The organism is Sulfitobacter sp. HI0027 (assembly GCF_001634775.1).
Classification (GTDB): Bacteria; Pseudomonadota; Alphaproteobacteria; order Rhodobacterales; family Rhodobacteraceae; genus Sulfitobacter.
In genome coordinates this window covers 1-46,964 of record NZ_LWER01000147.1, presented here as the reverse complement: position 1 = coordinate 46,964, position 46,964 = coordinate 1, and the positions used below count along the sequence as shown (strand labels likewise).

Annotated in this window: 48 protein-coding genes and 1 tRNA gene; 13 read left to right on the top strand and 36 right to left on the bottom strand. The window is 61.3% G+C overall.

Going from position 1 to position 46,964, the window contains the following annotated elements; translation table 11 throughout:
• From A3722_RS08885 to A3722_RS08875, 3 genes are all read left to right on the top strand, one after another.
• The coding region (locus tag A3722_RS08885; protein WP_150120460.1) for an IS30 family transposase at nt 1–485 on the top strand (485 nt) is incomplete at its 5' end.
• Nucleotides 486–632: 147 nt separating this feature from the next.
• Nucleotides 633–1,070 (top strand): type II 3-dehydroquinate dehydratase, encoded by a 438-nt coding sequence (aroQ, locus tag A3722_RS08880; RefSeq protein ID WP_067629656.1) that lies wholly within the window; start codon nt 633–635, stop codon nt 1,068–1,070.
• Nucleotides 1,070–1,825: a LuxR family transcriptional regulator gene (locus tag A3722_RS08875; protein ID WP_067629653.1), complete on the top strand. Its 756-nt coding sequence runs from the start codon at nt 1,070–1,072 to the stop codon at nt 1,823–1,825. Before aroQ ends, A3722_RS08875 begins: the two co-directional genes overlap by 1 nt.
• 307 nt (nt 1,826–2,132) lie before the next feature.
• On the opposite strand, the gene tsf is transcribed toward A3722_RS08875, so the two are convergent.
• From tsf to A3722_RS08850, 5 genes are all read right to left on the bottom strand, one after another.
• Nucleotides 2,133–3,008, bottom strand: coding sequence for a translation elongation factor Ts (gene tsf / locus A3722_RS08870; RefSeq protein ID WP_067629651.1), 876 nt, complete (start codon nt 3,006–3,008; stop codon nt 2,133–2,135).
• A 98-nt stretch (nt 3,009–3,106) separates the two neighbouring features.
• Nucleotides 3,107–3,982 (bottom strand): 30S ribosomal protein S2, encoded by an 876-nt coding sequence (gene rpsB, locus A3722_RS08865; protein ID WP_067629648.1) that lies wholly within the window; start codon nt 3,980–3,982, stop codon nt 3,107–3,109.
• A gap of 155 nt (nt 3,983–4,137) precedes the next feature.
• Complete coding sequence (locus A3722_RS08860; protein WP_067629646.1) at nt 4,138–4,974, bottom strand: lysophospholipid acyltransferase family protein; 837 nt, start codon at nt 4,972–4,974, stop codon at nt 4,138–4,140.
• Nucleotides 4,971–5,729 carry a GNAT family N-acetyltransferase gene (locus A3722_RS08855; protein WP_067629644.1) on the bottom strand — a complete coding sequence of 253 codons (759 nt, stop codon included), beginning with the start codon at nt 5,727–5,729 and terminating at the stop codon, nt 4,971–4,973. The genes A3722_RS08860 and A3722_RS08855 overlap by 4 nt, the downstream gene beginning before the upstream one ends.
• Nucleotides 5,730–5,877: 148 nt before the next feature.
• Entirely contained in the window at nt 5,878–6,063 is a 186-nt protein-coding gene (locus A3722_RS08850; RefSeq protein WP_067262087.1) for a DUF3553 domain-containing protein, read from the bottom strand.
• Between the two features lie 29 nt (nt 6,064–6,092).
• On the opposite strand from A3722_RS08850, the gene A3722_RS08845 reads away from it, so the two are divergent.
• Nucleotides 6,093–6,695 (top strand): histidine phosphotransferase family protein, encoded by a 603-nt coding sequence (locus tag A3722_RS08845; RefSeq protein ID WP_067629642.1) that lies wholly within the window; start codon nt 6,093–6,095, stop codon nt 6,693–6,695.
• Nucleotides 6,696–6,698: 3 nt separating this feature from the next.
• On the opposite strand, the gene A3722_RS08840 is transcribed toward A3722_RS08845, so the two are convergent.
• The 8 genes from A3722_RS08840 to A3722_RS08805 form a co-directional block, all read right to left on the bottom strand.
• Entirely contained in the window at nt 6,699–7,964 is a 1,266-nt protein-coding gene (locus A3722_RS08840; RefSeq protein WP_067629640.1) for a glutamate-5-semialdehyde dehydrogenase, read from the bottom strand.
• 33 nt (nt 7,965–7,997) lie between these two features.
• Complete coding sequence (gene proB / locus A3722_RS08835; RefSeq protein WP_067629639.1) at nt 7,998–9,104, bottom strand: glutamate 5-kinase; 1,107 nt, start codon at nt 9,102–9,104, stop codon at nt 7,998–8,000.
• Nucleotides 9,092–10,126 (bottom strand): GTPase ObgE, encoded by a 1,035-nt coding sequence (obgE, locus tag A3722_RS08830; protein ID WP_067916072.1) that lies wholly within the window; start codon nt 10,124–10,126, stop codon nt 9,092–9,094. The genes proB and obgE overlap by 13 nt, the downstream gene beginning before the upstream one ends.
• A 30-nt stretch (nt 10,127–10,156) precedes the next feature.
• A complete protein-coding gene (locus A3722_RS08825; protein WP_067916070.1) occupies nt 10,157–10,693 on the bottom strand; it encodes a GNAT family N-acetyltransferase in 537 nt (178 codons plus the stop codon).
• A 295-nt stretch (nt 10,694–10,988) separates the two neighbouring features.
• On the bottom strand, nt 10,989–11,258 hold the full coding sequence (gene rpmA, locus A3722_RS08820) for a 50S ribosomal protein L27 (RefSeq protein ID WP_007119633.1): 270 nt from the start codon (nt 11,256–11,258) through the stop codon (nt 10,989–10,991).
• 12 nt (nt 11,259–11,270) lie between these two features.
• The gene (locus A3722_RS08815; RefSeq protein WP_067624931.1) at nt 11,271–11,960 is read right to left on the bottom strand and encodes a 50S ribosomal protein L21; all 690 of its coding nucleotides are present in this window, start codon (nt 11,958–11,960) and stop codon (nt 11,271–11,273) included.
• 205 nt (nt 11,961–12,165) lie between these two features.
• The gene (locus tag A3722_RS08810) at nt 12,166–12,975 is read right to left on the bottom strand and encodes a DUF2059 domain-containing protein (RefSeq protein WP_067624929.1); all 810 of its coding nucleotides are present in this window, start codon (nt 12,973–12,975) and stop codon (nt 12,166–12,168) included.
• The gene (locus tag A3722_RS08805) at nt 12,975–13,817 is read right to left on the bottom strand and encodes a DUF2059 domain-containing protein (RefSeq protein ID WP_067624927.1); all 843 of its coding nucleotides are present in this window, start codon (nt 13,815–13,817) and stop codon (nt 12,975–12,977) included. Before A3722_RS08805 ends, A3722_RS08810 begins: the two co-directional genes overlap by 1 nt.
• Before the next feature lie 145 nt (nt 13,818–13,962).
• On the opposite strand from A3722_RS08805, the gene A3722_RS08800 reads away from it, so the two are divergent.
• The 4 genes from A3722_RS08800 to A3722_RS08785 all read left to right on the top strand — a co-directional run bounded on the left by A3722_RS08800 (nt 13,963) and on the right by A3722_RS08785 (nt 17,226).
• Nucleotides 13,963–14,052, top strand: a tRNA-Ser gene (locus tag A3722_RS08800).
• A 223-nt stretch (nt 14,053–14,275) separates the two neighbouring features.
• The gene (locus A3722_RS08795; protein ID WP_067624926.1) at nt 14,276–15,130 is read left to right on the top strand and encodes a universal stress protein; all 855 of its coding nucleotides are present in this window, start codon (nt 14,276–14,278) and stop codon (nt 15,128–15,130) included.
• Nucleotides 15,131–15,159: 29 nt separating this feature from the next.
• Complete coding sequence (locus A3722_RS08790) at nt 15,160–15,573, top strand: c-type cytochrome (RefSeq protein ID WP_067916068.1); 414 nt, start codon at nt 15,160–15,162, stop codon at nt 15,571–15,573.
• Nucleotides 15,574–15,696: 123 nt separating this feature from the next.
• A complete protein-coding gene (locus A3722_RS08785; RefSeq protein WP_067628058.1) occupies nt 15,697–17,226 on the top strand; it encodes a PAS domain S-box protein in 1,530 nt (509 codons plus the stop codon).
• On the opposite strand, the gene A3722_RS08780 is transcribed toward A3722_RS08785, so the two are convergent.
• The gene (locus A3722_RS08780) at nt 17,223–17,957 is read right to left on the bottom strand and encodes a response regulator (RefSeq protein ID WP_067628076.1); all 735 of its coding nucleotides are present in this window, start codon (nt 17,955–17,957) and stop codon (nt 17,223–17,225) included. The two genes, A3722_RS08785 and A3722_RS08780, sit on opposite strands and share 4 nt — an antisense overlap.
• Before the next feature lie 156 nt (nt 17,958–18,113).
• Between A3722_RS08780 and A3722_RS08775 the strand changes: the two genes are divergently transcribed.
• Nucleotides 18,114–18,797, top strand: coding sequence for a helix-turn-helix domain-containing protein (locus A3722_RS08775; RefSeq protein WP_067628061.1), 684 nt, complete (start codon nt 18,114–18,116; stop codon nt 18,795–18,797).
• Between the two features lie 52 nt (nt 18,798–18,849).
• Here the strand turns inward: A3722_RS08775 and ccoS are convergent, their stop codons facing one another.
• The 17 genes from ccoS to A3722_RS08690 form a co-directional block, all read right to left on the bottom strand.
• On the bottom strand, nt 18,850–19,041 hold the full coding sequence (ccoS, locus tag A3722_RS08770; RefSeq protein ID WP_067628064.1) for a cbb3-type cytochrome oxidase assembly protein CcoS: 192 nt from the start codon (nt 19,039–19,041) through the stop codon (nt 18,850–18,852).
• Nucleotides 19,038–21,158 (bottom strand): heavy metal translocating P-type ATPase, encoded by a 2,121-nt coding sequence (locus A3722_RS08765; RefSeq protein ID WP_067628067.1) that lies wholly within the window; start codon nt 21,156–21,158, stop codon nt 19,038–19,040. Before A3722_RS08765 ends, ccoS begins: the two co-directional genes overlap by 4 nt.
• Nucleotides 21,155–21,631, bottom strand: a complete 477-nt coding sequence (locus A3722_RS08760) for a FixH family protein (protein ID WP_067628070.1) — start codon at nt 21,629–21,631, stop codon at nt 21,155–21,157. The genes A3722_RS08765 and A3722_RS08760 overlap by 4 nt, the downstream gene beginning before the upstream one ends.
• On the bottom strand, nt 21,628–23,217 hold the full coding sequence (gene ccoG / locus A3722_RS08755; protein ID WP_067628073.1) for a cytochrome c oxidase accessory protein CcoG: 1,590 nt from the start codon (nt 23,215–23,217) through the stop codon (nt 21,628–21,630). Before ccoG ends, A3722_RS08760 begins: the two co-directional genes overlap by 4 nt.
• Nucleotides 23,218–23,313: 96 nt before the next feature.
• Nucleotides 23,314–24,216 carry a cytochrome-c oxidase, cbb3-type subunit III gene (ccoP, locus tag A3722_RS08750; RefSeq protein ID WP_067916066.1) on the bottom strand — a complete coding sequence of 301 codons (903 nt, stop codon included), beginning with the start codon at nt 24,214–24,216 and terminating at the stop codon, nt 23,314–23,316.
• Nucleotides 24,213–24,401, bottom strand: a complete 189-nt coding sequence (locus tag A3722_RS08745; protein ID WP_067629932.1) for a CcoQ/FixQ family Cbb3-type cytochrome c oxidase assembly chaperone — start codon at nt 24,399–24,401, stop codon at nt 24,213–24,215. Before A3722_RS08745 ends, ccoP begins: the two co-directional genes overlap by 4 nt.
• Before the next feature lie 10 nt (nt 24,402–24,411).
• Complete coding sequence (gene ccoO, locus A3722_RS08740) at nt 24,412–25,248, bottom strand: cytochrome-c oxidase, cbb3-type subunit II (protein WP_201721991.1); 837 nt, start codon at nt 25,246–25,248, stop codon at nt 24,412–24,414.
• 4 nt (nt 25,249–25,252) lie between these two features.
• Complete coding sequence (gene ccoN, locus A3722_RS08735) at nt 25,253–26,863, bottom strand: cytochrome-c oxidase, cbb3-type subunit I (RefSeq protein WP_067629935.1); 1,611 nt, start codon at nt 26,861–26,863, stop codon at nt 25,253–25,255.
• A gap of 120 nt (nt 26,864–26,983) precedes the next feature.
• Entirely contained in the window at nt 26,984–29,431 is a 2,448-nt protein-coding gene (locus tag A3722_RS08730) for a GcvT family protein (RefSeq protein WP_067629938.1), read from the bottom strand.
• Between the two features lies 1 nt (nt 29,432).
• Nucleotides 29,433–31,895, bottom strand: coding sequence for a GcvT family protein (locus A3722_RS08725; RefSeq protein ID WP_067629400.1), 2,463 nt, complete (start codon nt 31,893–31,895; stop codon nt 29,433–29,435).
• Between the two features lie 88 nt (nt 31,896–31,983).
• On the bottom strand, nt 31,984–32,571 hold the full coding sequence (locus tag A3722_RS08720; RefSeq protein ID WP_067629398.1) for a helix-turn-helix domain-containing protein: 588 nt from the start codon (nt 32,569–32,571) through the stop codon (nt 31,984–31,986).
• Between the two features lie 91 nt (nt 32,572–32,662).
• Nucleotides 32,663–33,928, bottom strand: a complete 1,266-nt coding sequence (locus tag A3722_RS08715; protein ID WP_067629396.1) for an ABC transporter permease — start codon at nt 33,926–33,928, stop codon at nt 32,663–32,665.
• Nucleotides 33,928–34,731 (bottom strand): taurine ABC transporter ATP-binding protein, encoded by an 804-nt coding sequence (locus A3722_RS08710; protein WP_067629395.1) that lies wholly within the window; start codon nt 34,729–34,731, stop codon nt 33,928–33,930. Before A3722_RS08710 ends, A3722_RS08715 begins: the two co-directional genes overlap by 1 nt.
• Nucleotides 34,732–34,843: 112 nt before the next feature.
• Nucleotides 34,844–35,836, bottom strand: a complete 993-nt coding sequence (locus tag A3722_RS08705; protein WP_067629393.1) for a taurine ABC transporter substrate-binding protein — start codon at nt 35,834–35,836, stop codon at nt 34,844–34,846.
• Nucleotides 35,837–36,264: 428 nt separating this feature from the next.
• Nucleotides 36,265–37,041 (bottom strand): MetQ/NlpA family ABC transporter substrate-binding protein, encoded by a 777-nt coding sequence (locus tag A3722_RS08700; protein ID WP_067629390.1) that lies wholly within the window; start codon nt 37,039–37,041, stop codon nt 36,265–36,267.
• A gap of 41 nt (nt 37,042–37,082) precedes the next feature.
• Nucleotides 37,083–37,757 carry a methionine ABC transporter permease gene (locus tag A3722_RS08695; protein ID WP_067629388.1) on the bottom strand — a complete coding sequence of 225 codons (675 nt, stop codon included), beginning with the start codon at nt 37,755–37,757 and terminating at the stop codon, nt 37,083–37,085.
• Nucleotides 37,747–38,808 (bottom strand): methionine ABC transporter ATP-binding protein, encoded by a 1,062-nt coding sequence (locus tag A3722_RS08690; RefSeq protein WP_067629386.1) that lies wholly within the window; start codon nt 38,806–38,808, stop codon nt 37,747–37,749. The genes A3722_RS08695 and A3722_RS08690 overlap by 11 nt, the downstream gene beginning before the upstream one ends.
• 192 nt (nt 38,809–39,000) lie before the next feature.
• On the opposite strand from A3722_RS08690, the gene A3722_RS08685 reads away from it, so the two are divergent.
• Nucleotides 39,001–39,918, top strand: coding sequence for an MBL fold metallo-hydrolase (locus A3722_RS08685; RefSeq protein WP_067629384.1), 918 nt, complete (start codon nt 39,001–39,003; stop codon nt 39,916–39,918).
• A gap of 324 nt (nt 39,919–40,242) precedes the next feature.
• Here A3722_RS08685 and A3722_RS08680 read toward each other — a convergent pair whose 3' ends face one another.
• The 3 genes from A3722_RS08680 to A3722_RS08670 form a co-directional block, all read right to left on the bottom strand.
• Nucleotides 40,243–40,800 carry a hypothetical protein gene (locus tag A3722_RS08680; protein WP_067916064.1) on the bottom strand — a complete coding sequence of 186 codons (558 nt, stop codon included), beginning with the start codon at nt 40,798–40,800 and terminating at the stop codon, nt 40,243–40,245.
• A gap of 94 nt (nt 40,801–40,894) precedes the next feature.
• Complete coding sequence (locus A3722_RS08675) at nt 40,895–41,620, bottom strand: RlmE family RNA methyltransferase (protein ID WP_067627424.1); 726 nt, start codon at nt 41,618–41,620, stop codon at nt 40,895–40,897.
• On the bottom strand, nt 41,620–42,738 hold the full coding sequence (locus tag A3722_RS08670) for a Ppx/GppA phosphatase family protein (protein ID WP_067916062.1): 1,119 nt from the start codon (nt 42,736–42,738) through the stop codon (nt 41,620–41,622). Before A3722_RS08670 ends, A3722_RS08675 begins: the two co-directional genes overlap by 1 nt.
• Before the next feature lie 297 nt (nt 42,739–43,035).
• On the opposite strand from A3722_RS08670, the gene A3722_RS08665 reads away from it, so the two are divergent.
• From A3722_RS08665 to A3722_RS08655, 3 genes are read left to right on the top strand one after another with little or no spacing between them, the layout of a single operon-like run.
• Nucleotides 43,036–43,332: a virulence factor gene (locus A3722_RS08665; RefSeq protein WP_067625152.1), complete on the top strand. Its 297-nt coding sequence runs from the start codon at nt 43,036–43,038 to the stop codon at nt 43,330–43,332.
• Between the two features lie 30 nt (nt 43,333–43,362).
• Nucleotides 43,363–44,292 (top strand): 5,10-methylenetetrahydrofolate reductase, encoded by a 930-nt coding sequence (locus tag A3722_RS08660; RefSeq protein WP_067625154.1) that lies wholly within the window; start codon nt 43,363–43,365, stop codon nt 44,290–44,292.
• Nucleotides 44,293–44,302: 10 nt separating this feature from the next.
• Entirely contained in the window at nt 44,303–45,382 is a 1,080-nt protein-coding gene (locus tag A3722_RS08655) for a methyltetrahydrofolate cobalamin methyltransferase (RefSeq protein ID WP_067625156.1), read from the top strand.
• A 136-nt stretch (nt 45,383–45,518) separates the two neighbouring features.
• Here A3722_RS08655 and A3722_RS08650 read toward each other — a convergent pair whose 3' ends face one another.
• Both A3722_RS08650 and A3722_RS08645 read right to left on the bottom strand, forming a co-directional pair.
• A complete protein-coding gene (locus A3722_RS08650) occupies nt 45,519–46,313 on the bottom strand; it encodes an SDR family NAD(P)-dependent oxidoreductase (protein WP_067625159.1) in 795 nt (264 codons plus the stop codon).
• Nucleotides 46,314–46,377: 64 nt separating this feature from the next.
• Nucleotides 46,378–46,964: zinc-binding dehydrogenase (locus tag A3722_RS08645; protein WP_150120459.1), on the bottom strand; the 587-nt coding region annotated here is incomplete at its 5' end.

The window sequence follows — 46,964 nt, the reverse complement described above, 5'->3', positions numbered from 1 at the left end:
AGACACGCGAGGCGTTCGGTGACTGGGAAGGCGATCTGATGATCTTTGAACGTGCCAATGGCAAGATGAACGTGGCTTCGCTCGTCGAACGCAAGACCAGGTTCGCCGTCCTGTTTCGCAACAACGACCGCAGTTCGACCCACTTCATGCGCAAGCTGATGGATGTGATGGAACCCCTACCCCAGCCGGCCCGCAAATCGATCACCTTTGACCGTGGTTTCGAATTCCGGGAGTGGAGAAAGCTCAAGTCGGGCATCGGCACTGACAGCTGGTTTTGTGACCCACAAGCACCCTGGCAAAAAGGCTCGGTCGAGAACCTCAACAAACGCGCACGGCGATATCTTCCCCGTGACACCCAGCTCGCGGCGCTCTCAAATCGCAATATGAAGGCGATTTGTGACCGCCTCAACGGCACGCCAAGAAAGTGCCTTGGTTGGCGCACACCGACGGAAGCGTTCAGGGAAGAGTTGAGGAAACTGAGATAGCGGAAACTGTCGCAACGACCCTTGAGACACCATATTGGCCCCGTTGTTGCGATCTTCTCGCCACAGTAGCACCTCAATGCCACCTGACGCTGGACAGCGCCAGTTTCGCTCCGCTAACACTATCTAGATGTTTTAAAGCGAGTGATTATGGCCTCTGTACTTATTTTGAACGGCCCGAACCTGAACCTGTTGGGTACGCGACAACCTGAGGTCTATGGCAAGACGACCTTGGCGGATGTCGAGGCTCTCTGCGCGGCGGAAGCTGCGCGGCTGGACTTGGAGATGCAGTTTGCGCAGTCCAACCACGAAGGCGCATTGATCGATTTGATCCATGAGGCCCGTGGCCAACACGCTGGTATCATTCTGAATGCTGGCGCCTTTACCCACACGTCGATCGCACTGATGGATGCCATCGCCTCTGTCGAACTGCCCGTAGTCGAAGTGCATCTGAGCAATATCCATGCCCGTGAGAGCTTTCGCCATACCTCCTACATCGCCCCTGTGGCCATCGGACAAATCTGCGGTTTCGGTGTACACGGCTATGTTTTGGCAATCCAAGCCCTTCAACGTTGTATTGTAAGCTAATGAATTTGCGCGATTATCTTCATCAAATCGCGCATAGCCCGACAATCGAAGAACTCTGGGATGCCCATACGCGACAGATGGCTGACTATGGGTTTGACCGGCTGATCTACGGGTTTACGCGCTACCGAACGCCGACATCGCTGGGGGATCCGGCGGATTTTGTCATTCTGAGCAATCAAAGCCCGGAGTATCTTAACGGCTATCTTCATAGCGGGCTGTACTTCAACGCGCCTATGCTGCGATGGGCGCTGAACAACGAAGGCGCTTGTAGCTGGGGCGCCCTGCCCGAGATCACGCATGGCGATGACCTGTCAGAGTCCGAGAAACGGGTGGTTGATTTCAACGCGCGGATGGAGGTGACCGCGGGCTACACGATCAGTTTCCGCTCAATCTCGGCGCGGTCCAAAGGCGCGATCGCCTTGACGGCGCGGCGTGGCCTGACCCAAGACGAGGTCGATGCGATCTGGGACGAGCATGGCGCCGACATTCAGTTGATGAATGAAATCGCGCATCTAAAGATCCTATCCCTGCCCTATAGCAGCCCCAACCGAAGCCTTACGCGGCGCCAGCTAGAGGTGCTGCAATGGGTCGGAGATGGCAAAACAACGCAGGACATCGCTCTGTTGATGGGTCTGACAGCCCCCACCGTCGAAAAACACCTTCGCCTCGCCCGAGAGGCGCTGTCGGTTGAGACGACAGCACAGGCGGTGTTGAAGGCCGCTTTTGCGAACCAGATGTTTGTGATGGATCAGTAATATATTAGGGTATGGAATACCTTACTGGCACCTCAGGTAGTAGATGGCCATGGTCCGCCAGTATCGCGGGTGTTCGCATCAACGGTACGACGGGCTTTAAATCCTTGTAATACCAAGGCGCTTTTGGGCCCGCCGGTCTCAGTCAGGTTTATTTTTCACCTGGCTGACCGGATCCCTACCCTTCCCCAGATACTCTTCGCTCACGGCCCCCGCGCTGCGCATTGGCAGCGCCGCCATGCGTATCCCTCCAACGAAAAAGGGCGGCGCATTGGAATGCACCGCCCCATATTCAGCATGACGAAAAGGCTTAGCCTTTCGCGGCTTTTGCCACTTCTGCTGCGAAGTCTTCTTTGATGACTTCGATGCCTTCGCCAACTTCCAGACGCACGAAACCGGTGATGGTCGCGCCTGCTTCTTCGGCAGCTTTGCCGACGGTCAAGTCAGGGTTCACAACGAAGGACTGGTTCACCAGCGTCACTTCGGACATGTACTTCTGCATCCGGCCGGTGATCATTTTCTCGATCACGGCTTCGGGCTTGCCGCTTTCACGGGCGATGTCCATCTGAACTTGCTTTTCTTTCTCGACCACGGCTGGGTCCAGATCAGCTTCGGACAGCGATGCAGGGTTCACAGCGGCGATGTGCATCGCGATCTGCTTGCCCAGCTCTTCGTTGCCACCGTTCATGGCGACCAGAACACCGATCTTGCCCATGCCGGGCGCGGCTGCGTTGTGCACGTAAGAGACAACGGTCTCGCCTTCGATGCTCTGCATCCGGCGCAGCGACATGTTCTCGCCGATTTTGGCGATGGCGTCGGTCAGCGTGGTTTCAACGGATTTGCCATTGATCTCAGCCGCTTTCAGCGCGTCGACATCGTCCACTTTCAGCGCTGCATCGGCGATGTTGCTGACCATGGATTGGAATTCGGCGTTCTTGCCGACGAAGTCGGTTTCAGAGTTCACCTCAACCGCGACACCGCGGCTGCCTTCAACCTTGACAGCCACAAGACCTTCGGCTGCGGTACGGCCGGATTTCTTCGCCGCTTTGGCCAGACCTTTGGTGCGCAGCCAGTCAACGGCGGCTTCCATGTCGCCGTTGCTTTCTGTCAGTGCCTTTTTGGCGTCCATCATGCCTGCGCCGGTGCTGTCGCGCAGTTCCTTGACCATGGATGCTGTGATTGCCATCTCTTGGTTCTCCTTTGGAAATCGGGTGCAGGCCCAAGGCCCGCTACTGGTGGAAATCGGGGCAGGTTACCCTGCCCCGTGTTTCAGGTCCGTGACGCTTAGCCTTCGGCTTTTGCGACGGTCTCTTTCTTGGATTCGATGTCCAGCGGCGCGTCTTTGCCCATGGCATCGTCATGCACGGTCTCTTCGGATGCGTTGCCGATTTCGACGCCGGTGCTTTCTTCGCTTACGGCTTCTTCTTCGGGGGCTTCTTCCATGGCGCCCAGATCAACACCTGCCGCACCCAGCTGAGCGGACATGCCGTCGAGAGCGGCGCGCGATGCCAGATCGCAGTAAAGCGAGATGGCGCGGGCCGCGTCGTCGTTGCCGGGGATGATATAGTCAACGCCGTCGGGCGAGCAGTTGGTATCAACCACGGCCACAACTGGGATGCCCAGTTTGTTGGCTTCGGCGATGGCCAGTGCTTCTTTTTTCACGTCGATGACGAAGAGCAGGTCAGGACGACCGCCCATTTCGCGGATGCCGCCCAGCGATGCTTCCAGTTTGTACTGGTCACGCTCCATACCAAGACGCTCTTTCTTGGTCAGGCCTTCAAAGCCGCGCTCGGACTGCTCATCGATGTTTTTCAGACGGTTGATCGACTGCGAAACGGTCTGCCAATTGGTCAGCGTGCCGCCGAGCCAACGGTGGTTCATGTAATACTGTGCGCATTTCTCTGCGGCTTCGGCGATCGGCTGAGCAGCCTGACGCTTGGTGCCAACGAAGAGAACGCTGCCGCCTTTGGCGACGGTGTCACGGATCACTTTCAGCGCATCGTCCAGCATAGGAACGGTTTGCGTGAGGTCCATGATGTGGATGCCGTTGCGTGCGCCGTAGATGTACGGGCCCATGCGGGGGTTCCAGCGCTGTGTCTGGTGACCAAAGTGTACGCCTGCTTCAAGCAATTGGCGCATGGAGAACTCAGGAAGAGCCATGTCTTTATACCTTTCCGGTTTAGCCTCATCGGGGGTATGACAGCGTCATGCTGCCAACCGGCGGACGTTTTGGGATTTCTCCCCAAAAGGCCCAACCCCGACTGCGGGTTCAAGTGGGGCGCATATATGCCAGCGCGCGCCGCAGCACAAGGGGCTTATTGCAGGCCCGACCGGGGATCGGCATGCCCTGCCCGCACGATCGCCTCGCAATGTTGCGCCAGCGCCTTGCGCCCCGCGAAATCGGCTACCGGAAGCGGCGGGTGATAGACCACCTCGACCGCACCCTGTTTTCGCGCGGCCAGTGTCGTCAGCAGATGCGCCCCAAATGACATATCCCCCCACCATCCATAAAACCGCGGGTCTTCGCCCTGAGGCGCATGGTAGATCACACTCACCGGCTGAACCGCGATCTCGTCATGCAAGGCCGGGTCGAAAAAAGCCTCGAAAAGCGTTGTTTTGAAGGGCAGCACTTGCAGCCCGTCGGTGCTGGTGCCCTCTGGGAAGAACAGCAGCTTATGCCCCGCCAACAGGCGCGTCCGAAAAACCTCAGTCTGGCTGCGCGCTTCGGCCCGGTCGCGGCGGATAAAGACCGTCCCCGTCGCCCGGGCCAACCAGCCGATGCCGGGCCAGCCCGCGACTTCGGATTTGGAGACGAAATAGATCCGTTTGGCCGCGTTCAGCGCGAAAATATCCAGCCACGACGTATGGTTGGCCACCACCGCGCCGCGCCGCTCCATCGGGGTGCCCCGCCTGACAAAGCGCATGCCAAGCACCCAGAATGCGGCTCGGCATACCATTTGCGTGATATGGGGCGTGATGGGCCGGTGCAGGCCGAAAATTGGCCGCTCGATCAGCCGCAACAGCAACAAGACCACCAGCCCGCCAAAAACCAAAAGCGCCAAGAGCACACCGCGCAGCGCCACGCGCAACATCCCCCCAAGGGTCAGGTGCCGCTTGGGCGGTGGCTGGTCGCTGTCCCAAGTCGTGGTCATCCTGCGCCTCCGCCATAGAACCGCGCCTGACGCGCGCTCATCTGTTTCGTGTCTAGGATCAGGCAGACATCCGTGGTGTTGAAGGCACGGTCGATATAGGCCCCCTCGCCCACGGTGCCGCCCAGCCGGAGATAGGCTTTGATCAGGCTCGGCACGGCCAGCATGGCTTTGCGCCGGTCAAGCTCGGCCTCAGGGATCAGGTCCATCGGTGTGATTTCACGGGCGCGCACGCGCAGGTCTGCGGGCGCCAAGTGCCGATGATGCAACAGCGAAAGCGGTTCGGCCAAGGCGGCCGTATCGGTGCCGTGAAAACTTGCCACGCCGAACAGAACCTCGATCTCATGCTCGGCGACATAGCGCCCGAGCGCGGCCCAAAGGTGGTGCATCGCCATGCCGCCGCGATAGGCAGGATCAAGGCAAGACCGACCCAATTCCAATAGCTTACGTCCCGAATTCTTTAGCGGCGTCAGATCGTATTCCGTCTCGGAATAGAATCCGCCTGCCCGCGCGGCCATATCCCCGCGCATCACCCGGTAAACGCCAGCAAGCTTGCCATTGCGCAGATCAGTCAAAAGCAGATGATCAAAGTAGGGGTCGAACCGGTCTTGCTCCAGCCCGGCGGTGTGATCGACCATCGGCCCGCCGCCGCCCAGCTCTTGCACGAAGACATCATAGCGGAGCCGCTGCGCGGCCTGCACATCAGCGTCCGTCTGCGCCAGTCTGACTTGAAAATCTGCTGCAACGCCCCGCGGCATCGGCCAATCCTATGCCCGAAATGAAAGTCTTCGCCTGATAGGCAATCGGCTGGCAAGGCGCAACAGTTGCAAGGAAAGCGAAAACCGGTTACTCTCCCTCTGGTTGCTTCAAATAAAATTTATTCCACCATTAAGGATTTGGAAAGGGTCATCCCTCATCAAAGACCGGCATTAATTCCAAACGAAAGCTATCTATGACCACCTTACCCTGGTCACGAAAGTTGACCGTCACCTTGCCGCCGATGTTGCTTTGCACTTGGCCCGTGCCCCATTCGGGATGCTGCGGGTGCATGACCAGCATGCCCGGCGTCAGCAGCGCGTTCAGATCATCCATGCCGTTTCCAATCATCCTAAGGGGCCACCATGGACCAATTTAACATCGACCTGCCCGCGCTGATCGGCAGCCGCATCTGCCACGACTTGATATCGCCAATCGGCGCCATCAACAACGGGCTTGAACTGCTTGAAATGGCTGGCACCGGGGCCGCGCCGGGGCCAGAGCTGGCCCTGATCGGCCAAAGTGTCGAAAGCGCCTCGGCCCGTATCCGGTTTTTCCGCATCGCTTTCGGGGCCGCTGGCGATCAGACCATGGGCCAGAATGAAGTGACATCGATCCTGCGCGATCTCTATACCGCCTCACGGGTTGAGATTGACTGGCAGATCACAAGCCCACAATCGCGCAACTGCGTGCGAATGGCGTTCCTATCGCTGCTTTGTATGGAGACGGCTTTGCACCATGGCGGGCGGATCACCATTACCGTTGAGGCTGGCCAATGGCGTCTGCATGCCGAAGCCGACAAGATCGCGATAGAACCCGCACTTTGGGCGCTATTGCATCAGCCGAACCCAGACCAGTCCCTACAACCTGCACAGGTCCAATTCGCGCTCTTGCCCATTTTGGCCCAAGCGCAGGGGAAAGAAATCACAGTAGACAGCGCTGACACGGTCCTCACCCTGTCTTTCTAAGGGTCAGCCGCGCACCGTTCCCGCGCCCCGAACAAGGTACTTAAAGCTCGTCAACTGCGCCGCCCCGACGGGGCCCCGGGCGTGCAGTTTGCCCGTGGCGATGCCGATCTCCGCACCCATGCCAAACTCCCCCCCATCCGCGAATTGAGTGGAGGCGTTGTGCATCAGGATCGCCGAGTCCAACCCGTTAAAGAATTCCGTCGCGGTCTTAGTGTTCTCGGTCAGGATGCAATCCGTATGGCCCGACCCGTACTGGCGAATATGGGCCATGGCGGCCTGAACATCGGGCACGACGCGCGCCGCCACGATCATGTCGAGGTACTCTTGCCCCCAATCCGTCTCGCTGGCCGGAACCGTGCCGGGGATATCCTGCAATGCCGAATCGGCGCGCACTTCGACACCGGCATCGATCAAGGCCCGGATCACACCTTTACCAATGGTTTTGGCGATATCCTCATGGATCAGCAAACACTCCGCCGCACCGCAGATGCCTGTGCGCCGCGTCTTGGCGTTCAGCACGACCTTCAGCGCTTTCTCAGGGTCGGCCTCGGCGTCGATATAGATATGCACGATCCCTTCGAGGTGGGCAAAGACCGGCACGCGCGCCTCACGCTGTACCAACCCAACAAGCCCCTTGCCGCCCCGCGGCACGATCACGTCGATGGTATCGGTCATGATTAGCATTTCACGCACCGCCGCCCGGTCGCGTGTGGGCACCAGTTGCACCGCATCCTCGGGCATGCCCGCGTCCCGCAACCCCTGTTGCAGGCAGGCGTGGATGGCGCGCGAAGAATGAAAGCTTTCAGACCCGCCGCGGAGGATCACCGCGTTACCGGCCTTGAGGCAAAGCGCGCCCGCATCCGCCGTTACATTCGGACGCGATTCATAGATCACGCCGATCACGCCAAGCGGGGTCCGAACACGCTGGATGTTTAGCCCCGAAGGCTGGTCCCATTCGGCGATGATCTCTCCCACTGGGTCGGCCTGTTCCGCGACCGAGCGCAGCCCGTCGACCATGCCGCGAATGCGGTCCTCGTCCAGCATCAGCCGGTCCATCATGGCATCAGACAGACCTTTATCGCGACCAAAGTCGAGGTCCTGCGCATTGGCGGCGATGATCTCGGCCCGGTTCTTCCAAACGGCATCGGCGGCGCTGATCAATGCGGCATGTTTACGCTCTGCCGTGGCGCTTGCCAGACGCGCTGCTGCGGCGCGGGCGCGGGCGCCGATATCGGCCATCAATTCAGAGATGTTTTCGATGTCACTCATAGCCTTATGCCCCTGTCTTAATCTTCCGCGCGCCTAGAGCGCCATGTCGTCCCGATGGATCAAGGCCGCCCGCCCGGGATAGCCCAACAGGGCCTCGATCTCTGCGCTTTTGTGGCCCTTGATCTGCCCGATCTCTTCGGCGGAATAGCGGCTGAGACCATGGCCCACGGCATGCCCCGCCGGGTCGTACATGGCGATGCTGTCACCACGCTCAAAACGGCCTTCGACGGCCGTCACCCCCGCGGGCAACAGCGATGTACCCCGCGCTAAGGCTGCGACCGCGCCGGCGTCCACAGTGACCGCCCCGCGCGGTTTCATCGCGGCGATCCAACGTTTGCGTGCGGCCTGAGGATCGCTCTGCGCGCTGAACCATGTGGCATTCGCCCCACCTTCAAGCGCAGTGAGCGGTCGCATGACGAAACCATCGGTGATCGCCATTGCGCAGCCCGCCGTGGTCGCCGTGCGCGCAGCCATCAGTTTGGTTTTCATGCCACCTTTGGACAGACCCGACCCGGCATCGCCCGCCATCGCCTCAATCTTGGGCGTGATGCTGTCGATCACATCATAGCGTTGCGCAGTCGGATCCTGCGAAGGATTGGCGCTGTAGAACCCATCCACATCGGAAAGCAAGATCAACTGATCCGCCCCCACTGTCACCGCGATCTGCGCCGCGAGACGATCGTTATCGCCAAAGCGGATTTCATCGGTCGCGACCGTGTCATTCTCATTCACGATCGGCACGACGCCGAGCGAAAGCAACTGCTCCAGCGTGGCGCGGCTGTTGAGGTATCGGCGGCGGTTGGCACTGTCTTCCAGCGTGACCAAGACTTGCGCGGTCGTGATGCCATGGGGGGCGAGCACCTCTTCATAGGCCCGCGCGAGGCGGATTTGCCCGACAGCCGCCGCCGCCTGTGCCTGCTCAAGTGCCAAGACAGTAGGAGGGAGGCCCAAGACACCCCGTCCAAGTGCGATGGAGCCCGAGGAAACCAGTACAACGTCACAGCCCAACCCTTTGAGCCACAACACATCTTGCGCCAATCCGATCAGCCAGTCCCGGCGCAAATTGCCGCTCTCGCGGTCCACCAAAAGGGCGGAGCCGATCTTGATAACGACACGGCGGGCGGTGCTTAGGGTTGCCAAGGCGTGTCTTCCTCGGTGGTGCGGAAGCGCAGGCGGTCGTCATCGATGTTTTGGCGCAGGGTCCGCAATACTTCGGTCACACCTTCACCGGCGACACTGGACATCATCATCACCTCGCCGCTGCAGGATTTTTCCAATTCATTCAAACGACTTGCCCGCTCTTCCTCATCCAACGCATCAACTTTATTCAACACCGTGACGCGCGGCTTTTCCGCCAGATCGCCACCATAGGCTTCCAGCTCGCCGATGATGGTATGGTAATCTTCCGCCACGGTCTCGGACGTCCCGTCGATCAGGTGCAACAATACCGCGCAACGCTCGACATGGCCGAGGAACAGATCGCCCAGCCCGCGCCCTTCGGAAGCGCCTTCAATAAGGCCGGGAATATCAGCTACGACGAATTCTGTGTTATCCACACCAACCACCCCAAGGTTCGGGTGCAGCGTGGTGAAAGGGTAATCCGCAATCTTTGGCCGCGCGTTCGATGTCGTGGCGAGGAAGGTCGACTTACCCGCGTTCGGCAAGCCCAGCAGGCCCACGTCGGCGATCAGCTTGAGCCGCAGCCAGAGCGTACGGTCCACGCCCTCTTGGCCCGGGTTTGAGCGGCGCGGCGCTTGGTTGGTGGCGGATTTGAAGTGCAGGTTGCCCCAGCCGCCATTGCCACCACGCGCTAGCTGCACGCGCTGGCCCAGCTCTGTCAGGTCAGCGATGACCGTTTCTTGATCCTCGTCGAGGATCTCCGTGCCGACGGGCACACGCAGGATGATGTCATCGCCATCCTTGCCGGTGCGCTGTTTGCCCATGCCGGGCTGCCCGTTCTTGGCAAAGAAGTGCTGCTGATAGCGAAAATCGATCAGCGTGTTCAGCCCATCCACCGCCTCGGCCCAGACCGAGCCGCCGGTGCCGCCATCGCCGCCATCCGGACCGCCATATTCGATGTATTTCTCGCGCCGGAACGACACACAGCCGCCGCCCCCGGCACCGGATCGGATATAGACTTTGCACAGGTCGAGAAACTTCATGGTCTTGCCTTTCAGGCGCGGGAAACGGAGCTAGAGCTTGCAGCTATAGGTCCATGTGGGTACGGCAGCATCGCGGGCCAAGCAATAGGTTTCCGCGTCGCCGAGATAGACAAACCCTGCGTTGGTCAGCACCTTGGCCGAGGCCGGGTTGTCATGGAAAACAGAGGCAAAAAGCGCGTCATTGCCCAAGGGGTTGGCATCCACCAAAGCCTGCACCGCGTCGGAGGCCAGATGGGTGTTCCAGAACGCCGGGGCGACCCAATAGCCGATTTCGGACTGGTTCCGGTCGAGCCGGGTGAGAGAGATCACCCCCATAACCTCGGAACTCTCCGCGCGGGTGCCATCCATGACCCAGACGTCTTCTTCCCGGTCATCCGACATTGCGCGGGTCACATAGGCTTCGACACTGCCCGGCGGCAGCGGATGCGGGATAGAGGGTGTCGCATTGGCGACCCGCGGGTCGCTGGCATACATCTCAATCATACCCATATCCGACCGGCGCACCGGGCGTAGGTCAAAACGCTCTGTCTCAATAACTGGTTGGTTCACAATCGCTTCCAACTGCATTGTCATGTTCCTCCTCCGAACAGACTGGATTGGGGGCTCTGGTCCAAGCTGGCCGCCCCTGCCCCGATGAGGCGCAAACAGCGCTTCGGGGCGTTGATACATTCGACATATTCCTCCCTGCCGAATGTAACGACTTTATCAAAATTTGGCCCTGTCCCGCCAAGAACGGTAAAACGATTTGACAGGCCGTCGAGCCTTGAACTGAAAAACAAACGCATGGGACATGTCCCGGAAAAAGAAAAGGGACCGGCGGTATCGCCGATCCCTGATTTTTTCAAACCCTTTGGGGTACGGCTTATTCAGCGGCCTCCGCGCGTGGCAGAACCGAAATAAACGTGCGGTTTTTCAGACCCTTGTGGAAGGTCACAGCGCCGTCGACGGTTGCAAAGATCGTGTGATCTTTGCCCATGCCAACGCCATTTGCAGGCCAGAACTTGGTCCCGCGCTGACGCACGATGATGTTGCCGGGGATAACGGCTTCGCCGCCATATTTTTTCACGCCAAGGCGACGACCTGCTGAGTCGCGCCCGTTACGGGATGAACCGCCTGCTTTTTTATGTGCCATCTCGGTCTCTCCTTAGCCTTTGGTCTTTTCTTTGGCCTGATCGACCCAGCCTTCACGCTGGATACGGCCTTTGAAAGACAGTTTCTCGTCAACTTCAGCGATATCCGCTTCGGTCCATGCTGCGATTTGAGCGAAGGAGGTGATACCCGCTTCGTGCAGCTTTTTCTCAAGTGCGGGGCCGACGCCGCTCAGCTCTTTCAGGTCGTCGGTGCCTGCGTCGGCTTTCTTGGCCTTCGGCGCGGCTTTTTCGGCTTTCGCCTTAGGTGCGGCGGCCTTCTTGCTCTTGGCTGGCTTTGCAGCATCATCGGACTTGCCGGTGATCGCAGCAACAGCGGCAGCGCTTACTGAGCCGGTGCCGATGGCAGCAGCAACACCCGACTTATCCGCGCCCGAAGACAGGATGTCGGTGATCTTGATCAAGGTCAGCTTCTGACGGTGACCCTTGGTGCGCTTGGAAGAGTGCTTCCGGCGGCGCTTGACGAAGTTGATAACCTTTTCGCCTTTGATCTGGTCAACGACTTCGGCCTGAACGCCTGCGTCTTTAACCATGGGCGCGCCGAGCACGGGGCTGTCGCCGCCGAGCATCAGAACTTCGTTGAACTGGACTGTTTCGCCAGCATTGGCCGCAATACGTTCAACCCGCAGCATATCGCCGGATTGCACTTTGTATTGCTTGCCGCCTGTCTTGATGACCGCAAACATGCGTCTTCCTTTTCTGTCATCCGCGTTCTGTGGCCCCCGCTTGGGAGTTTGTGGATGGCTTTCCGGCCGATCCGCCTCGAACAGCGCGCCCATGGGGCGTCATTAAAAAACAATCCCTAAGACGGATTACCCGCCGGGATGCGGGCTTATCTTCGGTATGGCGGGACAAGTCAAGTAGGTTTTCGCGCTCAATTCTCGGCGCCCGTCACAGGCTTTCGGCCACCATATTCAGGGCCAGAGCACGTCCAAGCCCGTAAGAGATATCCTCATAAGCCCGGCCAAACCCGTCGAAAAGCCCCCGGTTGAGGGCACGCCCGGCGCCTGTCTCTACAAATTGAGCATATTGTGCAATCTCGGCGTCGCGCAGGGGGTGATAGGCCAGCAGCAGATAGGCGTGCATCCAGACAGAGGTGTCTTCGGTAACCGCCTCCAGCTCGGCACCGACCTCGGCCAAGAGGTCTTCATCACTGCCTTCCAAGGCGCCACCGTCGCGCATTCCGCGCAGGAATTGGAAATTGCTGTTGAGCGCCGTGCTGACATTGCGGTCAACCATATCGGCGGCATCGATCAAGCGGCGGATCAGAGCGACCCGTGGGTCATGATCCCCGGCCAATACGCCATAATGCGCCCGCGCGATCTGCTCCACTTCCGGCTCGGCAATGGCAGCACGGCCCGCGTTCTCCAGCCCGACGATCCGACCGCCCAATTCCGTTGAATAGAAGTCAATTGCCTGCTCGACTTCGGCAGAGGTCATCGTCTCTTCCAGTGCCCGGCGCACCATTTCGACCATGCGCCCGGCGTCATGGATGCTTTCGACCTGCATCTGCCAGCCCGGACCGCCCTGCCCGCCCAGCATGTCTTGGTTCAGCATCTCGGCATGGGCCTGCCCCTCGTCACTGAGGATCACCGCCGCTTGCCGAAGCTCCAACAAATCGACAAGCACGGTCATGCGCGCGTCGGCCCAAGCGGGCAAAGCCAGAAGCCACAGGAGTGGCGCAAATACCCAAGCCCGCATCAGAGGTCCTGACTGGGCTGCATCGCCGCGAGCCGGGTGGCCACGGCCTCGAACCGATTGGCCATAATCTCATATTGGACCGCGTTCATCAGCGTATAAACCTGCTGCATCTCGGGATGCTCCAGCGCCTCGGCATAGGCGAGCAGATCGTCATCCGAGAAGGATTGATAGGTGTAGGCCGCGTTGGCCAAGGCATTCGCGGCAATCTGAGCGCCCAGTTCATCGGCCTGCGCGCGCATCGCTTCGCGCAGGTCAGGCTCTTCCATCTGCAATTCGATCACTCCGGCGCCCGCGGCGGCCAAAAGGAAGCGGATCTGCACCTCTTGAATGGCCCGGACCGAGATCTCTTCGACATCGCTGGCGACATTCAAACGCCGCAGTGTTTCCAATCGCGGCGAGCCAATGCGCTCAAGCCCCGCCACAATTGCGGCACCGCTTTCCGCCTTCAACCCGTCATCCTCGGCCATATGCGCCTTGTTCTCTACGGCCACCAAACGCTGGCCCAGATCGCTCGCATAGAAATCGGCGGCATGATCCAGCAGATCGTCGCTCAGCGTTTCCGAAAGGATATCCATCGCCATGCCGTGCATCAACTCGGTGTCAAAGACATCCCGCACCAGCCGCGACCATTCCGAGCCGAAATCCTCGCTTTGCAGCCCCAACATCTCGGGCGCGGAATCGGCTGAGAGGCGAATGCTCTCCAACGCCACGTCAAAGCCGGTTACTTCTAAGAACCGCTCCAACGCGCCGCGCTCCGCCGCCCGTAGCGGCAGGGCAAGGGCGACAAGCAGCATCATCGCCATAACGAAGGGGGCTGCGATCAATCTATTTTGGCGAAACATGGGCTGTCCTTTCGCGGAATTCTGCCTTTAAACTTAGGCTGTACCAGCCCCGGCGCAATGAAAATCCCCAAACTTTCCCTTGATGCGCAAAACCCCTCTTGCCACTGCCTGAAAAGGCGACTAAACGGACCCCCCAGACCCCCGCGGAGAGGTGCCGGAGTGGTCGAACGGGGCGGTCTCGAAAACCGTTGAGCCTTCACGGGTTCCCAGGGTTCGAATCCCTGTCTCTCCGCCACTACCGCTTTGAGAGTAGTGACTTTTTATCCGATCGATAATGGATGACGATATGCTGAATATCGCTCAACCCCAGTAGGCGCTGGCGCGTTTTTCTAGCCCCTCGTATGCCCCTTCACAGCACCTCCGCCGCCAAGTGATCCCCACACCTCCAATTGATCCAGATCAATGCAGCTTCCCCGGCCCCGCCCCATACTGGCCACGGTCACATGAGGAGCGCCGCTATGCAAAATACCACACTGACAGTCGTTCTCGGGGTCAACGCCCGGCCCGACCAGCTAGAGACCCTCGCGCGCGAGGCGCAGTCCCATGGCGCCCATCTGATCGTACTTTTGCTCAGCGAAACCGCTCCGGTTCCGGTCTATTCCATGGGCGTGGGAGAGCTCAGCACCTATTCCCTTCCCGCTGGCTGGCAATCGGATGTGGATGAGGCCCGCGCCGCGGTCGAACAGCAGCGCAAGGAATTCTCTCAGTATCTGACCGACCAAGGTGCCAGCGCGGATGTCCGCGCGGTCTGTGGTGAAGCCACGGCCCTTCGAAACACCGTCGCGCGGGCGGGGCTGACCTGTGATGCGGTGCTTGTCGGGACGGACCTGCGCGAAGACGCGCGCTTGTTCGAAGACATCGCCCATGCCGCGCTGTTCGATTCCGCTGCCCCCGTCTTGCTGAACATATCGAACCCACAGGCGGCTCTGGCCCCGCAATCGGTCTTTGTGGCATGGAAAGCGGGCCTCCCCGCCACGCGGGCGATCCGGGCGGCTTTGCCAAGCCTGCGGGCCGCGCGGGAGGTGACCGTGGCGCTCTTCGATCCGGTCTCGATCTCTGCCTATGACGGGGAAAACCCCGGCACAGATGTCGCGGCATGGTTGACCCACCAAGGGTGCCACGTCGCGGTGCAGCAATATGCAAGCGGCGGAGAGGACATCGCCACCGCGATTGTGAAGCGCGCCAAGGAAACCGGCGCCGAGCTGATCGTCATGGGGGCCTATGACCACTCCCGCCTGCGCGAAAAGGTTTTTGGCGGCACGACCCGCAGCCTGATTGAACAAAGCGCCTTTCCCGTGCTTCTGTCGCACTAATGCCCGCTGATACAAAGGACCTGCTGCACATGCGCCCTTGTCTAACCGCCTTTGTCGGGCTGTCCTGCGCCCTTCTCGCTGCCTGTTCAGACGGGCCTTCCGAAGATGCCGACCGGGTCCGCGAAGGGCAGCGGGTCTATGCAAAGGAATGCGCCGCCTGCCACGGTGCGCGGGGCGAAGGGGCTGGCCCCATGTCGCTGCAGCTTGATGTCGTGCCGCCTGACTTGGCTGGGCTGAAACAGCGCAATGACGGGTATTTCCCACGCGAATTTGTCAGCCGCTTTGTCATGGGCCAGCTTGCAAAAGACGATCCTGCCTCCCCCATGCCCGACTTTTCCGCCGTTGGGCTGCGCCATGTTTACCCCAATGGCGGCGCGGATGGGGAGGTGCTGGAAACCGATTTTGCCGATCTGCTCGATTATTTGGAAGCGATCCAGTGGTAGTGTAATGGAGATCTGGGGGCAGGCACCCGCCGCGGCCCTGAGCGTCACCTCCTCCATTGCGCCCAAACCCTCAGCCGCGCTATCGAATGCCCTGCCCCGCATCCCCACAAACGGACCCCGCGCATGAAAATCAACGATGAAAGCCCCGTTCTGTTGGCCCTTCTGGACGCCGCCGTCGACGCCATGGTGGTGGCCGATCACGCAGGCAATATCCTGCGGGTGAACAAGGCGGCGGCCACGCTTTTCGGCCATCCGGTCGAGGCTCTGGTGGGGCAAAACGTGCGCATGTTGATGCCGGGGGACATGGCCGTTCAACACGACGGCTTCCTGCGCCACCATCTTGATACCGGAGAGAAACGCATCATCGGCGTGGGTCGCGATGTCGAAGGGCTGCGCGCGGATGGCACTGTCTTCCCGCTACATCTTTCCGTGGGCCGCGCAGATATCTCTGGCGAGGTCGCTTTTGTCGGCATCATGCACGATCTGTCGCGCAGAAAGGCCGCCGAAGAGGCCACCGCCCGCTCGCAACGAATGGACGCCATCGGCCAGATGACCGGCGGCATCGCGCATGATTTCAACAACCTGCTGACGGTGGTGATTGGCAATCTGGAACTGCTGGAAATGTCGGAAACCTCTGCCAAAAGCGGCGCATTGATTTCCGACGCGCTTGAAGCCGCAGAGATCGGGGCGGACCTGACTTCTCGTCTGATGGTCTTTGCCCGCAAAAGCACGCTGAACGCCGCGGTGATCGACCTCAACGCCGAAGTCTCCAAGGCCGTGGCGATGCTCAAGCGTACCATCCATGGCCATATCGCGGTCGAGACGGCCTTTGCCGAGGATCTCTGGCAGGCCAAGGTGGACGCCACCCAACTCCAGACCGCCGTCTTGAACATCGCCCTCAATGCCCAAGATGCCATGCCCTCAGGCGGGAAAATCACGCTGGAAACCCGCAACATGCAGCTTGATGACACCTATGTCGCACAAGAGATCGGCATCGACATGGGCAACTACATCCGCCTGTCGATCGCGGACACGGGCGAAGGCATGTCCGCCGAGACCCGCACCCGCGCGATGGAGCCGTTCTTTTCGACCAAGCCGGTCGGTCAAGGCACGGGGCTGGGCCTGTCGATGGTTTACGGCTTCATCAAGCAATCCGGCGGGCATATCGCGATTTACAGCGAATTGGGCAAGGGCACGACGATCAGCCTCTATTTTCCGGCGCTTAAAGACAGCGCACGGGCGCGCCCCGTATTGAGTGAGGACCCCGCGCGGCACGCCGCCATCGGCAGCGGCCTGCGCGTGCTGCTGGTTGAGGATGACCCGATGGTGCTGCGTTTGTCCGAAACCCGGCTGAGAACGCTGGGATTCGACTGCGTTACGGCAACGACTGGCGATGCCGCTTGGGACATCCTGCAACGGCGCGACGACATCGATGTGGTCTTTACCGATCTGGTGATGCCCGGCGAACTTTCGGGCCATGCTTTGGCCAAACGGGTCGCGGCAAAAATGCCCGTTCTGAAGATATTGATCACTTCAGGCTTTTCCGAAAACGTCCTGCGCGGAGAGGAGGAGACCCATGCCTTCGCCATTCTGCGCAAACCCTACAGACAGGCGGATTTGGCCGAGGCATTCCGCAGCTTACTGCGGGATTAATCCGCGCTCTCGTCGGGGCTTTCGGTCAACACATAGCCGACCCCGCGCACCGTCTTGATCAACTGCGGGCGGGCCGGATCACGCTCGACTTTTTTGCGCAGGCGCGCCACTTGGTTGTCAATTGTGCGGTCCAACGGGGCCCAGTTCTGCCCGTCGATCAGGTCCATCAGCCGGTCGCGCGACAGCGGTTTCTTCGCATGGGTCAAAAAGGCGGCCAAGAGTTTGAAATCAGCCGTGGTCAGATCCCCCTCCTGCCCGTCACGGCCCAGCAGCAGCATCCGGTCGAGGTTGATCTTTAGCCCATCGAGCGCGAGCCATCGATCTGCCTTTAGGGGTCCGGGGGCCTCCGCCTCGCGTTTGCCACTGCGCCGCAAAACCGATTTCACACGGGCCAAAACCTCTCGCACATGGAACGGCTTGGTCAGATAGTCATCCGCCCCCAGTTCCAGCCCGACAACCCGGTCGATCACATCGTCTTTGCCCGTCACCATGAAGATCGGCACGTCATGGTCGCGCTGAAGCTCACGCGCGATGTCCAGCCCGTCTTCCGCGCCGAGGTTGAGATCCAATGTCACCAGATCAAAGGCTTCCGCCGCAAAGGCCGCCCGCACGCTTTGCGCGTTATGCGCCTCGGTCACAAGGTAGCCATCGCTTTCAAGGCAGCGCCTCAGAAGCGTTCGGATCTTGGCATCGTCATCAACAACAAGGATTTTTTTCGCGGTCACGGCCATCACCCACAAAAGCTGCGCTTGTATAGTCCGCAACCCAAGCGAGCACCACCCGCCACGCCATCCCCTGCGACAAAGCGTTACAAACGGATACAACATCGCAGGTCTTGCTGCGACATGCGCCTGAGAATGTGACCGCGCCCCAGAAAGGACGATCGCATGTACGTGACGCTATCAAATGAGTTCACCCCCGCAACCAAAGTGCCCGAGGCGCAGCTTTGCCCCCGCGCCCCCGCCGCGCTGACGGCGCGCAAGCGGCAGGCGGTCGGGACGCATCTATTTCGCGAAGGCGATGTCGCCCATCATATCTATGAGATCACCTCGGGTGTCTTTCGTCTGACCCGCGTGTTGGGCAACGGGCGGCGGCAGGTCATCGCCTTTGGCCTGCCGGGCGACATCATCGGCTTTCCCAACGGCGCGCTGCATCACAGCGATTGCGAAGCGATTGAACCCGCCGAGTTAATCGCCCACCCCCGCCGCTCGCTCGACGATTTCGACGGAGACAACAGTACGCATAAACGGCTGCTGAACGCCGCCCTGCGTGAGATTTCGGCGATGCAGGATCATTTCATGATGCTGGCCCGCAAATCCGCAATGGAAAAACTCGCGTCCTTTCTGATCACGCTGGCGGAGCGCAACGGGCGGCCGATCGGCAATCACACCACCTGCGCCCTGCCCATGACACGCGGCGACATCGCCGATTTTCTGGGCCTGACAATCGAAACCGTCAGCCGCACCCTGACCCGCCTGCGCAAACAGGATATCATCGCGCTTGAAACCTCTCAGACGGTCCTGATCAAGGACATGGACGCGCTGATCTCGGCCTCGCAGGCCGCTGACTGAAAGCAATCTGCCACAGAACCAAAAGCGCGGATTTCGGCCCACCCTTTGCGCTTCAGGCCGTTTTGTCCGGCCTAGGGTTCTGTCGGTCCTCGCCATTGGGCACCTCCCCATTCTCCAGCAAAATCCGCGCGGCGTCGCCTTCCAGATCATCGTATTGCCCATTGCGCAGCGTCCAAAGACAGGCCGCAAGCCCGGCCGCGCCAAGGCAGATGGAGACGGGGATCAAAACGATCAGGATATTCATCGGCGCACCGCATTCAAAACCACGAGGATAGAGGAGGACGACATCACCGCCGCCGCCATCAGCGGGGTGGCAAAGCCCATGACCGCCACCGGGATCGCGACCGCATTGTAGGCCGCGGCCAAGGCCAAGTTCTGCCGGATGCGGCTGCGCGCCCGCCGTGCCAGACGCAACGTATCGTCCACCGCAGAAAGATCACCGCCCAGCATCACCCCGTCCGAGGCGACCCGCGCCGCATCCAGTGCCGTGGCCGGGGCAAGGGACGCATGGGCCCCCGCAAGAGCCGCCGTGTCATTCAGACCATCGCCCACCATCAGCACCCGCCTGCCCTGCGCAGCCATATCGCGGACCAGATCGGCCTTATCCTCTGGCCGGACGGCGGCATAGACTGTGGCAATGCCCAATGTTCGGGCCAAGATAGCCGCCCGTTGCGCGGTATCGCCGGTGACCATGGCAACCTCCAGCCCCCGCTCTTGCAGCGCGCGAACCACGTCTGCGGCACCGGTGCGGGGTGTTTCAGTCAGCGGCAGGGGGATGCAACGCTCTGGCAGTTGCAGCTCCGGCCCATCCTGCCCCCGCCGCAAGGAAACCGGCGCGCCGTTCCACAGGCCGTTGATCCCCTGCCCCGGCACCTCTCGCACTTCACGCAACTCGGCAGGCATAAGACCCTGCAGCGCGGTCGCCAAGGCGCGTGACGCCGGATGGTCCGACGCCTGCGCGAGGGCAAGTGCCACCGAAGCCGCGCGCGCATCAATAGCGGGCAGACGCGCCACGCCTTCGGTCAGCGTCCCGGTCTTGTCGAACAGAACCGTGTCGATCTCGGCCAAACGCTCCAGCGCCGTGGGGGATTTCAGCAGCACGCCCGCGCGGAACAAACGCCCCGTCATCGCCGCCGTTACCGCTGGAATGGCCAGTGCCAAGGCGCAGGGGCAAGTGATGATCAGCGTCGCCGTGGCCACCGCGATCGCCTGATAGAGGTCCCCCGTCAGCCCCCACCAAACGGCGAAGGCCAGCGCCGCCAATCCATGCACCACCGGCGCGTAAAGCCGTGCCGCCCAGTCCGCGATCCCGCTGTAGCGGTGCTTGCCCGTCTCGGCCACTTCGACGAGGGCCGCGAGGCGGCGCAGGGTGCTGTCCTCGGCGCGGCGGGTGACGCGCAGGTTCAGCGGTGCACCGAGGATCACCTCGCCCGCACAGATCGCCCCGCCCGCCGCCACGGCAACGGGGTCGGCCTCTCCAGTCAGGGCGGAGCGGTCCAGCATCGCGGCCCCTAGGGCGATCCCATCCACCGGGGCGCGGGCCCCGGCTGCAAGGGCGATGCGGTCGTCGGGCTTCAAGGCGCTCACTTTTACCGCCTCACGGCCCTTAGCGGTCAGACGGGTGGCGCGCGGCAGTTCCAGCGCCGTCAATTCCGCCGCGGCAGAGCGCGCCGTCGCCCTTGCGCGGTGCTCAAGATAGCGACCCACCAGCAGGAAAAAGGTCAGCGACAGCGCCGCGTCGAACCATGTATGCGCCCCCGTGGCGGCAAAAGTCTCATAAAGTGAAGTCGCCGCCGCCAGCAGGATCGCCAGCGCAATCGGCACGTCCATGTTCATCCGCCCGGCCCTTAGGGCGCCCCCTGCCGAGGCAAAGAACGGCACCGCGGAGAAGGCCAAGGCGGGCAGTGCGATGGCCGCAGAGACCCAGTGAAACATCTCTCGCGTTATGTCACCTGCCCCGGACCAGACCGCGACGGAAACCGCCATCACGTTCATCATGGCAAAGCCCGCGACAGCGGCACGGGCCAGCAGGCGGCGGCCTGTGTCATCCCCCGCGGGGCGCAGGGCGGTTGCGTCCAACTCATGTGCCTCAAAGCCGGCATCGTTCAGCGCCTGAAGCGCCGCGCTGGCGTCATATCCGGGCATCAGGACGATCCGCACCCGTTTGGCCCCAAGGTTCACGCGCGCCGATTTGATCGAGGGCAGTTTAGCCAAGACCCCCTCGACCCCCGCAATGCAGGCCGCGCAGCGGATCTGTGGCAAGGCGAGGTGAAGCGCCTCGTTGTCCTCCGCAACCCGCTGCGCTGCGGCCTCGGCCGAGGGGGCGGCTGCGACACAGCCCGGACAGGCGGCAACGGTCATGGGGTCACCCGCAACGAAATGCGGCGGCGAAAGAGCGTGCCATCGGCGGCGCGCATCTCGATCCGTAGGTTCCAGTTGCCAGCGCCTGCGGTGACCGGGGCCACCAATGCATGGCCATCCCACGCGAAGGCAGGCGTCATGTCGTCCGCCACAGTGGTCGCGCGGCCCAGTGTCGCCGTAATGATCTCGGGCTGTACCACCTCCTCTTCAGCGTCCCGCACAGCCAAGCGCAGCGCGGTGGCGGTCAGCTTTGCCTCAACCGTCCAGCCCAAAGCCTCTTGCGCCGCGCGGTCCGTGTCGAAATTCTGCGAGGCGACGTAGCTCGACTCGGTTTCCTTACCCGGAAAGGTGCGCACCGCGTTGAACGCAAGCGCGAGGTTCACCGCGATGATGATCGAAAAGCCGCCCACGAAGATCGCCAGCACATGCCAGCCTGTGAGGGGGCGTTGCCTTTGCAACTCTGCTGCGGTCATTGGCTGTCCTTTCCATTGAAAATGGTATCGCCAAAGGCCCGCTCGCCTGAGCGGATATCTTCGACCCAAAAACGCAGACCGCTGCGCGGCGCTGCGGCGACTTCGGTCTGCGGCGGGGCGATTACATAGACCCGTTGCAGGCGGGTCGTGTCGGCGGGCACAGCAACCACCGGATCAGGCGCCCCCTCGATGCTGAGGCCCAAGCCATGGTCCCCCGCGAGAGACAGCCGGAAGTCCCGCGCCTCCCCATGTTTGTTGCGCAGACGAATGTCATAGGCGTTGCGGATCGATCCGTCCGACAGGGTGACGAAGGTCGGGTTGCGCACCGGGGCGATCGTCATGTCGATCTCGGGCCGGATGAACAGGGCCACGACAAGCGCCACACCGATGGCCGCCCAAGCGGCGGTGTAGATGAGCGTCCGAGGGCGGAAGACATGCTGCCAAAGCGGCTTGGGCTGCCACGGAGGCTGGATGGCCCCGGCGACATCCCCCGCCGGTGTCTCGGCAAGGCCCGCCACGGCGGCGCTCGCCTTGGGCGCAGTGGGCGGCTCATCATCCAGCGCGAGGTAGTCGATTAGCCCGCGCGGGCGGCCGATCTTGGCCATCACATCGTCGCAGGCGTCGATGCAGAGCGCGCAGGTGATACATTCCATCTGCTGGCCTTCGCGGATGTCGATCCCCATCGGGCAGACCGCGACACAGGCGTTGCAATCGATGCAATCGCCCAAGACCTCTCCATCCCGCGATTGGCGGTCGCCTGCGGTGTTTTTGTCCAGCGCCGCGCCGTAGCGCGCCACCGCATTGCCGCTGCCGATCGCCTCTGCCGCCGCATTCTGGCGCCTTACCCCGCCCTTGCCGCGCGGCTCCCCCCGCCATTTGCGGTAGCCGACGGTCAGCGTTCCGGGGTCCATCATCGCACCTTGGATGCGGGGCCAAGGGCACATGTAGATGCAGACCTGTTCGCGCATGAAGCCGCCAAAGATAAAGGTCGTGGCCGTCAGCACGGCGATGGTGGCATAGGCCACGGGGGCGGCTTGCAGGGTCACGAGGTCGCGCGCCAGACTGGGCGCATCGGCAAAGTAAAAGACCCACGCCCCGCCCGTGGCCACCGCAATCAGCAGCCAGACCAGCCATTTAGTTAGCCGCAGCCGCGCCTTACGCAGGCTCCACGATGCGCTCTGCAGACGTATGCGGGCGTTGCGGTCGCCCTCGATCCAGCGTTCGACGGTCATGAAGAGATCGGACCAGACGGTTTGCGGGCAGGCATAACCGCACCAGACCCGACCCAGAGCGGAGGTGAACAAGAACAAGCCCAGCCCCGCCATGATCAGCAGCCCGGCCACAAAGTAAAACTCATGCGGCCAAATCTCGATCCAGAAGAAATGGAAGCGCCGGTTTGCGAGATCGACCAGAACCGCTTGGTCCGGCAGGTTCGGCCCCCTGTCCCAGCGGATCCACGGGGTAATATAATAGACCCCCAGCGTGAGGATCAGGATCACCCATTTCAACCGGCGGAAAAAGCCGCTCACCCGGCGGGGAAAGATCGGCTCGCGCGCGGCAAAAAGCGGGGGGGCGGCGTTGGACATCGGCGGTATGCTCCGGGGTTACGTCTTGCGGCCTACACCCGGAGGGCGCAGGCCGCTTTGATCTGCATCAATCCGCAGATTATTTGTCCTACCGGCTCAATCGGCGACTGCACCCTCGGCAGCGACCCCGGCCTCGCCACCGCCCAGACCGTGGACATAGGCAGTCACGGCGCGCACCTCAGCCTCGCCCAGACGGGCTTGCCACGGCGGCATCACCCCCATACGCGGCGCTTTGAGTTGGCGCAGGATCGCCTCATGGCTGCCACCGCGTAGCCAGATCGCATCGGCTAGGTTCGGCGCGCCCATCTCACGGTTGCCCAGGCCACGCTCCCCATGGCAGGCGCTACAGTTGTCGGCATAGACCTCTGCCCCTGCCTGCGCCGCGCCTGCGTCATGCTCAAGCCCCGACAGGCTGCGAACGAAATGCACGGTGGCGTCGAGATTGGCCTCCTCCATCCAATCAAACGGCGGCATTTCCGAGAAGCGCGCGTCGGGGTCATCCTCGTTGCGGATGCCGTGACGCACGGTATAGGCGATCTCCTCCATCGTGCCGCCCCAGAGCCAATCGTCGTCCAAAAGGTTGGGGTAGCCCGAGGCCACGACACCCCCTGCCCCCGCGCCATGGCATTGCGAGCAATTGGCCGCAAAGACCGACCGCCCGGCCTGTGTCGCGAAACGGTGCAGCTCTTCGTTGTCCTTCAGCACCGCCAGATCGACGTTGACGAGGCTTTCGGTCAGGTCGGCATTCGACAGGTCCACACGCGCGATCTCGGCCGCGACCTCGCCACGGGTCGAATAACCCAACAGCCCCGCCGTAGCACCCGAGACCATCGGCCACGCAGGGTAGAGGATGGTATAGATCACGCCCCAGACGACGGTGGCGTAAAAGGTCCAGAGCCACCAGCGCGGCAGCGGCGTGTTCAGTTCTTCGATCCCGTCCCAACTGTGGCCTGTGGTCTCGGTCCCGGTGGCGGGGTCGATCTTGCGATTGTCGGTCATGGCTGGGCTCCGTCATGGCGGGCTTGATCGGGGTCGTCGTTGCGAAACGGGACGGCGGCGGCATCGTCGTGCAGGGCGCGCGCGCCGGGGCGAAAGGCCCAACCAATGACCCCGAGAAAGATCAACGTCAGGATCAGAAGCGCCCAGCTGTCTGCCAGTTCGCGCAGAAAAGAATAGGTGTCCATGGCAGGCTCCTCACCGGTTGGCGTCGGGCACGAAGGTCGAGAAATCGACCAGCGTTCCGAGCATTTGCAGATAGGCGATCAGGGCATCCATTTCGCTGATGCCGGGCTGCCCGTCGAAACTGCGCACCTGCGCGCCGGGGTAGCGTTCGAGTAGCGCGTCGTAGTCCCCCATGGGATCGACCTGCACCCGGAAATCGCCGCTGACATTCGCGATCATCTCATCACTATAGGGCACCCCAACCGTCCGGTGGGTCGCCACCAGATCGGTCACATCCTCAGGCTCAAGCTTGGCATCCATGAGAAAAGCGTATTTCGGCATGACGCTTTCCGGCACCACCGACTGCGGGTCCATCAGGTGATCCACATGCCACTCATCCGAATAGCGTCCGCCCACGCGCGCCAGATCCGGCCCGGTGCGTTTAGAGCCCCATTGGAACGGGTGGTCATACATCGATTCCGCGGCAAGGCTGTAGTGGCCATAGCGTTCGGTCTCGTCGCGCATCGGACGGATCATCTGGCTGTGGCAGGTATAGCAGCCCTCGCGGACGTAGATCTCGCGCCCCGCCAGTTCCAGCGGCGAATAGGGGCGCATGCCCTCGACCTCTTCGATGGTATTCTCCAGCCAGAACAGTGGCGCGATTTCGACGATCCCGCCGATGCTGACCACCCCGAGCGAGGCAATCAGCAGCAGCGTCGCGTTGCGCTCGAACCGCTGGTGAAAGGTGATCGTCTGCGTCTCAGGCGGCAGTTCGTTGGGGATTTTGCCCTTCTTCAAGCCTTCGCTGGCGGTCACCACCTTGGGATCGTCAGCGGGGTCATAGTTCGGGCTGTGGGGGTTCTTGGCCATGATCTTACTCCGCTGACAGGGCGACGGTGACGGGGCGGGCTTCGGGCGCGCGGATGGTCATCCACATGTTCCAGACCATCACCGCACCGCCCGCGAGGTACAAAACCCCGCCCAGACCTCGGACCACATACATCAGGAATTTGGCTTCGACGGTGTCGGCAAAGCTGTTGACGAGGAAGCCATTGGCATCGACCTCACGCCACATCAGCCCCTCCATAATGCCCGAGACCCACATCGACGCGGCGTAGAGCACGATCCCGAGGGTCGCGAGCCAGAAGTGCAGGTTGATCGCCGCCATGGAGTGCATCTGCGCCCGACCCCAGAGCCGCGGGGTCAGGAAGTAGAGCGCCCCGAAGGTGATCAGCCCGTTCCAGCCGAGCGCGCCAGAGTGCACATGGCCGATGGTCCAGTCGGTGTAGTGGCTGAGGCTGTTCACCGCCCGGATCGACATCATCGGCCCTTCAAAGGTCGACATGCCATAGAAGGCGAGCGAGGCGACGAACATGCGGATGATCGGATCGGTGCGGATCTTGTCCCACGCGCCTTCGAGCGTCATCAGACCGTTGATCATCCCGCCCCAACTGGGCATCCACAGGATGATCGAAAACACCATCCCCAGCGTCGCCGCCCAATCGGGCAAGGCGGTGTAGTGCAGATGGTGCGGCCCGGCCCAGATGTAGAGAAAGATCAGCGCCCAGAAGTGGATGATCGACAGCTTGTAGCTATAGACCGGGCGGCCAGCCTGCTTTGGCACGAAGTAATACATCATCCCAAGGAAGCCTGCCGTTAGGAAGAAACCCACGGCGTTATGCCCGTACCACCACTGCGTCATCGCATCCTGCACGCCTGCAAAGACCTGCACCGATTTGGAGCCCCAGATCGACACCGGGACGGCGAGGTTGTTGACCACATGCAGCATCGCCACGGTGATGATGAAGGCCAGAAAGAACCAATTGGCGACATAGATATGACGCTCACGCCGCTTCAGGATTGTGCCGAAGAATACGGCGAGGTAGGTTAGCCAAACGATGGTCAGCCAGATGTCGACGTACCACTCCGGCTCGGCATATTCCTTGGATTGGGTGGCCCCCAGCAAATAGCCTGTCGCCGCCAGCACGATGAAAAGCTGATAGCCCCAAAAGACGAACCACGCCGCGTTCCCACCCCAGAGCCGCGCCGAAGAGGTGCGCTGCACGATGTAGAACGACGTGGCGATCAAGGCATTGCCCCCAAAGGCGAAAATCACCGCGCTGGTGTGCAGCGGGCGAAGCCGGCCAAAGTTCGCATAGGGCTGCGCCCATTCGATATTGAGCGCGGGAAAGGCCAGTTGGAAGGCGATGAAGGTGCCGACCAGAAACCCCACCACGCCCCAAAAGGCGGTGGCAATCACGCCATAGCGGATCGGGCCATCCATATAGCCCTGCGGCGCCATGGACACGGCGGGCCGTGCACCCTCAACAGGCATGCGGCGCAACTGCCAAAAGAACAACCCCGCCGCCACCAGCATGATCAGCAGGGCATGGACCATATAAGCCGGATCGCGCGCCCAATCCGCCCCGAGTGCCGCAAAAAACACTATAAGCGCAAGCACGATCAACTTGAGCGTATCGAACATATTCCGAATCCCTTCATCTTTGGGAGACGGATCGCATGCGGCTGAGACCACCGCTTTGATCTATGTCAAAGAGGGCGGCATAGGCCTGCGAAGGGCGCGATTTCTGGGCGGGCGCGGGGCCTAGCTTTTCGAGCGCGCCCCGCTGGGATCATACATCGGTTTCAGGCTCGCCTCGGCCTTGATCCGGCGGCCCGCGACGTCGATCTCATAGGTCGAGCCCAGCAGATCGGCGACGCTTTCCCCTTCGCAGGGCACATAGCCCAGACCAATCGCGCCGCCCAAGTAGTGCCCATAGTTGCCCGAACTAAGATAGCCCGCGATTTTCCCATCCCGCAGAATCGGCTCGGCATGATAAAGCAGGGGTTCAGGGTCCGTCAGGCGGAATTGCAGCATCCGCAGTTTCAGCCCATCCTCCTTCTTGCGCAACACCGCGGCGCGGCCAATGAAATCGGGCTTTTCGCTCTTTACCGCAAAGCCCAAGCCCGCCTCCAGCACATGGTCCTCGCAGGTGATGTCATGGCCGAAATGGCGAAAGCCCTTTTCGATCCGGCAACTGTCCATCGCGTGCAGCCCGCAGAGTTTCAGCCCATAGGCCGCGCCTGCCTCGGTCAGCGCCTCAAAGACATGGGCCGCCATTTCAGTGCTGACGTAAAGCTCCCAACCCAGTTCGCCCACGTATGACACGCGGTGCGCCCGGGCGAGGCCCATGCCGATCTCGATCTCCCGCGCCATGCCGAAGGGGTGCGTCTCGTTAGAGAAGTCATCGGGCGAGATCGCCTGCAAAACCTCCCGCGCCTTTGGCCCCATAATGGCGAGGACCGCTTCGCCCGCCGTCACATCCGTGATCACAACAAGGCGCTCGCCCGTATGACGGCGCAGCCATGTTTCATCCGCCAGCCGCGTCGCGGCGGGGGTGACGACGAGATAGGCCGTCTCATTGAGCCGCGTCACGGTGACATCCGCCTCGATCCCGCCCCGAGGGTTGAGGAACTGGGTATAGACAATCTTGCCCACCGGCACCGCCATCTGCGCACCGCAGATATGGTTCATGAAAGCCTCGGCCTCTGGCCCCTCGACGCGGATTTTGCCGAAGGACGACATATCATAAAGCCCAACGCCCGTGCGGATGGCGGCGTGTTCGGCGGCTTGATTGTCGAACCAGTTCTGCCGGCCCCAAGCGTAGCGGTATTCACGCTCTTGGCCGGCATCCGCAAACCAATTGGCCCGCTCCCAGCCCGCAAATTCGCCCATGACCGCGCCATGCTCCTGCAGATGTGCGTGCACCGGGCTGCGCCGGATGCCCCGCGCGGTCGCCTTTTGGCGATAGGGAAAGTGATCGGCATAGAGCAGGCCCAGCGTTTCGGTCGACCGCGTCGCCAGATAGGTCTTATTGCCCTGAAACGGCTGCATTCGCGCGATATCCACGTCACCCAGATCAAAGGGTTTTTGCCCGTCTTCCATCCATTGCGCCAGCGCCATGCCCGCGCCGCCCGCCGACTGAATCCCGATAGAGTTGAACCCGGCGGCGACCCAGACATTGTCCATCTCGGGGGCCTGACCGAGGTGATAGGCATCATCGGGGGTGAAACTTTCGGGACCATTGAAAAAGGTGTGAATCCCCGCGTCCGCCAGCAGTGGCAACCGTTTGACGGCCATCTCAAGGATCGGCTCGAAATGGTCGAAATCTTCGGGCAGTTGGTCAAACTCGAAACTCTCGGGGATGCCCTGCAGCGCCCATGGCTTGGCGACAGGCTCAAACGCACCAAGCAGGATTTTGCCCGCATCCTCTTTGTAATAGGCATACTCATCGGGGACACGCAGCACCGGCAATTCACGCAAGGAGGGAATGGCTTCGGTGACGATATAGAAATGCTCGCAGGCTTGCAGCGGCACGTTACTGCCCAGCATCCTGCCCACGTCCCGCCCCCACATGCCTGCGCAATTGATGACATGCTCGGCCTCGATCTGCCCCGCGCTGCCATCCTCCCCGGCCCAATCTACTGCTGTGACCCTACGCCCCGCGCGCACCACGCCGGTGGCCTTGACCCGCTCCGCCACGATCGCACCACGCGCCCGCGCGCCCTTGGCCAACGCCAGTGCAATATTGGCCGGATCGCCCTGCCCGTCTTTCGGCAGATAGACCGCGCCGGTCATGCCTTCGGTCTCTACGTGGGGATACTTGGCGTGCACTTCCGCGGGGGTGATTTCCTCGACCTCCACGCCAAAGGCGCGGGCCATGGCGGCCTGACGCAGAATTTCCTCGCGCCGCGCAGGTGTCAGCGCGGCAGTGATCGACCCCACGCGCTTGAACCCCGTGGCGACCCCGGTTTCCGCCTCAAGCGCGCCGTAGAGTTCTTGGGAATATTTCGCCAGCCGCGTCATGTTCTGCGTCGCGCGCAGCTGCGCGATCAGCCCTGCCGCGTGCCATGTGGTGCCAGAGGTCAGTTGTTTGCGTTCCAGCAATACGACATCGGTCCAGCCGAGCTTTGTCAGATGGTACGCGACCGAACAGCCGATCACGCCACCGCCGATGATGACGGCCCGGGCTTTGGAAGGCAGTTGTACCATTTCAGACCTCCTGCGCGCGGATGCGGGTGTTTTCACTGTCCCAAAGCGGCGCGTCGGGCTGTACGGTGGCGCAGTAGCTCTGGCCAAAGATTTCCACCGTGAGGTCGGTGCCCGCCACGGCAGCCTCGGCCTGAACCACCCCGAGGGCGATGGAGGCATCGACGCGGTAGCCATAGCCGCCGCTGGTCACTTCGCCCACAACCCGGCCCTTCAGGCGCAGTGTGGCCATCGCTGGCGCGTCTTGTGGATTGCCCTCAACGACCAACGTGACGAAGCGCCGCTGCGGCCCCGCCGCCCGTTCGGCAACCAGCGCCGCTTTGCCCGGAAACGCCTGCGGTTTCTCCAACCGGATGAACCGGTCCAACCCGGCTTCCAGCAAAGTGTATTCCTGCGACAGGTCGCCTTTCCAGGTGCGGTAGCCTTTTTCAAGCCGCATGGAATTGAGCGCGAACATCCCGAAAGGTACGGCCCCACCCGCGATGACCGCATCATAGATCGCGGGCATATCCGAGGGCGCCGCGTGGATTTCCCAGCCCAACTCGCCTGCGAAAGAGACCCGCGCAAGCAACGCGGGCTTGCCCTGCACAGATGCCTTTTGATGGCTGAGCCACGGCAATGCCAGATCGGCATCGGGAGCCAGTGGTGCCAAAAGCGCACGGGATTTCGGGCCACAGAGGATCAGGGTCGAGACTTGATCTGTTTGATCCGTCAGGCTGATCGCCCCCCCTTTGGGCAACGCATCGCGCAGCAGTTCAAAGTCATGCCATTGCGCGGGGGCGGCGGTGATCAGGGTGAAGTCATCCTCTGCATGGCGCAGGATCGACATCTCGGTCAGCACCCGGCCCCGGCTGTCGGGAAAATAGCCTAAAGTCATCCGCCCCACTTTGGGCAGCGCGCCTGCGATCCGCCCCAGCAGCCAGTCCGCAGCGCCCGGTCCCGCCAGCGCGAAACGCGAGAACCCCGGCAGATCGAGCACGCCGACATGGTCGCGCACCGCAGCGACCTCCTCACGAACCCGCACCGCCCAAGGGCCCTCCCGGTCCCATGTCTGGGTCGCGGCATCTGAGGTGTCATCACCCGGTTTGGCGAACCAATTCGCCCGCTCCCACCCGTTGTAAGCCCCCATTTGACCGCCCGCATCACGCAGGCGGTCTTGCAGCGGCGACAGCTTCTTGTCGCGCCCGGCGGGCCATGGGTGATGCGGAAAATGCATCGCATATTCATGGCCATAGGTCTCAAGCGCCTTGGCGAGGGTAAAGTCGTGATCGGCATGGGCAGTGAAGCGGCGCGGGTCGACATCCCACATGTCCCACTCTGTTTCACCCGCCATGATCCATTCGGCCATGACCTTGCCCGCGCCGCCGCCCTGCGCGATGCCGAAGGTAAAGCTATGCGCCTCAAAGGCATTTGGCACGCCGGCCATCGGGCCGAGCATCGGCAAGCCATCGGGCGCATAGGGGATCGGCCCATTGATCACCCGCCCCACACCGCTTTGGCCCAAAAGCGGCATCCGCGCCATGGCGTCTTCGATATACCATTCCAGCCGGTCCAGATCATCGGGGTAGAGCTGAAAACTGAAATCCTCGGGCATCGGATCGTCGGGGGTGATCCAATGGGCTTTGCAGTTGCGCTCATAGGGACCGAGGTTCAGACCGTTCTTGTCTTGCCGCAGGTAATAGGAACTGTCCACATCGCGGACCATCGGCATTTTGTGGCCCTTTTCGGCGGTCCATGCGGCCAGCTCGGGGATTTCTTCGGTCAGGAAATACTGATGGCTCATCACCACGGCAGGCACCCGGCGGCCGCCATGGGGGCGGAACCATTCGCCGACCCGCTGCGCGTAATAGCCGGCAGCGTTGACCACCTTCTCGCAGCGGATATCGCCCTTTTCGGTATGGACGATCCATTCGTCCCCATCGCGATCTATGCCGGTGGCGGGGGTAAAGCGGTGAATTTGCCCGCCGGCCTCCCGCGCGCCTTTGGCAAGGGCTTGGGTCAGTTGTGCCGGGTCGATGTCCCCATCCAAGGGGTCCCACAACCCGCCCGCAAGGTCATGTAGCTCTATGAACGGGTTATGCTCTTTCAGCTCGGCGGGGGTGCACATCTCCATCCCCAGCCCCTGCGCGCGGGCCATGGAGGCGACATGTTCAAACTCCTGCATCCGCTCACGGCTATGAGCCAAACGCAGCGCCCCGGTCACGTGGTAGTTGATCGGATAGCCCACCGCCTCGCCCAAGCTGCGGTACATCTCTAGCCCATAGCGCTGCATGTTCATCACCGCCCATGAATTCGAGAAATTGGGGCAGTTGCCCGCCGCATGCCAAGTGGAGCCCGCAGTGAGTTCGTTCTTTTCAAGCAGGACGCAATCGGTCCAACCCGCGCGGGCAAGGTGGTAGAGGGTCGAGACCCCAACCACGCCGCCCCCGATGATCACGACCCGCACCGTTGTCGGAAAATCAGCCACGTTCAGCTCCCTTTGCCAAGCACTGCCAAAGGCTGACCAAAGGCGCCCCCGGTCAGTTTGAAACCATTTGAATTGATAAAAACCCGGTTCAGTAAACCGGCGGAGAGATCACCCAGACCACCACGGCAGGCGTGTCGTAGGGGTTGTCCCAAGTGTAATATTCGCCCCGAATGCGAAAGCTGTCGCCGGGGCAAACGATAAAGCTGCGCTCTGCAATCTTCAGGTTCAACCGGCCCGAGATGACAAAGCCCACCTCCTGCGTGTCGCGCATGACGGGCGCCTCCAGCCCCGAATAGGCTGCAAAGGTCGAATGGATGACCTCGAAACTGTCTGTCAGATCGGGGGAAAGCAACTCTTCCGTCAACCCGTTGGCCGCACTTCCCATGGCCCGCCGTGCCCCGGCGCGCACAACATAGCCGCGTTCTTCGGGGGTCACTGTCGCTTCGCCAAAGAGCAGAGAGACCGGCACGTCCAAGATCTCGGCCATGCGTCGCAGGTCTGAGATGGAGGGGGTCGAGATATCGCGTTCGACCTGACTGACCCAGCCAACGGATCGGTCCAACGCCTCGGCCATATCGGTCAGGGTCAGTCTGCGCCCCTTGCGGATCGCGCGTAAATCGGCCCCCAGTGAGCGTGGCGCTGTGGCCTCGGCCCCCTGCCTTTTCGCTCGGGTCATGTGAAAATATCCTCCATTTTTTCACTGTGGCGCGGAATTCGGCGTCTGGCAAGTGTTTCTCCTCGAAAGCGATGAACTGAGGCGGGCGGGGTTAAGACCGCCCCTTCCAAGGCACCAACAGCCGCTCGGCCTTGCGCATCAACATGTCGATGCCAAAACCGATGACGCCAATCAGGATGATCCCCATCAGTACGATGTCGGTCAGCTGGAATTTGGAGGCGACCATGATCATCATCCCCGCCCCCTTTTCTGCGGCCACCAGTTCGGCGGCCACCACCGTGCCCCAGCAGACGCCCATCGCCACCCGCGCCCCGGTAAAGATCTCGGGCAGAGAGTTCGGCACGATCACATGGCGCATGATTTGCGCCTTGGACGCGCCAAGCGAATAGGCCGCGTGGACCTTGGTGATATTCACCCCCGACACGCCCGACCGCGCAGCGATGGCCATGATCCATAGGGCCGCAAGGAACAGCAGGATGATCTTGCCCACCTCGCCGATCCCCGCCCAGATGATCACCAGCGGAATCAGCGCAAGCGGCGGCACGGGGCGCATGAATTCGACAATCGGATCGAACCAGCCGCGAAACCAGCCCGACAGGCCCATGGCATAGCCCAGCGGAATGCCCACCAGCGCCCCAAGGGCAAAGCCCACGACAACGCGGAAAAGCGAATAGCCCAAATGCTCCCACAGGGTGCTGTCCCGGTAACCTTGGCTGGAAATCTCACCCAACCGGGCGACCACGGCCTCAGGTGGCGGCAGCCAAATCGGCTCCATCTGCCAGCCCTTCGCAGGCTCAAAATTAAGCGTGCCCTTGGGCGACATGCCGACGCGGCCAAAGTCAGTCAGCACCTCCCCACCCGGCACGATCTGCTGGCCGTTCACCGCGACGACGCGGTGCCCGACATCGCGGCCCTTCTCGTCATTTTTATCGACGCGCAAAAGCCCCGACCGCCATGCGCCGATGGTGAAAGCGTCATTCTTGGCCCAGCCTTCACCGGGATCGACCTGCGGCGTGTCGGCATCTTCGCCCACGGGATGCACCAAGACGGTGATCGTCGCATCATCGCGGCTGCCGTCTTCGGCCTCTGCGGTATAGGTCAGCTCGGCCAGCCCCTCAAAAGGGCCGGGCGCATGCAAAAACCGGGGCAGCAGCGACGAGCCGGTAAAAGCGCCCCACAGCAAAAAGATCGTTAGGATCGAGATTACGCTGGCGGTGCGGTTCGAGGTGACAGCGCTTTCATCGCCAAAGGTGACGGTCTTGCGCGCAACAAATCCATTCGCAGTCTGGTCGACGGCAAGACGCACCAAAAAGAATGAGACGGCAAAGATCACGATATAAATCAGTAGGATAACCATTATGCGTCCTCCGTCCGGCCCATAATCTCTTCTTCCATGTCCCAGATCATACCAAGGATCTCTTCGCGTCTTTCGGCGAATTCTGGATGCTTCTTAACCTCGCGCAGATCGTGGCCCACCCCCAGATCGGCAAAGGGCAGACGGTATTCGCGGTGAATGCGCCCCGGACGCGGCGCCATGACCAAGAGCCGCTCGCCCAGCAGCAGCGCTTCTTCGACCGAATGGGTGATGAGGATGATGGTCTTGCCCGTCTCTTTCCAAAGCTTCAGCACAAGACTTTGCATCTTTTCACGGGTCAGGGCATCAAGCGCGCCCAAAGGCTCATCCATCAGGATCACGTCGGGATCATTTGCCAGACAACGCGCCAGCGCCACCCGCTGCTGCATCCCTCCGGAAAGTTCGTAGATCGCCTTTTCCTTGAAGTCCCTCAGCCCGACGATGTCGAGCAGGTGGTCGACCTCGGCCCCATATTGCTTTTCGCTCTGCCCCTTCATCCGAGGGCCAAAACTCACGTTTTCGCGCACCGACATCCATTCAAACAACGCACCCTGCTGAAAGACCATGCCCCGCTCTGCATCCGGCCCGGTCACGTTGTGGCCATTCAAAACGATCTCGCCCGAGGTTGGCGCAAGAAATCCCGCAACGATGTTCAGAAGCGTCGTCTTGCCACAGCCCGAGGGGCCCAGCACCGACATCAATTGGCCTTCGGCAAGGTCAAGCGATACGTTTTCAAGCGCCTGTACGTGACCGCCATTGGGCAGGTCGAACCGCATCGACAGATTCTCGATTTTTAGTCCCGACATGCCGCCCCGGTGCCCCCTGCTATTTTTGTAAGACCGCCCCCGCCTGCCCGGCTCTTCGGCTACAAAGAACCGGGCAAAGACTGGGGACGGCCCCGTATTGAGCCGTCTTGGCTTACATCTCGCCTGCGGCCTGCAACGGACCGGTGTTGACCGCGTCGTCGTAGCTGTCGAGTGCCGCGTCGATCGCGCCCGCTTCGACAAAGACATCTGCGACGCCTTTCATGAACTCCTGCGCGCCACCCCCGAGCCATTTCTCTCCCATCTGGTCCTCAAGCGAGGGGAAGGTGAAGGTCGCGATCGTTTCCATCGTGGCGTCTTCGTCCATGCCGGCGTCCTTGGCGATCACGGGCAGCATCTTGGCTTGATTGGCCTCATCGGCCCACATCGCATTCGCTTCTGCCGTGACTTTCAGGAAAGCAGACACCGTATCGGAATTTTCAGCCACCCAAGACGCCGGGCCAGAGGTCACGTCGAAAACGAGAATGCCCAGTTCTTCTTTCTCGGCGCCCGTCAAAAGGATATTGCCATGCTCCAGCATCCGCCGCAGAGAGCCGCCCCAGCCGCAGGCCATATCGACCGAGCCCTGCGCGATGGCTGCAGCGCCATCAGGCGGCGCCATATCGACCACATCAAGCGACCCAACATCGACGCCGAAGTGGCTCATTTGTTTGAGAAAACCGTAGTGCGCAGCGGTGCCGAGTGGCACTGCGACCTTCTTGCCTGCCAGTTCCGCGACAGAGGATTTGTCGATCTCTAACTCCTCCCGGATCACGCAGTTATCATTTTCGGAATAGCTGACCGCGACATCGAGAATCTGAATATCTTGCCCCGCCGAGGTCGCAACCACGAAGGGCGGCACGCCTTGGCTTACCGACATATGCACATCGCCCGACGCCATCGCCGCCGACATAGCTGTGCCGGAGTCGAAGCTGACCCAATTCACACTGGTGCCAAGGGCTTCGTCATACATTCCCTCGGCCTTGGCATATTGGAACGGCATCGGCCATTCGAGGAAATACCCCACGGTCAAATCCTGCGCGGCAGATTGGGTGACACCCATCACAAGCAGGCTGGCGGCGGTGCCCATCAGTTTCACGGTCTTCATGATATTCTCCCTAGGTCTGTTATGGTCGCTTCTTATAATTGAACGTCCCGTTCACATGTTTCGCGACCATCGGCCCCTGTCAGACATCAGGAAGGGCAAGCCCCGGGCAATGTGAAAAAACCCCTCGTGTTTTCACGATACGGGTGAAATTGAACTTTTCAACAAAATTCTCACGCCGCAACGCAACATAATTCTCATGTTAAGAAGTCTGCGTAGAATTTAGCCGGGGGCACTTTTGCCCCTCGCAACGATAGGCGAGAGCTACGCGGTATTCCTAAACAGTAATTTGATTGTTTTGGCCGACCGTCAGACTCAACCTAATTGGAGAGGGAGTCTTAACCTGCCGAAATGCAGCCCCTTTGGGGCGATGGTGATCTTGACCCGCGCTGGGCGGGTCAAGTCTGTCGTGACGCTCTGAAAGCGCGCGTTTACCAGGAGGTGATAACAGTGCCCTGATAGCTTTCATCGATGAAGGCTTTGATTTCATCGGAATGATAGGCCTTGAGCAGTGTCTCAACCCATGCGGCTTCCTCGTCGCCTTTGCGCACGGCGATGACGTTCACATATGGGTTCTCGGCGCTTTCCATCGCGATCGAGTCTTCCTTGGGGCTCAGACCCGAGGCAATCGCGTAGTTGGTATTAATCAAGGCCGCATCCAGATCGGCCAGCGACCGCGGCAGTTGGGCGGCATCAAGCTCTTTGAAGGACAGGTCCTTGGGGTTCTCGGTGATGTCGAGCACGGTCGGCACCAGACCTGCGGCCTCATCCACCTTGATCAGACCCAGTTCTTGCAGGACCAGCAGCGCGCGGCCACCGTTTGTGGGATCGTTCGGGATGCCGAATGTGGCCCCTTCTTCCAGATCGGCAAGCGCGGTGATCTTGTCCGAATAGACACCCATGGGGGTCGTGATGGTGTTGCCAACGACGCTCAACTCAAAGCCGCGGTCTTTCATCTGCGCTTCAAGATAGGGCACGTGCTGGAACGAGTTGGCCTGAATGTCGCCATCGGCCAGCGCTTGGTTCGGGACCACGTAGTCAGAGAATTCGACCACATCGATGTCCAAGCCCATCGGCTCGGCGATACGGGCAACCTCTTCCATGATCTCGGCGTGCTCGCCGGGGGAAACGCCGACTTTGATTTCCTCGGCGGCAAGACCGGTGGCCATCAGCGCCAGAACAGAGGTAAGTGTCGTAAGACGAAGCATAGTAGTCTCCTTAGATTGAGAGAGCGGGTGTAAGGCGCGGCTTATTGGCCGCCGCTTTTGGTGGCCCGTTTGTCCACGGCGCTGGCGATACGCTCGCCGATGGACTGCACAAGCTGCACCAAGACGATAAGAATGATCACGACGATTGCCATAACGTCAGGCATAAACCGTTGATATCCATATCGAATACCAAGGTCTCCCAGCCCTTCGCCCCCTACGGCCCCGACCATGGCGGAATAGCCGATCAGGCTGACAATCGCCAAGGTCAGGCCCAGCGTGATGCCGGGGAGCGCTTCGGGCAGCAGCACTTTGCGGATGATCTGCAGCGGGGTCGCGCCCATCGCGCGGGCGGCTTCGATCAACCCGGAATCGACCTCACGGATCGCGTTTTCCACCAGACGCGCGATGAAGGGGACCGTCGCGATAGTCAGCGGCACGATGGCCGCCGTGGTGCCAATAGAGGTGCCGGCCACCATCCGGGTAAAGGGAATGATCGCCACGACGAGAATGATAAACGGCACAGAGCGCGTGGCGTTTACCACCAGCCCGAGCACCTTGTTTACCCAAGGCGCGGACAACAGTTCCCCGCGTTGCGAGGTGGCCAGAAACAGCCCCAGAGGCAGGCCAAATACCGTGCCAAGGATCGCGGATACCGCCACCATATAGAGCGTTTGCCCCGTCGCTTCGATCAAAAGGTTAATCAGATTAGCCGACATAGCCCAGCACCTCCGTCAGAAGCCCGTGTTGTTCCAAAAAGGCGCGCGCTTGGGCGGCCTGCGCCACCGGCAGAGACACCAGCAGGTTGCCGAAGGGCCGTGTTCCGATCTCTTCGACAGCGCCCGCAAGGATATTGACCGGAATGCCCATATCCTGCGTCAGCCGCGCCAACATCGGATCGGTGGCATGGGCGCCTGCAAAGGTGACTCGGATCACCTCTTCGCCGCCCGTTGCAGGGGCGGTTTGGGTCAGCCGTTCTTTGACGAAAGCAGGCAGGGTGACGCCGGTCACGCCCGAAAGGAAGGACCGCGTCGTCGCGTGTTGCGGCGCGGTGAAGATGTCATAGGTGGCCCCATGTTCGACGATCTGGCCTGCGTCGATCACCGCCACATGGCTCGCGATGTCGCGCACCACGGCCATCTCATGGGTGATCAGCAGGATCGTCAGCCCCAAATCGCGGTTGATGTCCTTCAAAAGCGACAGAACCGTTTGGGTGGTCTCAGGGTCCAGAGCCGAGGTCGCCTCATCCGAGAGCAACACTTTCGGCCCGGTGGCCAAGGCGCGCGCGATGCCGATCCGCTGCTTCTGGCCGCCCGAAAGCTCTGCCGGGTAGCGCCCCGCCTGCGCGCTTAGCCCGACCCGGTCGATAAGGTCCGCCACACGCGGTTTGATCTGCGCGCTCGGCATCCCGGCCACTTCGAGCGGCAGCGCGATATTGCCCGCCACGGTACGTGAAGACAGCAGGTTAAAGTGTTGAAAAATCATGCCAACGTCACGTCGGATCGCGCGCAACTTGCCGCCTTTCGCGGTGCTGACATCCTCACCGCCGACCAGCACGTTGCCGGTGGTCGGACGCTCCAACCCGTTGACCATGCGCAGCAAGGTCGATTTGCCCGCCCCCGAACGCCCAATGATCCCGGTGATTGAGCCCGGTGCCACGTCGAGGGATATCCCCTCAAGTGCATTCACGGTCGCCCCGCCTGCTTTGGTAAAGGCCTTGCCGACCTTGTCAAAGGCGATCGAGGCACCTTCTGTTGTGATATCAGTCATTTTCCGTCCGGGTCGGGGTGGGTTTCGAGTGGTGTCCCCTAGATAGAACCCCTGCCCCCGATGCAAGCCACGATCATGCATAGCTGCCTTGTTTTGCACACTTATCTCTTGCCGGGGCATTCGCCCCTTGTGCCGTTAGCCGATGAGGATAATTATATTCACGAATCGGAATGAATGCGGGGAGGGCATAAGATGAAGGTCAACAGACGGACGGTGCTGGCAGGGATGGGCGCGGCGGCCCTTGCCCATGGCCCGCTGCGTGCCTTTGCCCTGACCTCTGCCCAGATCGGTGGGTATGAGCTTGTCAGTGTGAGCGACGGCAATCTGGTGCTCCCGCGCAGTTTCTTCTTTGAAGGTTTGCCGCAGGAGGAACTGGCGCAGGTTTTGGCCCCCTTTGATCTCCCTGAGGACCAGTTGGCGCCGCCCTGCAACCTGACGCTTTTGCGCAATGGCGAACGTGTAGTCCTCTTCGACGCGGGCGCTGGCCCCGGCTTCATGCCATCGGCCGGGTCGCTTTTAGAGAGTTTGGACGCGGCGGGCGTCACCCCGGAGGCGGTGACCGACGTTGTCTTTACCCATGGCCACCCGGATCACCTTTGGGGCGTGCTGGACGATTTCGACGATCTGGTCTTTCCCAATGCGCGCTATCACATGGGTCAGGTCGAATGGGACTATTGGCGCGATCCGGCGACCGTGGACACAATCGGCGCAGCCCGCGCCGCCTTTGCCGTCGGAGCCGCGCGGCGGTTGGCGGCGATCGAGGACCGGGTGGCCCATTTCTCCGACGGAGATGAAGTGCTCCCCGGCATCATGGCACAGGCGAGTTTCGGGCATACGCCCGGGCATATGTCGTTCCTGCTGGGCAGCGGTAGTGACGCGCTGCTGATCGGCGGCGATGCCATCGGCAATCACCATCTCGCCTTTGCCCGGCCCGGCTGGGCCAGCGGATCGGACCAAGACCCCGAGCGCGGTGCCGAAACCCGCCAGCGGTTGCTGGACCGGCTGGCGGACGAACAGATCTGGCTGATGGGCTTTCACCTGCCACAGGGCGGTCTGGGCCGGGTTGAACGCCGTGGCGAGGGCTATCGTTTCGTCGGAGCCGCGCGATGAAGCGGTTCGCTGGCATCACCGCCCTGCTGCTCGCTTATAACGCCACGACGGGCGAGGTTATCGCGGACAGATACCCCGCCTCGCCGCTCTAGATTAAACCCTTTAAGGTTGTCTTCGGCGCGCGCTCTGCCGTCAGCGCGACCGCCCCTTAGACCTATTAGAATGCGAGCCATAACAACAGTCTAGGCTTCATCGCGACCGTTGAAGGGGTTGTTTCGGCATATTCGCTAGACCCAGATTTGACCTTCATGGTTTGATTGTTATTGACATGGCGCTCGCGAATAGCAGTTCCGAAGCCGGATCACGCCCAGGCATAGGGTCGCATCAGAAAAAGGCAGCCGCTTCCAACTCCACCGTGATTACCCCGATAATCGCGCCGTTGGATGGTTCTGTAATGGGCATCGAAACGCGGCTTTGATGCGCTTTGGAGCTTCCACCTATGGCCACTTGATCGATTACAAACACCCCCGAAGGTGGCGTAAAACGATTGCTGTTCTTGGGCTTGCCGCCTTTGAAATAGACCGATGCGGTGCCGCTGGTGACGACGGTCAACCCATAGGCGTCAAGCAGCGCCACTTCGGCGATCTGACCTTTGGCGCGGGCAATCTGCGCCGCTAAGAAAGCTGCTGCCACAGGAGCCCTTGCTTGGCTCGTTGGGGTGACCTGCGCGGTCGCTGCGGCAGACGCGGCGGCCAAGACATTCATCTCTCGGTGTCGCTGGTTCTGCTGCGCAATCGCGTCAACGATGCGGGCATCATTGACCCAAGACAGCAGCTCCCGGTCGATATAATCGTTCAGCGCCCAAGGCACTTCGGACGCGGTAACCTTGAGCCCGGAACACAGGATGAAGATGAGCGATACAAGTGGCAGGTGTCGAAGCATCGGGGAGCCCTCATGAGGTTGGCGGCGTAAAGACCGCGGGAGAGCTACACCCTAGCGTTCGATTGGTTTACGCCTCATGAACGGCGATCACCGCTTAGACCTCTTCGCCCTTAAACCCCGTTGCCACAACGAATTTCTCTGATGAATCCGGTCGGCTTGCGGGCGGTTTGATATTGGCGACCTTGGTGAAACGGCGCTTGAGCAGCTTTTGCAACTCGCCCTCGGCGCCCCCCGCCAGCACCTTGGCCACGAATGTGCCGCCCTCTTCCAAGACGTCGAAAGCGAAATAGGCCGCCGCCTCGCAGAGTGAAATAATGCGCAGGTGGTCGGTCTGCTTGTGCCCCGAAGAGGCAGCCGCCATGTCGGACATGACCACATCCGCCTTGCCGCCCAGCCATTCCTTTACCTTAAGGTCAGCGTCGTCTTCCATAAAATCGAGCTGGTGCAGCTCGCACCCCGCGATCGGCTCCATCTCTTGCAGGTCGACGCCCAGAATGGTGCCCTGCGTCTTGCCCTTCTTCTCGCCCAGCACATTGCAGCGTTTGACCGCGACCTGACACCAACCGCCCGGCGCGGCGCCAAGGTCCACCACCCGTGCACCGGGGACAAGGAAACGATATTTATCGTCTAGTTCCATAATCTTATAAGCCGCCCGCCCGCGATAGCCTTCGGCCTGCGCGCGTTTGACATATGGATCGTTCAACTGCCGCTGCAACCAGCGGGTGGAACTGAGCTTGCGCCCGCGTGCGGATTTCACCTTGACCTTGAGGTCACGCTGACCGCGCCCCGAGGTGTTTTTTCCGTCCGGTGTCTTGGCCATCAAAAGACCCCTTCTTCTAATACGCCATCGGCGCTCATCTGTGCATATAGCAGGCCTTCGCGCAGACCGCGATCCGCAACTGACAGCCTGTCGGTCGGCCAGCAGCGCATCAAGGCTTGCAGGATCGCGGCGCCCGACATGATCAGGGCGGCGCGATCTTGCCCGATCCGCGGATCGGCGCGCCGCCCGCCCGGCCCCATGGCGATATAAGAGTGGATCACCTTGTCGATCTGCGCGCTGCTCATGCTGAGGCCATCGACCTTGGTCCGGTCATAGCGTTTCAGGTTCAAGTGGCTTGCCGCCACAGTGGTCACGGTGCCCGAGGTGCCGACGATCTGAAACCGCTTTTGCGACTGGATCGTCTGATAGGGTGTGAAATCGGTGAGGTTCTCTTCGAAAAACCAGCTCATCAGGGCGAAACGCGCGGCGTCGTCTTCGACGTCAGAGAATTGGTCGCGCAGCGTCGCCACGCCCAGAGGCACGCTGATCCAATCCACCACCCGTGCGGCAGGCACATCAGATTTCGCCTGATAGAAGCCGCCCTGAAGCCGCATGATCGACCGGGCGCGATCCGCCCGAGGGACTTTGGAGATGTCGATCCAGACAAGCTCAGTCGAGCCGCCGCCGATATCGACCACCAGCAGGTTCTCCGTCTTGCGGCTGACCAGTGGCGCGCAAGAGATCACGGCAAGTTGGGCTTCTTCCTCAGGGCGGATGATGTCGAGTTTGAGACCCGTCTCGCGCTGGATACGGCGCATGAACTCTGCGCCATTCTGTGCGCGGCGACAGGCTTCGGTCGCCACAAGCCGCATGTTTTGCACCTTGTTGCGGCGCAATTTCTGCTGACAGATCCGCAATGCCTGGATGGTGCGCGCCATCGATCCGCGCGACAAACGCCCGGTTTTTTCCAAACCGGCACCCAATTGTACCGATTTTGAGAAACTGTCCACCACATGGAAACCGCTGCCGCGAGGCTGGGCGATCAACATGCGGCAGCTATTTGTACCCAGATCTAGGGCCGCATATAGCTCATTAGATCTGGGCGGAACTGGCGCGGGGCTCAGAGCCGGGATGTCTTTGTCGAGCGCACCCGCACCTTTGGGACGCTGTGGCGCCATGGTTACGCGCCTTTCATATCGAGTTGCCCCCAAGGTATTCCCTGCGCCGGGTCGGTGCAAGTGGTCGCGGTGCCTTGGGCCAATTTCCGCGGCGTCCTGCGCCATGCCCCTATCTTTTGGCACCTCAGGACCACCTCACAATCATCTTGAGAATAATGGGGGCGCAGGGCCCTCGTGATGGCCCGCCCGATGCGCTATCACGAGCCCCAAGTCGCGGATGGGTCGTGTTTCGTCGAAAAACGGCCCTGTCCTGACCGCCACGCTCGTTAGACAGGTTTAAACCGGAGGAATCGTCCCATGCCCGCAGTCACCATCGTTTACTGGCGCGATATCCCCGCTCAGGTGATCGTCGGCAAAGGCCGCCGTGGGTCGAAACGTCCCCTGCCCGAACGCTTTGAACAGGCGATCGACCGCGCGGCGATGAAGATTGGCGCCGGAGATTCCGATGCCTATTTAGCGGAATGGCGCAAGGCGGACCCCTTTGAGGTTGAAGGCGATCCCGATGCCATCGCCGACGCCGAAGCCGCCCGGATCGACGCGGAATACGACCGCGACCGGATTAAGCAACTGATTGACAACGACGGCTGGGCATAGCCTGCCAGCCCTATGATCAAGGACACGCTCATGGCACTTTTGAACTTCCGCAAGAAGGAAACACCGGCCCCGCAGGCGCCGGTGGCCGAAGTCGAGGCGCTGTTGAAAGATTATTCGATCGAGGTGATGCCCCGCACCGCCGAGAAGGTCGAAGATTTCCGCGCCCTGCTGCCAGAGGGCACCCGTGTCTATATCGCCCATATCGACGGCACCCCGATTGAGGATATGGTCGCCACCGCCGCGCGGCTGAACGCCGATGGCTTCAAGGTCATGCCGCATTTCCCGGCCCGCATCATCAAGGACCGCGCCACGCTCGCCGACTGGATCGCCCGCTATCAGGGCGAAGCCGATGTGCGCCAAGCGTTGCTGCTTGCGGGCGGTGTCACCGCGCCCGTGGGCGACTTTACTGACAGCATGCAGCTGATGGAAACGGGACTATTCGATGAGGCTGGCTTTACCCGTCTGCATGTCGCTGGCCACCCCGAAGGCAACCGTGATATCGATGCCGACGGAGGCCGTCTGAACGTCGATGCGGCGCTGAAATGGAAGAACGATTTTCAGACCCGCACCGATGCAGAAATGGCCATCGCCACGCAATTCGCCTTTGAAGCGCAGCCGATCATCGAATGGGCCGACAGCCTCAAGGCTGCGGGCATCACCCTGCCCATCCACATCGGAATCGCAGGCCCTGCCAAGCTGCAAACCTTGATTAAATTCGCCATCGCCTGTGGTGTCGGACCATCGCTGAAGGTGCTTCAAAAGCGTGCGATGGATGTCACCAAGCTGCTGTTGCCCTATGAGCCTGCAGATGTGATCAGCGACTTGGCCACCTACAAAGCGGCCCACCCGGATTTTAACATCACCCATGTGCATCTGTTCCCGCTGGGCGGGATCAAGACCAGCGCCACATGGGTCCAAGATAATGGCGGCGCCTCTGGGGTGCCCGCCAACGCATCCTAAAGGAAGTTACATGACCAGAACCGTCATCGAATCCAAGACCAAGACCGCCGTCATCGGCTTTGACGAGCCGTTTTGCGTGATCGGAGAGCGGATCAACCCCACGGGCCGCAAAATTCTCAGCCAAGAGCTTGAGCAAGGCGATTTTTCGCGGGTCGAGGCCGATGCCATCGCACAGGTCGCCGCCGGTGCCACGGTGCTGGATGTGAACTCGGGCGCCGTTTTTTCCAACAAGATGGCCGAAGACCCGCGCTATGCTGACAACAACTTTGTCGAGCCGATGCTGATGCCGGAACTGATCAAAGTGGTGCAAAATGCCGTCGACGCGCCGATCTGTATCGACAGTTCGGTCCCCGGCGCGCTTGAGGCAGGCTTGCAAGCCTGCGAAGGCCGCCCGCTGTTGAACTCGGTGACCGGCGAAGAAGAGCGGCTTGAGCTCGTGCTACCGCTGGTCAAGAAATACAACGTGCCCGTGGTGGCGATCTCCAACGACGACACCGGCATTTCCGAAGACCCGGATGTGCGGTTCGCCGTAGCGAAAAAGATCGTCGAACGTGCCGCCGATTTCGGCATCCCCGCCCATGACATCGTGGTCGACCCTCTGGTCATGCCGATTGGCGCCATGGCAACAGCGGGCCATCAGGTCTTTACCCTTGTGCGCCGCCTGCGTGAGGAATTGGGCGTGAACACCACCTGCGGTGCGTCGAACATTTCTTTTGGTCTGCCCAACCGCCACGGGATCAACAACGCCTTCCTGCCGATGGCCATGGGCGCGGGCATGACAAGTGCGATCATGAACCCGGTGGCCGTGCCGCTCAACGCCACCAAGATCGCCGAAAAGCGCGCCGAGATGGCCGCCGCGGGGATCATCCTGCCCGAAGAGATGGATGACGAGACCTTCGTGACGCTCTTTAATCTGGGATCGACCAAGCCCCGTCCGGGCAAGGAGATGGAGGCCATCCGCGCCGCCAACTTCCTCTTTGACCGTGACCCCCATGGCAGCGCATGGATCGAGTTCAACAAGGTCGCCCCCAAGGCCGGCCAAGAAGGCCGAGGCCGCGCGGGCCGCACCGGTGGTCGCCGCCGCCGCTGAGCCCGCTCGGAACGATGAAAGGCCCCGCCAGCATCGCTGCGCGGGGCCTTTTGTTGTCGGCATTCATGAAGAGCCGTCTTTTTTCAGATAGGTAAACAGCGGAAATCTGGCGCCATCCCGACGGCGCCGGCAAAATCTAGCCTGCCCGGTTCTGGCTCACGAGTTCTTGAATCGCGGCCATTACCGCCGCGACATGGTCGGCGTCCGCTGCGGCGCTATGCGGTTCATTAAAGCCGCCCCTATCATTGTCGAAATACTTTCCCGAAGCCTTTGAGAAATCTTCCGAAAGCGCGGCACGGCAAAGGATGTCGGCACCGATGCTCAGGTCATTTCCAGCAACGCCAAAGCCTTCCTTAACCATTTTGGACGCCAACAGCGACCCGGGATTCACCGCGATGAAGAGCGGGCCATCCTGATGCGCACGGGCCACTTCCTGCGTCCAGATTGTGATCGCCAATTTGCTCTGCGCATAGGCCGCCATATCGTCCAAGGTGCCGTTGCCCCGAAGAGCGGCCACATCCACCGGTGCCTGCGCAGCAGAGGAAAGGTTCACCACCCGGCCCGCTTTGGGCAGTACCGGCAGCAAGAGTTGAACCAGCAGATAGGGCGCTAATGTGTTGACCACAAAACGCGCGTCTAGCCCCGCTTCGGTGCGCGGATCGGGCAGTTTCAGGACACCTGCATTGTTGATCACCACGTCGATCTGGCTGTGATCGATGCGCAGCGCCTCTGCCAATGCCGCGACCTCATCCAACTGCGACAGATCTGCACGGTAGGTCTGGGGGGTGCCGCCCACCTCTGCCGCCGCTGCGCTTAATTTTTCGGCGCTGCGCCCGTGCAGCAGAATAGTATGCCCCTGCCCGCTAAGTTTCTTTGCCGTCAGCAGACCGATGCCGTCAGTCGCGCCGGTGATGAGGATGGTCTTGGTCATGGCTTTCTCCTTATCGGGGTCTCTGCGCGTCTCTGCGATGGCGCGGGATGCGTCGGTCGGGCGATCACCACCCGCCCAAAACCTGCTTGCCGATCACCCGCCCGCTTTCTTGCCGCAGATGGGCGGCGCGAAGGTTCTCTACATTTATCACGCCCGCATGTTCGGTCACGGTAGATTGCAACTTGCCCGCGTCGATCATCTGCGCCACCCGGTTCAACAGGTCACGTTGCGCGGTCATGTCTTCGGTCTGGAACATCGACCTTGTGAATATAAACTCCCAATGCACGCTCAGAGCTTTGGGTTTCGCCGCTTTCATGTCCAGCGTCTCGGGGTCGTCGATCAATGCGATCTGGCCGCGCGGGGCAATGGCTTCGATGATGGCTGGCCAATACATGTCCGTGGCCGTCAGCGCGGCAACGTAGCTGGGCGCGAGGTTGAGATCGGCAAGCTGAGCCGCCAGATCACCCCGGTGATCCACCACATGATCCGCCCCCATCTTGCGCACCCAGTCTTGGGTTTCCGGACGCGAGGCGGTGGCGATCACGGTCAATCCGGTCAGCGCCTTGGCCAATTGGATAAGGATCGACCCCACGCCCCCGGCCCCGCCAATCACCAAAAGCGCCTGCCCCTCACCGGCCCCTTCCGTCAGCC

Excerpts from the sequence above, each read along its gene's own strand:
- aroQ (WP_067629656.1), top strand. The coding sequence starts at position 633 with ATGGCCTCTGTACTTATTTTGAACGGCCCGAACCTGAACCTGTTGGGT.
- A3722_RS08875 (WP_067629653.1), top strand. The coding sequence starts at position 1,070 with ATGAATTTGCGCGATTATCTTCATCAAATCGCGCATAGCCCGACAATC.
- tsf (WP_067629651.1), bottom strand. The coding sequence starts at position 3,008 with ATGGCAATCACAGCATCCATGGTCAAGGAACTGCGCGACAGCACCGGC.
- rpsB (WP_067629648.1), bottom strand. The coding sequence starts at position 3,982 with ATGGCTCTTCCTGAGTTCTCCATGCGCCAATTGCTTGAAGCAGGCGTA.
- A3722_RS08860 (WP_067629646.1), bottom strand. The coding sequence starts at position 4,974 with ATGACCACGACTTGGGACAGCGACCAGCCACCGCCCAAGCGGCACCTG.
- A3722_RS08855 (WP_067629644.1), bottom strand. The coding sequence starts at position 5,729 with ATGCCGCGGGGCGTTGCAGCAGATTTTCAAGTCAGACTGGCGCAGACG.
- A3722_RS08850 (WP_067262087.1), bottom strand. The coding sequence starts at position 6,063 with ATGGATGATCTGAACGCGCTGCTGACGCCGGGCATGCTGGTCATGCAC.
- A3722_RS08845 (WP_067629642.1), top strand. The coding sequence starts at position 6,093 with ATGGACCAATTTAACATCGACCTGCCCGCGCTGATCGGCAGCCGCATC.
- A3722_RS08840 (WP_067629640.1), bottom strand. The coding sequence starts at position 7,964 with ATGAGTGACATCGAAAACATCTCTGAATTGATGGCCGATATCGGCGCC.
- obgE (WP_067916072.1), bottom strand. The coding sequence starts at position 10,126 with ATGAAGTTTCTCGACCTGTGCAAAGTCTATATCCGATCCGGTGCCGGG.
- A3722_RS08825 (WP_067916070.1), bottom strand. The coding sequence starts at position 10,693 with ATGCAGTTGGAAGCGATTGTGAACCAACCAGTTATTGAGACAGAGCGT.
- rpmA (WP_007119633.1), bottom strand. The coding sequence starts at position 11,258 with ATGGCACATAAAAAAGCAGGCGGTTCATCCCGTAACGGGCGCGACTCA.
- A3722_RS08815 (WP_067624931.1), bottom strand. The coding sequence starts at position 11,960 with ATGTTTGCGGTCATCAAGACAGGCGGCAAGCAATACAAAGTGCAATCC.
- A3722_RS08810 (WP_067624929.1), bottom strand. The coding sequence starts at position 12,975 with ATGCGGGCTTGGGTATTTGCGCCACTCCTGTGGCTTCTGGCTTTGCCC.
- A3722_RS08805 (WP_067624927.1), bottom strand. The coding sequence starts at position 13,817 with ATGTTTCGCCAAAATAGATTGATCGCAGCCCCCTTCGTTATGGCGATG.
- A3722_RS08795 (WP_067624926.1), top strand. The coding sequence starts at position 14,276 with ATGCAAAATACCACACTGACAGTCGTTCTCGGGGTCAACGCCCGGCCC.
- A3722_RS08790 (WP_067916068.1), top strand. The coding sequence starts at position 15,160 with ATGCGCCCTTGTCTAACCGCCTTTGTCGGGCTGTCCTGCGCCCTTCTC.
- A3722_RS08785 (WP_067628058.1), top strand. The coding sequence starts at position 15,697 with ATGAAAATCAACGATGAAAGCCCCGTTCTGTTGGCCCTTCTGGACGCC.
- A3722_RS08780 (WP_067628076.1), bottom strand. The coding sequence starts at position 17,957 with ATGGCCGTGACCGCGAAAAAAATCCTTGTTGTTGATGACGATGCCAAG.
- A3722_RS08775 (WP_067628061.1), top strand. The coding sequence starts at position 18,114 with ATGTACGTGACGCTATCAAATGAGTTCACCCCCGCAACCAAAGTGCCC.
- ccoS (WP_067628064.1), bottom strand. The coding sequence starts at position 19,041 with ATGAATATCCTGATCGTTTTGATCCCCGTCTCCATCTGCCTTGGCGCG.
- A3722_RS08765 (WP_067628067.1), bottom strand. The coding sequence starts at position 21,158 with ATGACCGTTGCCGCCTGTCCGGGCTGTGTCGCAGCCGCCCCCTCGGCC.
- A3722_RS08760 (WP_067628070.1), bottom strand. The coding sequence starts at position 21,631 with ATGACCGCAGCAGAGTTGCAAAGGCAACGCCCCCTCACAGGCTGGCAT.
- ccoG (WP_067628073.1), bottom strand. The coding sequence starts at position 23,217 with ATGTCCAACGCCGCCCCCCCGCTTTTTGCCGCGCGCGAGCCGATCTTT.
- ccoP (WP_067916066.1), bottom strand. The coding sequence starts at position 24,216 with ATGACCGACAATCGCAAGATCGACCCCGCCACCGGGACCGAGACCACA.
- A3722_RS08745 (WP_067629932.1), bottom strand. The coding sequence starts at position 24,401 with ATGGACACCTATTCTTTTCTGCGCGAACTGGCAGACAGCTGGGCGCTT.
- ccoO (WP_201721991.1), bottom strand. The coding sequence starts at position 25,248 with ATGGCCAAGAACCCCCACAGCCCGAACTATGACCCCGCTGACGATCCC.
- ccoN (WP_067629935.1), bottom strand. The coding sequence starts at position 26,863 with ATGTTCGATACGCTCAAGTTGATCGTGCTTGCGCTTATAGTGTTTTTT.
- A3722_RS08730 (WP_067629938.1), bottom strand. The coding sequence starts at position 29,431 with ATGGTACAACTGCCTTCCAAAGCCCGGGCCGTCATCATCGGCGGTGGC.
- A3722_RS08720 (WP_067629398.1), bottom strand. The coding sequence starts at position 32,571 with ATGACCCGAGCGAAAAGGCAGGGGGCCGAGGCCACAGCGCCACGCTCA.
- A3722_RS08715 (WP_067629396.1), bottom strand. The coding sequence starts at position 33,928 with ATGGTTATCCTACTGATTTATATCGTGATCTTTGCCGTCTCATTCTTT.
- A3722_RS08710 (WP_067629395.1), bottom strand. The coding sequence starts at position 34,731 with ATGTCGGGACTAAAAATCGAGAATCTGTCGATGCGGTTCGACCTGCCC.
- A3722_RS08705 (WP_067629393.1), bottom strand. The coding sequence starts at position 35,836 with ATGAAGACCGTGAAACTGATGGGCACCGCCGCCAGCCTGCTTGTGATG.
- A3722_RS08700 (WP_067629390.1), bottom strand. The coding sequence starts at position 37,041 with ATGCTTCGTCTTACGACACTTACCTCTGTTCTGGCGCTGATGGCCACC.
- A3722_RS08695 (WP_067629388.1), bottom strand. The coding sequence starts at position 37,757 with ATGTCGGCTAATCTGATTAACCTTTTGATCGAAGCGACGGGGCAAACG.
- A3722_RS08690 (WP_067629386.1), bottom strand. The coding sequence starts at position 38,808 with ATGACTGATATCACAACAGAAGGTGCCTCGATCGCCTTTGACAAGGTC.
- A3722_RS08685 (WP_067629384.1), top strand. The coding sequence starts at position 39,001 with ATGAAGGTCAACAGACGGACGGTGCTGGCAGGGATGGGCGCGGCGGCC.
- A3722_RS08680 (WP_067916064.1), bottom strand. The coding sequence starts at position 40,800 with ATGCTTCGACACCTGCCACTTGTATCGCTCATCTTCATCCTGTGTTCC.
- A3722_RS08675 (WP_067627424.1), bottom strand. The coding sequence starts at position 41,620 with ATGGCCAAGACACCGGACGGAAAAAACACCTCGGGGCGCGGTCAGCGT.
- A3722_RS08670 (WP_067916062.1), bottom strand. The coding sequence starts at position 42,738 with ATGGCGCCACAGCGTCCCAAAGGTGCGGGTGCGCTCGACAAAGACATC.
- A3722_RS08665 (WP_067625152.1), top strand. The coding sequence starts at position 43,036 with ATGCCCGCAGTCACCATCGTTTACTGGCGCGATATCCCCGCTCAGGTG.
- A3722_RS08660 (WP_067625154.1), top strand. The coding sequence starts at position 43,363 with ATGGCACTTTTGAACTTCCGCAAGAAGGAAACACCGGCCCCGCAGGCG.
- A3722_RS08655 (WP_067625156.1), top strand. The coding sequence starts at position 44,303 with ATGACCAGAACCGTCATCGAATCCAAGACCAAGACCGCCGTCATCGGC.
- A3722_RS08650 (WP_067625159.1), bottom strand. The coding sequence starts at position 46,313 with ATGACCAAGACCATCCTCATCACCGGCGCGACTGACGGCATCGGTCTG.